We start from the raw sequence: 56,712 nt of genomic DNA on the forward strand, positions 1-56,712 counted from the left end.
CAGGCGGTGTTGCCGTTATCCGCGTCGGCGGCATGACCGAAGTTGAAGTGAAAGAGCGTAAGGACCGTGTGGACGATGCTCTGAACGCAACCCGCGCTGCTGTTCAGGAAGGCGTGGTCGTTGGCGGCGGTGTTGCTCTGGTTCAGGCCGGTAAAGCTCTGGAGACTCTGAAAGGCGCAAACGCCGATCAGGATGCAGGCATCAACATCGTGCGCAAGGCGATTGAAGCGCCGTTGCGCCAGATCGCTGAGAACGCGGGCGTCGACGGTGCGGTTGTTGCCGGCAAAGTACGCGAATCTTCGGATGCCGCATTCGGCTTCAACGCTCAGACCGAAGAATATGGCGACATGTTCTCGTTTGGTGTGATCGACCCGGCCAAAGTTGTTCGTACTGCTCTGGAAGATGCGGCATCGGTTGCTGGCCTGCTGGTCACGACGGAAGCGATGGTTGCCGACAAGCCCGCCAAAGAAGGCGCACCTGCAGGCGGCATGCCCGACATGGGCGGCATGGGCGGCATGATGTAAGCTAAGTCACAAGAAGGGGGCCTTGGCCCCCTTCGTTTTATCTAGCAATGGGCTTCATTGACCGAAATAGGCTTCCCCGCACCCGCAGCGAAGATCGAGAATATTCGCAACCAGTAAGCTTCCTGTACGTAGCTCGCCGCACCCTGAACGAATGGCCGGTCTTCCCGCTTACCTGCGGCGCAGAAATCTAAGCGCTTGCGGCAATTTTCATTTTGCGAGCGCACGCAGCGAGAAATTCCAAGGTACAGGTTGGGCTCTGCCGACACCTTCGCCGCGAGATCCGTGAAAGACGGATCTGGGACGGATGGCCATTCGCCGCGCGGTGCTCGAACTGGTAAGGTGCGGACAAACCGGACTTGTGCGATTGCGGCAATTGCTGACGCAGCATTGATTTGCTGTCGCAGCACATTCATCGCTGCGTTGCAGCTGTTGTCGCCAGACCGGTCATTCAAAGCTATGATGATGCGATACTATCAAACTGTAGTTTCGAGGCACATAGGATCAGCAACTTAGACGCCGAACAAAGCCAACGTTTGCGTTGTCGCAGGCAGTGCAGTAGGACAGGCCATGCGGGCCTTCAGCCAGTAAGCAAATTCTCGTTGTGGCTCATGCAGGTGGCGGGGAAGAGGGAGTAATTCGCGGTCGTGGAATTTTTCATTAAGTTGAGATATTGCAGAGATTGGATCTTTGGTTCTTGCTTCGTGTTTGAATTGATCGGGAACGAAGCACCAATAGTACTTCTATTTGTTGTTATGCTTTTTTGACGAGCGTAATCTTGTTTTTCTGACAGGAAACTAACGTTACTGCCGAACGCGATAGCCGGAAGCAATGATCTTGTTTATCAGAACAGCGGCGGCCTGGTGCATGTCCTTTTCATCGTTATTGCCGACCGCTGTTTCGTGGACAGCAGCTGCGTCATGCAGAACTCCCACAATTTCATGTTCGGGCAGAAGCTCACGATCTTTAATTGCAAGCAAAAGCGCTTCACAAATTGAGAGTGCGGCCATTCCTGAATGGTCTTGCCGGTCAGCCATGGTAGACGTCCTTTTCTAACAGGCGTCCAAGCATGGAAGCGCCACGATGAATTGCACCATACTGGCATAGATTGCTGTATACTTAACTGATCGAAAGCAGTCTTGGCGTCGGATAGTTTCGCGGGCTGCTCATCGATGAAGGAAGAACACTTGCGCACTATCAAAAATAGTCCACTCACCCGAAAGCTTTCAAACTTCGTCGCTCTGACTGAGGTTGAACTTGCGGTATTGGCACGCCTGCACAAGCGTCGCAGAACCTTTGAAGCCGGACGTGACCTTGTGCATCAAGGGCAATCAGAGCAGGCGGCCTACATTCTGGCCTCGGGCTGGGTTTGTTCCTACAAAACCCAGACTGACGGGTCGCGTCAGATCGTCGATTTCCAAATACCGGGTGACTTTCTGGGCTTGCGAAGCGTTTTGTTGCACACCTCGGATCACAGCATAGAACCAATCATGGAAATCCAAGCCATTGAAGTAGTAGTGGATGATCTCCTGGAAGCATTTGCGCAGACGCCCCGGCTGGCGACAGCAATTCTTTGGGCGGTATCTCGAGATGAAGCGATGGTGGTTGAGCACCTGGTCAACATAGGACGGCGAGATGCGGGTGAGCGCATGGCGCATTTTCTTTTGGAACTTGGTGTGAGGTTGACTCAGGTCGGGATGGCAAACAAGACGGGATACACTTGCCCCCTGACACAATACCACCTTGCCGATGCGCTGGGACTGAGTGCCGTGCATGTTAATCGTGTCCTACGGCAACTGCGGGAGAAGGGGTTGGTTACTTTTCAATCCGGGCAAGTGGCATTTGATGATTATGACGGACTGGTGACGTTGGCCGGTTTTGACCCCACTTATCTGGATCAGGCCGGGCCACTGTTGAAGCAATAGGTTCACCCCTTCAGCGATGCCGGGATTTTGATGATAGTTACCTGGTTAGAGACGCCATTCGCTTCGGCAGATTTTGGATTTCACCGAAAAAGAAGCGCAAGATAAATACAGTCCGATTGCGGTACTGGATTTCCTGCGCTTCTCAAATACTCGTTAAGAACACGCCAGCAAATATCCCGCCAACACACATCACGTTGCCGGAATCCAAACATCGTTGCACTGACGCAGGTTAGTCAATTTTTGGCAGTACCTGATCCTCGGGCACCAAATGCATTTGAGATTCCAATAAAATCTCAGGTCATTGGCCGCAGACTAACATCGATCAGCGCGCGTCTGCCATTTGCACATTATTCTAAATTACAACGCCAGTACTACCGCAGCGCTTACGAGCGTGTACCGCGGCAGACTGCGCGGGGAAGATCCAACAAACTATATGGAGGACCAAGGTGAGCACGAGATCGTCCAGTTCTTTGGTGACGTTTTCAAATCCGTTCTCTTTGTCCGGCTACCCGGATGAACTTCCTGCAGGCGAGTATGAAGTAGTTGTTGTTGAAGAACTACTACAGGGCCTGAGTTTCGAAGCATATCGCAGAACCGGAACCTACCTGACAGTTCAGGGCAAAGGCAGCAAGCCAGGCCGCACGGAAATGCGCCCAATTGACCCAGAAGATTTTGAACTGGCGCTCAAGCAAGACCAAACCTTGGCTACATCTAACAATGACAGCGATGCGGCGCTTTCCCCGCAGGAGGAATAGATTATGAACACGCCCGAATGGCTTAAACCCGGAATCTACGGCGCCCTGATCGGAGGGGTTTTCGTAGGCGTCGTTGGATTTTCTTGGGGTGGATGGATGACCGGCAGTAACGCGGACAAGATGGCCAACGCCATGTCCCGCGACAATGTAATCGCTGCGTTGGTTCCGATCTGCGTCGACATGGCGAGAACTGACACCCAACGCGCCGAAAAAATAACGACGATCAAAGAAGCTACTTCTTTCAAGCGAAAGGATGCCGTTATGGCAGCCGGCTGGGCAACGGTACCGGGATCCCAAACCCCCAACAAAGATCTAGCACAGGCCTGCATTGAGGGGCTGAACCTGGATGGATCGTAACTCAATCACTCAACATTCGGACAACGTCGTTTGCACCAGGACAAATCGAAAAAACCAGCACTGGTTTTACTCTCACTTCATGACGGCGCTGTTTGTTGGCGTTTTCAGCTGCTTGACGGGCTCCCTTATCTCATCAAGTCCCGCATCGGCAGAAACAAATTCGATCCCGGATAACGCGCATCCCAATAAGTATGGCGACGGTTGGGAATGCGATTTGTCCTATCGGTTGGAAGGCGAAGAATGCGTGGCCATTGTCGTGCCGGGGAATGCATACCCCACAAACAGAACCTACGGCTCAGGGTGGGCATGTATGCACGGCTTTGTTGAAGTTGGCGGCACCTCATGCACTGAAGTGATTGTGCCTGAAGGTGGATATCTCGATCCATCAGGTGAGAGGTGGCGGTGCCTGCGTGGATACACAAGAGTAGACGATAGCTGCCAGAAAATCGTGGTGCCGGATAATGCTTACCTGACGAATAGCACTTATGGATCTGCATGGCGTTGCAACCGTGGCTACGAAAAAGACGGAGAAGCATGCGTGGCAGTAGCGGTGCCGGAAAACGCTTTTCTGAACGCATCAACCAGCGGGCGTCCCTGGACGTGCGAGCGTGGGTATTTTGAGCGCGACGGACGGTGCGATGCCGTCTTTGTGCCTGAAAATGCTTTCTACGATGACGCGATCCATGGAGTTGGATGGAAATGCGAACGTGGCTACGAGGCGTCCGGTGATCGCTGCAATGCAATCGAGCTACCGGCAAATGCCCATATCGACCGATCCGGCAATGGGTGGCAATGCCACAAAAACTATCATCGATCAGAAGGGCTGTGTGTTCTGAACCAGTGAGAATTCAGACAGAAAGCCCACTTTCCCAAACTTCACAATTTTTGCCCGTCCTTACCAAGGACGCGCGTTTCACACCCTAAAAAGGAACAAATATGAAACCCGTACTCATTGCGTCGGATGCCAAGCAGTTCATTGCCAGCGATGCGCAAAAGCTGGCGCCTGAACAAGCAGTTTTTCCAGAGCTTCACCGCAAGACACTCGTGACAGATACACCGACTGCAATTGTGTATTGCGAAGGAAACTTCGCAAAGATCGATGGCAAGACGGCTAATGGTCTCGTTCGACATTCACAGGCCTATCGCGTTCTTTCGGTGATCGACAGCACGTATGGCGGTTGTGACAGTGGCAAAGTGCTTGATAATATCGCAAATCAGGTTCCCATCTTCGATGATCTTGATGCCGCCGTCGCTAATGAAGCTACGATCCCCGACACTTTTATTTACGGAATGGCGCCGGCCAGCGGCAGAATGTCCCCTGAGGATCGCGAAGTTGTTGTGGATGCGATAACGCTCGGAATGAACATCGTCAGTGGGCTGCATGAATTTCTTAGCGATGACAAGGAGCTCGCCGGATTTGCCAAAATTCACGATGTCACGATACGCGACATTCGCAAGCCGCGGCCTATTCGCGACCTGCGCCTGTTAGATGGCAGTGTTGGTGACGTCCAAGCGATCCGCATCGCGGTGTTCGGCACCGATTGTGCAATTGGAAAGCGTACAACCGCGACAATCCTGACAAATGCCCTTAACGCGCATGGGATCAAAACAGTTTTGGTCGGTACCGGCCAGACAGGATTGATGCAGGACGGCAAGTATGGTGTCGCGATGGATTCGGTGCCGCCGCAATTTTGCTGTGGCGAGCTTGAGCGCGCTGTTGTTGCAGCATCTGAAGATGAACACCCGGATGTCATAGTGATCGAGGGCCAGGGCGCGCTAAGCCATCCGGCCTTTTGCACATCAGCCTTCATTCTGCGAGGCAGTCAGCCACATGCAGTTATTCTTCAACACGCGCCTAAACGAAAACGTCGATGTGATTTCCCCAACATGACTATGCCCGACCCTTGCGATGAAATCACCCTGATCGAGGCTTTTGCGAACACAGAGGTAATTGGCATGACGATCAACCATGAAGGAATGAATGATGTTGAGATTTCAAAGGCCATCACAGATTATAACTGCAAATTGTACCTCCCGGTCACTGACGCTCTGAACCGTCCTTCATCAAACTTGGTGAACATGGTTCTTTCTGCCTTTCCGCGTTTGCAGCACGTACCTGTAACGACGATTGAATGAGCAAGCTGCGTATCGACATTGATCTGAGCAAAATTCTTTACAACACACGGTTCCTGGTCGATCGCCTTAGACCCCGTGGAATTACGGTTACAGGCGTGACAAAAGCCGTGTGCGGTCACCCTGAGATTGCGAATGCTATGCTTGAAGGCGGCGCGACAGGGCTGGCGGACGCGCGGATCAGCAATATCATGCGTATGCGCGATGCTGGAATCTCGTGCTCCATATCCTTGATCCGAACACCCATGCTGAGCCAGGTCGCGCAAGTTGTTGATTACTGCGATGTAAGCTTCAACACAGAGATGGACATTATCGCAAGCCTGGCCATGAGTGCGCTGGGAAAGAACATTACTCACAACATTATCCTGATGGTGGAAATGGGGGATATGCGGGAAGGAATCCCGCCTGAACACCTTGAAAGCACTGTGTTTCAAATTCTTAGAATGGAAGGGATTTCTCTGAAGGGGATTGGCGCAAATTTTGCCTGTCTGGGTCATGTGGCACCCTCTGCAGAAGCAATGGCATTGCTTTCGTCGCTTGCCATCGACACCGAGCGCGCGTTTGGACCCGCTCTTGAAACAGTGTCAGGCGGCGGCTCCGCCAGTTTGCCATGGGCGCTTGGCAAGGGTGCGACCGGAAAGATCAACAACCTGCGTCTGGGTGAGGCTATCCTGTTGGGTACCGATCCCGTATCGGGGCACGCGATCGGCGGGCTTTACACAGATGCTTTTACGCTTTGGGCGGAAGTGATCGAAACGAAAGCCAAATCAAATCCAAATCCCTTGCAAATGAATTATCCTATACCTTCAATGCAGTGTGTGACTTTAGACAGTCCTTCGAATACTCGGTCGATCCTTGCGATTGGACTCCAGGACACCGATGCGGCGGGTCTAATATTCCCTGCTGGCGTCACGTTCGTCGGAGCCACCAGTGATCATATCGTTGTTGAAAACACCAGTTGTCTGCTTCGCCCTGGTGGCGAGGTGAAGCTGAAATTGAACTATAGCGCGCTCTCGCGCGGCATGGCTGCACCCGATGTAGCAAAAGTCTTCCATGGTGATGGCGCATTGGTTGACTGCACCGCAGCGAACACTGATCGCCCATATTCGAAGCGAAAGTAGCGCGCCAGGGTTGCCGCCGCCTCGGTTCTGCTTCAGCCACCCGTCTTATTCTACGGCTTTACGTAGTAAATTGGGCCACCAATACCTATATTGGTGGTATCCGCATTCACTTTTCACACCCCATCTGGGCTCGTGGGTGGTGCGGACAATCAAAGGATCAAAATGATGTCTTTCAAGGACTTGACGACCAGAGCGGCTGCCGCACTGAAGGAAAACGATGCGGACGCGCCGAAAAAAGAAGTTACGTCTGAAGCGCCTGACACCGTCCCCGAAAAACCAAAGCCGAAACCTCAAAGTTCATAATACCCTGCCGGGAGAGGGTGGCTTGTTTTTGTCTGCATCTCCGAGCGCTATCAGCAAAGGAGAACTACCCAAATGAACCAGATAACCAGCAAGACAATCGCAGTCTTTTCCAGGCCGTTTACTTTCCCTGGCTTTGACGAATTACTCCCGGCGGGCGAATACGACATAGAAACTGAGCTTTCCGCACCACCAGATTATTTGGATCCAGAAGCCTGGAAAGCATCAGTGCTAATCTCTCTGCATCCACGGAAATCTCACCCCGGTCTGGCGCGAACCTTGACCGTTTCTCTTGCTGATTTGGACAGAGCACGCGCAATAGATAAATTGTCTGCGAAAGAGTTGTCACAATTCTTGCTCGACCAACTTTTGGCCGATCCGATGGTGCAACTGATCATGGAAGCGGATGGTGTGTCTGAGACTCAACTTCGGCACCTCTACTCGGAGTCGCTCATTTCTGAGGCAGACGACGGATCATCAGATCAACGAGCCATACCACGAGGATGCGCAAGCGGTTCTCGGTATGCTTTCGCTGTCCAAGCTGCTGAGAACGAAGGAATGCCAGTTCGTCCTATTAAAACCCCTCGGATTACAGGCCGTCCCATCGGACAGTCTGAACCAGGCAGCTCCTTCAATCTCAAGGCTTAGGGCTCGGAACTTTCTTTTCCAGTCGCTGTATTAACCAAAACAGAAATCGAGGCTAAGAACTGATGGAAGACTCCGACAACGAAGCAGATACGATCATGGCTCGCGCCCACAATGACGTGCCGCAAGAACGCCCGTGTCTTCGTTGCAGAACGCCATTCTGGAGCGAAGGGTTCGGAGAGCGGATTTGTCGACGCTGCAAGGGGTTGAGCGCGTGGCGAAATGGCGTATCAGTAAGCCCTGGGTTAGCTCGGCGTCGCTGATAACCTGACGCCGGTCTTACCAGCTTTTCTGATCATATCTCATTTTATCTTATTGGTGCTGACCCGGGCCTTTTAACGTGGAACCCGATCGGTAATCGGTGCTGAAGACGAAGCGTACGCGCGGTTTGGACTCGAACCGTTCTTATGCGTAGTGATATGGGCTCAAGCCGCCTAATGCACACACTTAAACCATGCCAGTATTCATAATCGGACAGCAGGCATTCACGCCGCTTGTACTATTCGGTGGTCAGCGCGGTGCTGTTGCTTGGGTGCGGAGGGTGGATCGGAGTGCAAAATATGCCAAGAGTCCAACTACCTGCAGTCACCCCAAAACCCAGAGCTTGGAACAAAGGGCGGATCATCGGTCAGAAACGACCGCTACTCCCAAAACAGGTCTGGGCGATCCGTGCCCGGCTCGAACTTTCTGGAAATATGCGTGATCTCACAATGTTCAACGTCGCGATTGATAGCAAGCTACGCGGCTGCGATCTGGTCAAACTCGCTGTGACCGATCTTGTCAAAGACGATCGCGTCCGTGAGCGTGTTTCGGTGATCCAGAGCAAAACCAAGCGATCTGTTCAATTCGAACTGACGGAAAACACGCGAGAAACTGTATTGGTATGGGTAAAATCACCGGAAATGTTTGCTAGCCGGTTCATGTTTCCAAGCCGATTCCATGATCGACCACACATCTCGACGCGCCAGTATGGCAGGCTGGTTCGAGACTGGGTGACCGCAATCGGATTGGAACCGAGCGGATATGGCACGCATTCGCTTCGCCGAACCAAAGTAGCTGAGATCTACCGCAAGACAGGAAATCTCCGCGCGGTCCAACTTCTGCTTGGGCACACAAAGGTCGATAGCACCGTGCGATACCTGGGCGTTGAATTGGAAGACGCGCTAAGCATTGCAGAGCGCATAGACATCTGAGACAGTTTGGCGAGCGGCGCTGTCGGTCGCCAATCCATAGTGGTTCTAGTTCTTTTACGCAGGAGTGGGACGTAGCGTGCCCTGAGCGGAAGTGTCAAAATCTTGTTGCGTACGCTCGCAGCACAGTTTTCTCGGCTCAGGCGCAATTTACAGGGTGCGGGACCGAGCGGCCATTTGATCACGCCGCGAGTACTTGTGCAGAAGCGGCGCGAAAATCGCTGCGTTGCAGCCAATGTTATCAGGCCAGTCATTCATAGTCACGGGGAAGCCTTGATCACATACTCCTCTTTCGCCGCACTCAGGCCAGACAATTTCTTTCGGTAGTTCACCAAGGATCTTGGTCACCGGCAGTTTCAAAAACTACCTGCCCTGGCGGTACTTGCATTGCGACAAGGGAAACTTCCTTGACTCTATTCTGGCTAAGGACCACAAAAGTGCATTGGTGAAAGTTACTCGTCGCCGCGATGCTGCCGGCTTCGATGATCCAATGGCCTTCAGAATAACTGTAGCATGTGCCCCAGCATAGGAACGGGTTTCGCTGGGGTCTTCGTGATGAGCTAGTTCCTCGCAAGCATTCGCAACTGTCACCTGACAAGCCCCAGTCATCGGGTGACCAATTAAAGAAGGCGCCGTATGAACAGCACATGGCTCATAAATTGCGTGCTTGATGCCCGATAGATCAGGTCTCAGGCTCCGCTTCATTCAGTCATTCATCGTGTTTTTGCGCCGCGTTCTTTGCCTGATCCCGACACTCTTAGTGTTGCTCTCAGGAACGCAGCTTCCTGCCCAAGTCGCAGGCAATGCCGACGGATCGGTTTGTGACGAAGGTTTCGAAAACAAGAACGGATCGTGTCAAAGAGCAAACGCACCTCAAAATGCGCATTTGACCGGCAGTTCCTATGGTCCAGTTTGGGAATGCAACCATGGATTCCAGCGTGTTGGAGATCTTTGTGAGGAAATAGCAGTTCCTAAAAACGCATATCTTGCATCGACTGGAGATCGATGGGAGTGCAATCGGCTCTTCCGACGAGTCGGAGAAAAATGCGAAGAATTGATTGCGCCTCAAAATGGGTACGTCGAAACCCGGTTTGGCGCACAGGAAGTACACTGTGACTGGGGATTTCGTAAGGAAGACCAGGATTGTGTTGCGATTAGTGTCCCGAGCAACGGCCGCCTGACTGACAAAAACAGCGCGGATGGTTGGGTGTGCATCAGAGGTTACAGGGCAGCGGATAGCGGCTGTGAGCCTGTGGCAGTTCCACAGCATGCATACCTCGCGCCTGAAACTTATTCCGGATGGAAATGCGAACGTGGTTTTCGCGCAAACCGGGACAAGTGCGTTGCGATTCTTGTCCCTTCAAACGCTCATTTGAATCGAAGAGGTGATGGTTGGGAATGTAACCGGCCGTTCACGAGACAGAACGACCAGTGCACCGAAAATGTGCCGCGACAATAAGTTGGTGGAAACCAAAGCCGCCTGACAAATCCGGAAGGACTAAGCCGTGAACCATAACTCGATTGACGAAAACCTGGGTAAAATTCTCAAAGCCGAAAAGGTGCGTCGCCGGTCTTATGGGATTAAGATATCTATTGCGTTAGCAGTGTGCGTTGCAGCGATAATTGTGGTGGTGTTTCTCTGATGCGTAAAAATGCCCCTCAAGTAACCCTTCCCGGTTCAAAGATGTCAGCTCATGGTCTGGAACAAAGAGCGTTTCAGGACCGCAGTGTTCGTAAGTTGCGGAACGCTGACGTATCAGGAGTGATTGAGGAAGAATTTGGAAAGTACATGATTAAGGCTGGCGTTCTGAGCGGCAATTGTGTTGCAAGGGCATTTCCTAAGCCACCGGCTAAAACGCAGGCAATGATTGCCGATGCAGTTGGCGAAACACCAGCATTGGCCATTGAAGCCTTAAAAGAAATTCTCGAAGAACGAGACAGGAAGCGTAGCGGTCAACGCCGTTTGGAGGGAAACTCTGGCACCCTCGTTCCCAGTGAAAGAGAATATACCGAGGCGTTGCGACAGATCAGGCTCACCCCTGCGCAGGTCACAATGCTCAAAGCACTTACTATCGCAGGCAAGGACGGTCTGACCATTGGTCACTTGTCTCAGGCGGCCGGTTACAAATCGCGCGAGGCGTCCATCAAGGTTTTCAAGAAAATCGGACTATTGATCGCAGAATACCTGGAACTAGATCTACCCGACGCCGGATCGGTACAGAATGATGGCGCCGCTCAGGTCCTGGCATTTTCTCACATCGAAAGTGAAGATGAGCCAGCAACCTGGATCATGCATCAGGAACTGCGCGACGCTGTTCGTTCGGTTCTATGACGTACGTTCCAGCCCCAGCTCTTGTAGCGAACTTCGAACCGCAACAAATGCACGAAAGGTTGCTCACGTAGCTTATGTTGGAGAAAAGACCATATCCGCTCGACCTGATATATGTACCTGTGAAACGGGCGAAAACGCTTGATCAACAAAAAGTTCTGACGCTGGCCGAAGATATCCTGAAGAATGGCCAGAAGACCCCGATCCAGATACGCGCTGACAACAAAAGGTTCGTGCTGATTGAAGGTCTTCACCGACTAGAGGCTATCCGCGCCCTCGGCGGTGATACTATTGAAGCCTATTTGGTCCGCGCCAGACTACACTAAGCTCTTTTTGGGATTGGCGTTCGACAAAGCCTGAGAAAACGTCAGCAGGCGCTGACATTCTTCATCCCAAAGATGCAATCGTGCGCAATGAAGGCTCTCATATAGAGTAATACGCTGGCAATTTTCCAACTCGGAATGGTCACGCAATACCTCGTTTAGCCGATAAAACGGTATGCGGCTGGCAAGGTGGTGAACATGGTGCACACCGATATTGGCAGAGAACCACCGCAGGATGCCTGGCAGGGCATAGTGAGAACTTCCATAGAATGCGGCGTTCTGAAGATTCCACACTTCTTCCCGCTCCCAAGTCGTGTGTTCAAACTGGTGTTGAATATAGAATAGCCAAATACCAATCGACGCGGCGACGATCATGGTTGGAAGGAATACAAAAACCAGTACATCCAGGCCTCCGGTCCAAAAAATCAGAGCCAGGACCACCGCAATCGCGGCGTTTGTTCCCATTGCACTTGCCCAATACAGCCAGCCTGACCGCATGAAACCAAAGGGCAAGCGATTTTGAAAAACGAACGTGTAGACCGGTACGATACAGAACAGGATGAAGGGGTTCCGGATTAACCTGTAAGCGGCACGCCCGAACCAATTCCGTTTCAGGTATTCCTCAATGGTCAATGTAGGAATGTCACCCATACCACGCCGATCAAGGTTACCGGTTGAGGCATGGTGAATCGCATGGCTTTGCCGCCAGACGTCATAGGGTGTCAGGGCGAGAACACCCAGAACCCGGCCAGTCCAATTGCAAACATTGCGGCTTCTAAAGAAAGATCCGTGACCACAATCATGCATGATGATGAAGATACGCACCAGAAATGCGGCGTTCAGGATGGCCAGTAGAACAGTGACCCAGATACTAAGGGATAGCGCAAACCACGCTGCGCCCCATAGCGCGAAAAAGGGGATGACAGTGATTGTCAGTTCAAAAACGCTACGCTTCGTATCGGGCACACGGTATTGCGCGAGCGCCCGGGTCAATTCCTGCTGTTGCAACTGACTTGTTCTCCAAGGGCTTTTAGCAGCCCGTTGTGCAAACGAGCACCCCATAAGGGTGCCCGTAAAAGGTCAGGCCAGTGCCAGATTGGCGGCGCTGTCGCGTCCGTCACGGCCAGCTTCGACGTCAAAAGTGACCTTCTGGCCGTCTTTCAATTCGCTGATGCCGGAACGTTCAAGTGCTGAGATATGCACGAACACATCGCGCTTACCATCTTCAGGCTCGATAAAGCCAAAACCTTTGGTCGAGTTGAACCATTTTACTGTGCCATTTGCCATGGTGGAAGTCTCCTAATACTTGCCGCCCGCATCATTGCGGCGACTCGGCGTGGTCGGTCTGAATCGAAAGACTGAACGCCGAGTTTGGGAGACAGCAGGTCGAAAAAGAAAAACGTAAGCCTTGTGTATATGGACTTTGAGTACACACGATACAAGCCTTGATACAATGGAAAGCAACAGAAGATCTGAGTCTGCCTAGCCCAATTTGGGACAAAGATAGGCAGAACGCATTGCTCTGCGTTTCGGAAATCAGAGGTCGGCTTCTGATAAAACCTGCCGAATGCGTATGCAGCAAATTGATTGCTCAGGCACGGCAGGTAGGGCTCACTGTCCGAAATCGCCGCGTGCTTCAAGAACACCGCGGCCAGGCACAAATGTTCATTGATTGAAACATTACTAAATCAACGAGTTGACCTCTCTAACGAACGGTAGATTCTGCGCGGCCCGAATCTTGGGTCATGCTGCGTTGGCATAGGGCGACTGCGAGCCTCAAAGTGCCATTAGTAGGTCCGTATCTGCGTAAGCATCGGGCAAGAAACGTTACCGATGTTACAGTTGGCCGTAAGTTCATTCAGGGCGGCCTCCAATCGCTTAAGTTCGATTATCTTCATACGCACATTGGAGATATGAAGCTCGGCCAGTTCCTTAACGGATTGGCAATCCTCGCTATCACCTTCGGACAGGTTGAGAAGCACCTTTGCATCGGCAAGCGCAAAACCCAAGTCTCGGCACTTCCTTAGAAAACAAAGCCGTCCCACATCGTGCGCAGAGTACATGCGTCGATTATTCGATGCCCTTTCTGGTTTCGGCACGATCCCTTCGCGTTCGTAGTAGCGGATAGTTTCAATTCCGACACCGCTTTGCCGGGATGCCTCCCCAATCGCAAACATGTGAGATTTCCTGTCTTGATCCTGTAGTGGCTACAGAAGTTATACGAGAGGTTGTTGTCTCTACAACTCCGCGCGACGTAGTCCATCAGGGAAACAGAATGCAGAAGTACCTTAGCCTCAGCTATTTGGGATCGCTATCAGCGCTTGGCGTCGCGACTTGCTGCGTTTTGCCCATGATGATGATGTTACTGGGGCTGGGCGGCAGTTGGTTGGCAATCTTTGGGAAGGTTGCGGCAGCGAGTTACTATGTGCTGACGATTTCAACGGCGCTCGTCGCGATATCGTGGCTGGTATCTTATCGGCGCGGTTCCTTACCGACGTTAAAATGGCGGCTTGCAGGAACAACTCTAATCACCGGCGTGGCTTGGGTCGTTGTGTTTAACGAGGCACGGATTAACGATTACCTGATCATGCAGATGTGAGACTATGACAAAACAAACTGTAGTCCTAGAAAGCACCCTGATTTGCCCGAAGTGCGGCCACAGCGAAACCGAGCAAATGCCAACGGATGCTTGCCAGTGGTTCTATGAATGCAAGTCGTGCAAAACAGTTTTGAAGCCGTTGGAAGGCGACTGTTGTGTTTACTGTTCATATGCCACGGTCCCGTGTCCACCAATTCAGCTAGGCGATAGCTGTTGCGGATGAAGTGAAGGACGGCTTTGTTGAGCAAACTGTGAACTGCCGCCGCGAGCATCGCTGCTATTTGCATGAATGACAGTTCTTTCCGCTGCTTGGCCGCACAAGATATTCGGCAGTTGCAATGTTGTTACTGCTACAAGCGCATGCAGCAATAAAATCCAGGGTACAGGTTGGGCTCTTTCTGGGCTTTCTCTGCACCTGAGACGAATGGCTGATATCACTCTGCTCCAACGCAATGGAAAACCTTTGAGTCGCAAAAGGCAAAACTAGTGCATCGAGGAAAATCCAGTTGATTCAAAATCAATGACTTGGCCGCGTGCCAATGGCAAAACTATGAGTCGCCCGACACCGTGTTGAACGTCACACGAACCTGACCCAACCGTCATAGTTGGACCAGAAGCAAGGTGAACGTTCGACATCGGAAGGCGCCCCCGATGTTGGACATCAGTTGAATTGTGACCTTTGAGTCATAAACTGGGTTCGAGGTTTTGAAGAATGGACCGGAAACCCTGAAATCCGAGTTGGAACGTGCAAGGCGTCGGTCTTCCACCAAGCGGTCATATTTCACAACAGATATGGGCGAATTCTATACCTGGCTGAAAGAAACTGAAGAGGACCCGGCAACAGCGGAGCTCAGGGCTTGCGTGCAGGATTTTGTACGGGAGAACTATCCGCTGCAGACCGGCGCGAAAGTTCTGGGTACGGAAATTTCAGCACCCAAACTCATCACGCTTGAACGCGTGCGGGAGCTACATGGGGTTCATACAGGATCAAATGGCGTGGGCATCCGTAGTGAAAAAGAACGAAGATCGCCACGACCTCATGACCGAGGGCAATAACTTGCTGCGGTTCATAGTGAGAAAAGACGCGGGACTCGGTTCGTGATCTAACGATGGCCGCAACGGGCCAAACTGCTTCGGTCGTCTCAACGGCCACCTGAGCCAAAGTGCGCGGCGGAGTTATGGAATGCTTCCGCCGCACATACTCACCAATAATAGTGGTGGGGCTTGCGCCCATCGGGCCAGACTAGGTCGTCAGGATCAGCGCCTTTCAGGATGCCGGACGCAAGAGCCTTGGATTTGCGTCTCGTTGGACGCGTGTGACAGGTGATGTCGTGATAGCGTGGCCAATTGCCAAGCCACCGGACCTCATCCGGGTCTTTTCCGAGACGACGGCTCAGACCTAGGCGTGAGTACCCGTTCCCAAGCACGGTACGGGGACGTTTGCGTTTGTAGTGGGCCATGTCATTGGCCTTTCATGCAGTTTCTGAACTACATGGCACCCTCCATCGGTTGGCTCGTTGGTTCGGGCTGGGCTCGGATAGACGGCCGAAAACGCAGCCCGTCTGAATATCGGACTGGGCGAACAAGATCAATGGGGCGGGAAAAAGCCGCTCAATGTGGTGTTAGGTGATTGGGCCGGTAGGCTGTGGACGGACGGACCACTCAACCAGAGATTGCTTCACATAACACCCGTCACGGGTGATTGCGGTTTGTTGCGCTTGGCACTTTCAAGCTTTGGTTGTTCTAAGCGACCAGTAGGCCGACACTGTGTTAGGTGTATCTTGAGATCCGCTTGGCCCAACAATGCACCAATTCGCTGCGTTTGCTCGAATGTCGACAATTTCGCCAGTGCTTGGACTAGAATCGAGCTCTCAGCGAGGCCTCCGAATTTTGCCGGTCATTCGCAAGCCATCGCGAATGTTCAATCCCATCATCGCGAGGTTGGCTGCGCCAGCGATCAACTCAATCACCTGAACTGTGTAAAAGGTGCTGTCGAACTCGCCAGCAGCGGCTTTGCCAGCCAGAAACCAAGCAGCCGGTACGAGGATCAGCAAGCCGTTCAGCGCAATGACAGGCATGCGGCTTTTCTTGGCCTTCGTAAGTGCATCCTTGCGTTTCCGGCCCATTGCCATGCCTGACCCGCCAGCGATGGCCATTGCCGGGATGAGGATGAACATGCCTTTCAAGATCAATGCCTTGACGGTTGCGACTGTTTCATGGCTCGCAAAGAGCTCGCTGGAGGCTGTTGATGTCCAGAAGAGGAGGATCATCACAAAGCCGATGCCGCCCGTGATGGCGTGAATCTTTGTTTTCATAGCGGTCCACTCAAATTGGCTTTTGGAAAAGATTTCGTCAGGCCGTGCAGCAATTTTGCACCGCAACCTTCTCGAACAGATGGGGGGCGGTCACAGCGCTTGAGGGATAGTGGCTGAGCTGCCGCTGAAACTCGGGGTTTGAAAACGCGGCGCGGAAGTCCGCAACAGAGTCCCAGACCGCGTAGTTCAGGTACATGCTGCCGTCACCAATAGCCTTATGCAGTTGAGTGCTGATGTAACCCGGCTGCTTTTTCATCCATTGGGCATCGCTCTTCCAAGCTTCAACCAAGGCGGTTTGGTCACCGGGATCGACTGTGAAGAGATTGACAAGAACGACGGGTCCAGCGTCGATGCCCAATTGCCGCTCAATAGGAAACTCGGGGTCGAGGGGTTTGAAGCTGACCATTTCGGTACTCCTTGAAAGTAGTTTCATTTTGGTGTCATGTTGTCATATTTAGGAAGCTTCAAGCATAATGACAACACGTTGTCAAATAAAATGAGGAATCGACATGCCGGATGCGCGAAGGACCGAAGAAGGAGAAGCCGTGACAGCATTGATACTGGATGTGTTTCGGCTGAACGGTCGATTGCAGCTTGCCGGTGATCGCCTCGTATCAGAACTCGGTCTAACAAGTGCCCGATGGCAGATTCTTGGTGCCATCGCCTATTCTGATCGACCGGAATCCGTTGCCTGGCATGCACGGACGATGGGCGTTCACCGGCAGGGCGTACAACGGATCATCAATGAATTGAGCAAAGAAGGCATGGTGGAGTTTCAGCCGAACCCACACCACAAGCGGGCGCACTTGGTTGTCATGACTCGAAAGGGGCAGGAGTTATACGAAGCCGCGATTGCGAAGCAAATCCCATGGGTGAATGAACTCTCGAAAGGTCTGTCGCCAGATGATATTGCGACAACGCAAGAAGTTGTGGGCCGTCTCAAAACACGCCTTGAAGAAACCTCAACGCGACAAGATCAGAGTTCGACCCAAAGCTGACATTCGTACAGAGTGCAGCATCGGACGTTCTGGGCTCTATGTTTGAATCCGCCGCGCTTGGAACAAACGGCAGCTCAGCCAAATTTTGCTAGAAAAAGGATTTAGCACTCAGGCGCGCTCGACCCCTAAAACGACTAGGCATAGATGGGTTTTTTGTTTTGCCTATGTCTCTGCAATAGCTTTCTGGCTTTTTTTCCAACAGCAAAGGTTCTGGCATCATTCATGGCGGAATTTCCAGATGAAGGAAACGCATTCGGGAAAATCACCTCCAACTCCCGGCACTGCTCTTCGCCCAGAATTTTCTCGGCCTGTTCCCGCCCTGGGTGCTGTTTCCAGGACCTCCAGACCTCATGTACCGTGGCAGTTCTTTAAAACTAGGCGACCAGCCAACTGGGCTGAGAGCCAATTGCAAAACCGCCAGTTTTGGTAAAAGTTGCGCTCTTACTCGACAAAAGTTGCGTTTCAAGCCGGACAAGTTCCGATTCATACCGGACGACACAGAGGAAAATCATGGCTGGGGTGGTAGGATTCTGATTTTCTCAAAAAACATTTAATTTCAATAAGTTGCAACTGGTTTGGCGAGAAAATGTTGCGGGATTTGTTGCGGGAATTTCTGCAACGCAGAAACCTGTCATTTCTTATCGCGTCTTTGAATCGCGTCCAATTGGGACTGGGGCAAAGTTGCATAGACTTCGTCGACATGCTTCGGTTCTGAGATCATCTTCTCTGCGACAAGGTTTAACAACCGGAACAGGGTTTCGGCGGTCGCTCGGTCGTCTCGAAGGTCAATTTGGCCCGGGTGGACGGCATTGTTTCCTATGACGCGCACAGCATCCAGCGCCTTTTGAACACGAGTGTCCAAACCATTCTGAACAAGGGACTTAATGTCTTCATTTATGTTCTTGCCCGACTGCCCAAGCTCCACACATAGCTTTTGTATTGCCAGACGGATTAGCGCCGCAGCACCTCGAGGTGACACATCAAGAATCGCACTTGCCTCGTCGTAGTCACGCCTAATTTCGGCTGGTAGATCAGAATTCGCTACTGGGGCACTCCCAACAACAGGATAAACTAAACGATTGTAAATCCAAACCGAAAGCTGATCGCAGTTATAGCAGCGGCTCAACCAGAGGTTCCCAATGTGAGAATTTACGTACTTTTCATCCTTTTCAAAAAAAGGAGCACCGGTTGCGCAACGCTCGACCAATCTTCGCATATCCTCGCGTACTTCGTCCTTAAACTGATCAAAGTCGAAGTTGTCGACTCGTTCGCGCGTCCAGATTTGAGGTGTCGCGTCTTTGTCCATTGGATGCGCGTAGGCTGACCGCCAAAACTGTTTGGCCAGCGCGCCACAATGTGGGCAGTTGAATGCGGTTTCTTCAGTCGACGGTGGAACGTATTTCATCTTGCCTCAAACAAAAAGGGACTCCCCAATTATTTCAAAGCCTTAGTGAAAGCGCCAGATGCAGGCAACTTCAAAAATGTTGCGGGATTTCTCCTCATCCCGCAACATTTACGGAACGAGATTATAAAACCTTGTTCAAAATCAATATGTTACGGGAAAATCATGGCTGGGGTGGTAGGATTCGAACCTACGATACACGGTACCAAAAACCGCTGCCTTACCACTTGGCTACACCCCAACGGTGAGCGGCTATCTACGACTGTTGGTTGCGGGGTTCAAGAGCTTTTTAGGACAAAAGTGTCATCAATCTGGAAATAATTTTGAATGACACTTGCGGTGGATGTGATCCGATAATTCAACACCATATCGGCGTCATCATTGCTTACCTGTTATGCCCGCGCGCGAAGAGTTTGAGGGGAAGATCAATGCCCGAGATAAGACGGCCGATGCAGTTGCAGGTGAAACTCAGCTACAGAAGGAAAATTGTAAGGTATTGTTTATTATTATAAAATAAGAAGCCTCGCCATTGAGGATATCAATCCCTGATACTATCTTCCAACCACACGCCACTGAGTTGGAAGGAGCACGCGATGAATCTGAACCCAAAAGTCGCCGAGGCGCTGAACAAGCAGATCAATAATGAGTTGAACGCTTCCTACAGCTATCTTGCAATGTCGGCTTATTTCGAGGCTCAGGATTTGCCAGGATTTGCCAGTTGGTTCCGGGGCCATTCGGCCGAAGAGGAAACACACGCGATGCGGATCTTCGATTTTGTCGCCAAGCGAGGCGCGCGAATTGAGTTGGAAGGGATTGCGAAACCGCACTCGGATTATGCGTCGCCGGTCGACGTGCTGGAGCAGGCCTTATCGCAGGAACAGACTGTGACGGGACAGATCAACGCTTTGTTCGAATTGGCTCAGGCTGAAAAGGAATATAGCACGCAAAACATGCTGAACTGGTTTTTGGCCGAACAGATCGAGGAAGAGGACTTGTTTACCTCCATTCTCGATAAGGTGAAGGCGGCAGGTACGGATCGCTGGAATCTGCTGCTTCTGGATCAGGAGCTGGCTCAGCGTGGCGGGGGTGAGGCTGCGGAATAGCTATTCGCGGATTTCGGCAGCATCAACGCCCCAAAGGTTGCTTTTGAGCGTCCACCCACGAAACCCCCCGGCAGAGATACGGCACCAGTCGGGGGTGCAGGTTCCCAGCCGCGCCACTACGCCTGTTTCGAAATGGGCGTTGACCTTTGAATTAGGGTCCGCTGTCGCGTAGACAGGCAGCAAGTCCGATTCAACCAGGACTGTTCGCACCCCTGACAGCAGGGCATAATGAACCCAGCCTCCAGCACCGTCGCGGTCCTGTACCTTCCGCCAGTTTCCATATTCTGCGGTGATCTGCAGCGGCATGCCGCGGCGTTTGAACACCCAGTCGATTCGGTGGGTCAGGGATGGGCCACGGCGGACATTACCCTCGGCAGCTTTCATCGAGACATAGCGTGGCAGCGGCAGATTCGTGACCGGGCCGCGTTTGTCCTGCGCGGACACAGCGTTGGTGACAAACGCAAAAACAAATGCGGTAATCACCGTCATAACACGGCGTTTCACTGAAAACCTCGCACTCACTGCCTGCCTGCTCTTATTGCCTGTTGACCGTGTTTCTAAAAAAGCTCGGGTCTATGCCCAAGGGGTTCTTGTGCCCCGTGTCATCCTGCGCCACGATGCCATGGCGCGCGGCGATTTGCAAAGCGGTAGGAGGGCTGAGGTGCCAAGAGAACGTCTGAGTGTTGTCGTTACGCGACGATTGCCCGAAGCAGTGGAAACCCGGTTGAGTGAACTGTTCGATGTACGGTTGCGCGACGATGACTCGCCGATGACACGCGATCAGCTGGTTGCGGCGGTGAAAGAGGCCGATGTGCTGGTACCGACCATCACCGACACAATCGACGGAGGCATTCTGGGCCAAGCGGGCGAAAATTTGCGCCTGATTGCGAATTATGGAGCCGGTGTCGACAATATCGATGTGGCAACCGCCCGGCAGCGCGGCATTCTGGTCTCGAATACGCCCGGAGTGCTGACTGATGATACAGCGGACATGACGATGACGCTGATCCTTTCTGTAACGCGCCGCATCCCGGAGGGGCTGAGCGTGATGCAAAAAGGCGATTGGGAGGGCTGGGCACCAACAGCTTTGCTTGGCGGCCGAGTCGGTGGCCGCCGCCTGGGGATTCTCGGCATGGGTCGGATCGGGCAGGCCGTTGCCCGGCGAGCTAGCGCATTCGGGATGCAGGTGCATTACCATAACCGCCGCCGCCTGCGCCCTGAGATCGAGCAGGAGCTTGAAGCAACCTATTGGGACAGTCTGGATCAGATGGTTGCCCGGATGGACGTCATCTCGATCAACTGCCCATCGACTCCTTCGACTTTCCACCTGATGAACGCGCGGCGGCTGAAGCTGATGAAACCTTCGGCGGTGATCGTGAACACCTCGCGTGGCGAGGTGATCGACGAAAACGCCCTGACCCGCATGATCCGTGCGGGTGAAATCGCTGGGGCCGGATTGGACGTGTATGAGCACGGCACCGATGTGAACCCGCGACTGCGGCAACTGCCCAACGTGGTGTTGCTGCCGCATATGGGCTCGGCAACCCTGGAAGGGCGAATTGAGATGGGCGAGAAGGTGATCATCAACATCAAGACCTTCGAGGATGGTCACCGCCCGCCAGATCAGGTCGTGCCCGCAATGCTGTAAGCTTCAGGCGCGAAAGGGGAACATGATGGTGCAGGCACCCACTTTGCCACGCAACGAGGCCGGGATTGAGACGGCGTTGGGGATATTGAAGCAACGCTTCGGGGATCGATTGCAAACCGGTGCGGCGATCCGCGAACAGCACGGCCACACAACCACATGGATCGAGAACCAGAGCCCCGATGCAGTAGTGTTTCCGCAATCCACCGAAGAAGTGGCCGAGGTTGTCCGAACCTGTGCCGCGCATAAGGTGCCGGTGATCCCGTTCGGCACGGGCACCTCTCTTGAAGGGCATGTGAACGCGCCTGCAGGTGGAGTGTCGGTTGATCTGAGCCAGATGAACAGAATTCTGTCGGTCAATGCGGGCGATCTGGATTGCACCGTGCAGCCCGGCGTGACCCGTGCCGACCTGAACACATATCTGCGTGATCAGGGGCTATTCTTTCCTATCGATCCGGGCGCGAATGCTTCGCTGGGCGGGATGGCGGCCACCCGAGCCTCGGGTACAAACGCGGTGCGTTATGGGACGATGAAGGATAACGTGCTGAGTCTTGAGGCGGTAATGCCCGACGGGCAGGTCATTCGCACAGGCCACAGGGCACGTAAGTCTTCGGCGGGATATGACCTGACGCGCCTGTTGATTGGGGCTGAAGGGACACTGGGGATCATCACCGAGATCACTCTGCGCCTGCAGGGCATTCCCGAGGCGATCAGCTCGGCCCGTTGTTCTTTCCCGACCGTGGATGCGGCTTGTCAGGCGGTGATGATGACCATCCAGTACGGCATACCTGTGGCTCGTATTGAACTACTGGACCAGATGTCTGTACGTGCGGCCAATGCCTATTCCGGGTTGGACCTACCTGAAACCCCGCTACTGTTGCTTGAGTTCCACGGGTCAGACAGTGGTGCCGCGGAACAGGCCGACAGCTTCGGTCAGATCGCCGAGGATTTCGGTGGCACGGATTTCGCCTCGACCTCGACGACGGAAGAACGCAACAAGCTTTGGCAGGCGCGGCACGATATGTACTGGGCCTGCCTGCAATTGCGCCCGGGGGCGAGCGGCATTTCAACTGATGTCTGCGTTCCGATTTCGCGACTGGCCGAATGCGTGACGGCGGCTCAGGACAAGGCGAAGGAACTTGGCTTGCAGGCTCCGATCGTTGGTCATGTCGGTGACGGGAACTTTCACACTTTGGTGCTGATTGACATGGACAGCGCGAAAGAAGTGTCCGCTGCCGAAGCTTTCGTCGGCTGGCTGAACGATCTGGCGATCTCGATGGACGGCACCTGCACCGGAGAGCACGGGATCGGGCAGGGCAAACGCCCCTATCTGGTCAAGGAACTTGGCGCAGCGACGGGCTACATGTCCGCGATCAAATCAGCACTGGATCCCGATAACATCATGAATCCCGGCAAGATTCTCTGACCCCACTTGCGAGGGTTGGTCATAACAACGCCTCAATTTTATGTGAGTGGTTCGGGCAAGAGCAGTATTTGATTCCGAGGTTATTCATGGGTGTATTGCGGTTCATCGGATTCCTGTTGATCGCCGTCATAGTTGTTGCAGGTCTGGACTATTTCCAACAGGACAAGAAAACCGAAGGCAGATTGTCGTTTGGCGGGTATGTGGACACCATCAATCAACGGTTCAACTTGTATCAGGCCGAACTCGCTGCTGAAGAAATTGAGCGTGAGCGGCAGAAACGTTGGAAAGAAGGACCCAGAGGCCATCTCCCCGCTTCGGCTGACAGTTGGGTCCGTCGCGCTATCGCCGATGCTGACTATGCTCGTGATGCTCGCGAGGGGGTTTTGCAGGATAACATAAGCGAGGCCGCCCGACCGCTGGCCAAGAAACTCGCGGTTCAAGAAGTCGAACAACTGGCCATCAAGCTTGATCGCACCAGTGCAGTTTACGAAGACGGCGTTCATACCGTTTGGCTTCAGATGCGGTTCAGAGCAAACGCAAAGTCCAACACCTTGGCTGGTAACATCGCAATGTCCATGGAAGGGTTGGGCACGGGTGCGCGGGATTACACGCCGTTCGGCATCATAGGCGGCGTGGCATATTTTCAGTTTGCGCAAAACAGATTCAGTGTGATCACCGTAGATGATCGGTCATTCTGGTCGATGGTCACCGCCGGGATCACGGATTTGGAAGCTGACCCCGGGTTTGATATCTATAAGGCGACCATTGGTCTGGGGGAAGAAATCCGTCTGCAAATCTATTCAGATGCGCCCGCGCCGAAGCTGCGCGGGTTTCTGGAGCAGTTGGATTATGACGAATTGAACGCTTTGCTCAGTCAACCGGTGCCCGGTGTCGGCAACGGGTCGAAATCCGATCCGGAACGCGAGGGCGATGTGGCGGCCGAGATGGCTGCATTGCGCAAGGAATTCGTCAAACTGCGCAATGAACTGGCGCGGTTGCGGCTTGAAAACATTGATGAGCTTTCGTTGATGGCCAACACACTGGCCAGCCAATATGGCTTGCCTAACGATGCTTTCGACCTCACGGCAAATAGAATCGAATCGTCAGAAGACCTGGTTCAGGTTGGATACCGCAAGGGGCTGGCGGATATCCTGGATGGCGAAATTCAGAAGGCTGAGACAGGCGGCGGGAATGTCTTTGGAAAGCTGTTTGCCAAATTCAGTGGAGATTCCGCTTCGGAGGAGGCTGAACCCGAGGCCACCGGTGGCGGGTTTCTGAGCGGTTTGATGTCGGCTTTTGGCAAATCCGATTCTGACAAGGAAACTGTGGTCCGTGTAAACAAAGGCGGATCAGGTACAAGCAGCGATTGCCTGACCAAGGGCGCATTCAAGCACTGCACTCTCGGCGGCGGATAGCGACCCTTCATAAGACACAAAAACGACCCGGCTCATCGCGTGGGTCGTTTTTCTTATATCACTGGTCGGATGAATGTCGCGCCGGGGCGCGCAAATGCGCCATATGGTGTCAACTGAATTCAAGGGGAGACACCCGGCTATGAAAACCCAAGTCAAAGCACTGGTCGTTGGCGGCGGCGCCGTCGGGACCTCGATCGCCTATCACCTGGCCAAAGCGGGCTGGGACGATGTGATGTTGATCGAACGGGACGAACTGACGTCCGGATCAACATGGCACGCGGCCGGTCTGCTGCCGCTGTTCAACATGTCCTATGCGACAACCCACATCCACAAATACTCGGTCGACTTTTACAAGACGCTTGAGGAAGAAACCGGCCTGAACGCCGGCTTTGCTGTCGTGGGCAACTTGCGCATGGCACAGACGCAAGAGCGTATGGATGAATACATGCTCTATGCGTCCACCGCCGAGACATGTGACGTTGCTTATGAATGGCTGACGCCCGATCAGATCAAGGAACGCTGGCCGCTGATCGAAACCAGCGATCTGAAGGGCGCGATCTATCACACCGAGGACGGCTACATTAACCCCGCCGACGTCACTCAGGCGATGGCCAAAGGTGCGCGTCAGCGCGGTGTCGACATTGTTCGCAAGATGCAGGCCGATGCGTTCCACTGGAACGGCACCCATTGGGAAGTTACCTGCACCAAGATGGTCGAGAAGGGTGGCAATCTCGTTCCTTCAGATGAGCAGGTTGTGATCACTGCCGAGCATGTCGTGACTGCATCAGGTAACCACGCACAGCGGACCGCCAAGATGCTGGGTATCAAGATGCCTGCGATCCCGGTTGAACACACCTTCATCGTCATGGACAAAGACCCCGAGCTGGTCAAATGGCGCGAAGCGGGCAACCCCGAACACCCCGTTGTGCGCGACGCCGACAACGAATCCTACGCGCGTGAGGAACGCGGTGGCTGGATTCTGGGTATCTACGAACATGGCGCTCCTGCGCAGTTCGAACATGGCGTGCCGGACAGCTTCCGCGCCGACCTGTTCCCGCTGGATCTGGACCGGATCGCGGATCAGTACATGGCGATGGCCGAACGCGTTCCCTCCTGCGCTGAATCCGGCCTGAAGGACGATTTCAACGGCCCAATCTGCTACACTCCTGACGGCAACCCGTTGGTTGGTCCGGCGCCGGGCCTGCGCAACATGTGGCTGGCCGAGGGTTTCTCGTTCGGCATCACCGCTGCTGGCGGCACCGGCTACTATCTGGCGCAGATGATGGTCGACGGCGAAGCCGAGATCGACATGGCCTCGCTAGACCCCAAACGCTACAGCAGCAACTGGATGACCACCGAATTCGCGGCGCGCAAGAACGAAGAGTGCTATGAGCACGTCTACATCCTGCACCACCCCGACGAAGAGCGTGAGGCCTGCCGTCCGCTGCGCACCGTTCCGGCCTATGACAGGCAGAAGGCGCGCGGAGCTCAGTTCGGCTGGGTGAACGGCTGGGAACGTCCGAACTATTTCGGCCCGCTGGACGCGTCGGACAATTTTGACAAGGAAAGCCGCTCGTTCCGTCGTGGTGGCTGGTGGCAGTATGCCGTCGAAGAAGCCAAGGCGATCCGAGAAGGCGTTGGCCTGATCGACGCGTCGGCCTTCACCAAGCATGTCGTCAAAGGCCCCGGTGCGACCCAGTTCCTGGATTGGTTTACGTGCAACAAGCTGCCCAAGGTCGGTCGTATCAACCTGACCTACGCGCTGACCTCGCACGGCACCACCCGCACCGAATACACCATCGTCCGCTATGGCGAGAACAACTACTACATCGTCTCCGCCGGTGCCTGGACCGAATATGACGCCGACTATCTGCGCAAGGCGGCCGAAGAGAAGATGGAGGAGTTCGGTTACATCGAAATCCAGGACGTGACCACGCAGTGGGGCGTCTTCGCCATCGCCGGACCCAAGTCGCGCGACGTTTTGAAAGAGGTCATCAAAGACGCTGACCCGGATACCGCGCTGTCCAACAAGCGCTTCCCGTGGTTGTCGGCCCGTCAGATCGAACTGGGCATGTGCCCGGTCAATGCGATCCGTGTGGCCTATACCGGTGAGCTGGGTTGGGAACTGCACCACCCGATCGAGATGCAGAACTACCTGTTCGACCTGCTGGAAAAAGCCGGTGAGAAGCACGGTATGAAGCTGGTCGGTGCACGCGCCCAAAACTGGCTGCGCCAGGAGAAATCCTATCGCGCCTTCGGCACTGAACTCGGTCGCGATGCGACCCCGCTTGAGGCTGACCTGCCGCGCTTTGTCGATCTGTCGAAAGATTTCTATGGCAAAGCCAAGCTGGAAGAGACCGGCGTGCGTGTGAAATGCTGCACTCTGCTGATTGATGGCCCGGACGATGCCGATCCGTGGGGTCGCGAGGTGCTCTATACGCCGGAGGGAGAGCGCGTCGGCCGTCTGACTTCGGGCGGTTACTCGGTCGCCTTCGAGAAATCCATCGGTATGGGTTATGTGAAGCCCGAACTGGCGGTCGAAGGCACCAAGCTGCAGGTCAAAATGCAGGACAAACTTTGGGATGCAGTTGTTACCTGCGACAGCCCCTACGATCCGAAGAATGAGGTCATCCGCAAGGATGGATAAATCAAAATGCCCCGGTTCTGACCGGGGCCTTTTTTGTCAGGATTGCTGGAAATCGACCAAGCTGACCTGCCCATCTTTGTTGCGATCCAGCGCTTTCAGCCAGATGTCAGTTCCGGTGATGAACTCGTCATGGCTGATCTGCCCGTCCTGGTTCGAGTCGTTGAATTCACGTTTCAGCGTATCGACTGCCTGCATCGCTTTGCTGCGCTCAGCTCCGGTTTCAGTCGCGGCGGCGCGGGTTGTGTCGAAAAGGTCATATTCTGCAGTGTCGAGAACACCATTCTCGTCAGCATCGAACATATAGAAAATGCCTTCGCGCTGCTCGGTCGCCTCTGGCAGGCTGATAATCCCGTCACTGTTCAGGTCCCAACTTTCGAAGAAATGTTCCAGCCCCTCATCCGCATGGCTGGCGGCGAATGCGGTACCTGCTGAAAAAGCCGCGATGAGAGCGGCAAAGATTGGTTTCATTTCATTTTACTCCATCGTTGTCTGGCATTGTCTGTGTGAAACGTGCAGCAGACCTCGATCCGTCAGGGACAAGGTGACGCAGTTAGCTGCCGGACAGCTCGTCGAAACAGTCCAAGGCCTTGGCGGCATACATCATCGACGGTCCGCCCCCCATCTGGATGGCCATAGCCAAAACATCCGACACTTCTTCTCGTGAGGCACCAGCCTTGATCAAAGCTTCGGTGTGCAGGGAAATGCAGGGTTCACAGCGTACGGCTATGGACATGCCCAAGGCGATGAATTCCTTGGTTTTATAATCCAGCGTACCGCCTTCCTTGACCGATTTCCCCAATGCGCCAAAAGCACGCGCGGTATCAGGAATGGTGCTGTTCAAGTTACGCAAGCCCTTGCGGGTTTCATCCAGCGCGTTTTGCCAGGTCATAGCAAAGCTCCTCTTCATACATATCAAAAATAGCATATGAAGCGGAGCAGCAAACTCGACTTTGATCTTGATCAGTTCGCCGGTTTTCTTGCGACGAAGGCAAGATTGTTCGCTGGCATCTCGGCGATTTCCAGCAATTCAAGCCCGTTGGCGCGCAGAAGTTCCTGCATTTGGGTATCGTCCTTATAGCCGATATCCGGGTCTTGCTGGATCAGAGCGTCATGGAATCGTTTGTCGCCATCACTTGTCAGCGCGCCTGCGCGCATAAAAGGCCCATAAAGAACCAGACGCCCCTTGGGTCGCAAGGTCAAAGCTGCTTCGGATACCAAAGCTGTCACCTCGGCCCAGCTGATCAGATGCAGAAGATTGATCAGAACGATAAGGTCTTTCTGGTCGAAACTCTGGCTCCAACCAAGGACAGTCGCGTCCAGATGAACCGGAGGCGCAACATTGGCCAATCCCGCAGAATAGGCGCTGATACTGGCCCGGCGTTCTGCTGAGATTTCACTGGGTTGCCAGTTCAGGCCGGGCAGGCGCTTGGCAAAGGCAAGAACATGCTGACCTGTTCCGCTTGCAAGCTCCAGCGCATCACCCGATTGAGGGGCAACGCGATCTAGCAAATCGCACAGGACGTCGGAATTCCGACTGGCTGCAGGTGCGACCAATCTGCCACCATCCCCTTCGTTGGCGACGCTGGCGTTCGAGGGCAACTTACGCTTGCTCATCGGCGGAGCCTTTCGGGTTTCAGCGCCGCAACTGCATCGGGATCAATCGCCGGTGCCGAACCTGACACCAGATCGCTAACCAGTTGTGAAGCCCCAGGCGCTGTTTGAAAGCCATAGCCGCCCTGAGCGGCAGACCAGATGAATGACCGATCCGCAGGGTCCGGCCCCAGAACCAGCGTGCCGTCCGGGGCAAAGCTGCGCAAACCGGCCCAGTTGCTTTCCAGACGTGTGACGGGCTCAGTCACCATTACTTCATAGCGGGCCAGACCTTCGGCCAATACCATATCGTCTGCATAGGCATCGTGGGGCGTGGTCGGGTCCGCCTCGGCAGGTGAGACCAGGAGCTTTCCTGCATCCGGTTTGGCATACCAGCTTTCCCCGACACCCAGCATCATGGGCCAGTTGCGAACATCGTGACCACCAGGCGCAGGAATACGTGCCATCGATCTGCGGCGTGGACTGATCCCAATTGGCTCAATTCCCGCCATCAGCGCGACCTCATCCACCCAGGCGCCAGCAGCGTTTACGATCTGACGTGCCTCGAACGTATCTTGCGCCTCGACGATCCAGTGTCCGGACTTGCGAATGCGCGTCACCCTCTGACGGGTGAGGACTTTGCCTCCGCCCGCTCGGATTCTGCGCGCGAAATCCTGCAAGACACGATCGGTGTCGACATCCCGAGCGCTGTTACTGAGCGCGGTAAACCCCACCGTCGAAAGATTCAGGATCGGAATGCGCTGCAGTGCATCCTCCAAATCTATCGGCTGAACGCCAAGGTCTGCCACGTCTTTCTCAAATTGATCCTGTTGATGCTTTGCCGCTACCAGCATCAATCCGCGCGGGGTGAGATAATCGTTGTCCTCAAAATAGGCGGCGCTGGCTTTGGACAGCGCCACAACCGAATCCGGCCCATACTCCTGTTCGAACAGGGCGGCAGATCGGCCTGACGTATGGTAGCCCAACGCGTCCTCAGCTTCGAGAACGATTACTTCACCATGTGCGGATAAGCGTGCAGCGGTGCTGAGACCGGCAATACCGCCTCCGATCACTAGAAAATCGATCATTCGCGCCTTTCTGATCCGGATATCCCGAACCGAACGGGTTGTATTTGAGTCTGAGCGGACCATTGCATGGGCGTCGTCGCCCGAAAAGACGCAAGTTCAAGGTATCGGACACTTGATCGCACGCTTCCAGACTGGTTTTAGTGCACATATCAGAAGATTTGGAGACAGACGTGGACATGGCAAACCTTCATCCAATGGCAACGGGCCATATCCCCGCTTATGTCACGCAGGCAGATGGCAGTGATTATCTTTTTACCTTCATGCTGATTTTCACCGTTGCCATGGTTGTTCTGATCGGCGTGGCGTATTTTACCCTGCATTCGATACCGGAAAAGATGGCGCATGAGACAAATCATCCGCAATTCCAACTGGTTGGGATTCTGGCGCTTCTGGCTCTGTTCACGCATAATGGCATCTTCTGGGTTGCTGCGGTACTGGTCGCTGGCTTCCAGTTTCCTGACTTTGCAGCGCCATTGCGCTCAATCGCTGACGCGATCCGGTCGTTGGCACCGGGGCAGACGCCGGCTCCGGAGCCCGAGCCAGAACCAAGCAAACCAGAAGTGCAGGGGCATTGAACCATGATTGAGACGATGCTGTGCGCACTGATTACCGTGCTTCCCGACTATCTGTTCCGTCGTTTTGTGCAAGGCAAGCGGATCGGGCATGAGATCACCCTGTTCACCATGTGGTACGAGCTGCGCTGGGGCCTCACGACCTGTGCCATTCTGGCGCTGACGGTGATTACGACGCTGTTTTACTTCCACCCATCCAGCAAAACTGCGGCGTCCTATTTCCGCACCGTGACGATCCTGCCGCAACTGGGGGGGCGCGTGTCCGAGGTTTATGTGCGCAACAATGAACAGGTCACCGCAGGTCAACCGATCTTCCGGATCGAGGATTTCGCCCAGACCGCTCAGGTTGAGGCCGCCAATGCGCAGATCGCACAGGTTCAAGCCTCGTTGAAAGTGGCCCAGACCGATCTGGCCGAGGCTGAGGCAGGGATCGCGGGCGCGCGTGCCGCCCTTGATCAGGCGCTGGAGGATCTGGAGCGTAACACAACCCTACGCGATGAAGGATCCAGCGCAGTGCGTCTGGCTGAAATCGACCGGCTCGAAAATCTGGTTGCCGAACGCGAGGCCCAGGTCAACGCAGCGGTCTCGCAGCGCGCAGCCGTCGTGCAACAGATCGAAGAGCTGATCCCTGCGCAACTGGCCAGCGCCAACGCGCAGCTGGATGCGGCGCTCACGGAACTCGAAAAAACCGTGGTCAGTGCGGGCGTGAGTGGTCGGGTTGAACAATTCGGTTTGCAGGTTGGCGATTATGTCAGCCCGCTTCTGCGCCCTGCGGGTATTCTTGTGCCATCCAACTCGGGTCACAACCGGTTTCAGGCCGCGTTTAACCAGTTGTCCGCGCAGGTCATCAAACCCGGCATGATCGGAGAGCTGGGCTGCATGACCAAACCTTTCACCGTGATCCCCGTGGTGGTGGTCGAGGTGCAGGATGTGATCCCCTCGGGCCAGATCCGCCCCACGGATGAGCTGCGGGACGTGCAGAACAACACCAACCCAGGCTCGATCCTTGTCTATCTTGAGCCGCTCTATGAGAGCATGGCCGACGATGTACCACCGGGCAGCAATTGTCTGGCGAATGTCTATACCGACAATCACGAACGGTTAGAGCATGAGGATCTGGGTTTCTGGAAAAAGTCATTCCTGCATGTGGTGGATACGATTGGCGTCGTTCATGCAGCGGGCCTGCGGTTGCGCTTGATACTGATGCCAGTGAACACGCTGGTTCTGAGCGGGCATTGAGCGGGAATAAACCGGTTCCAGCTTTTTGCTGAGACAAGGCATTCAGGTAAGCTACATGACCGGTCCCAACCGCTCTTCCGAATATGCGTGCGCCATTATCATGCAGGACGAAAAAGTGCTGCTCGGGCGGCGCGCGCATTTTCGGGCGTCCTATCCGAATTGCTGGGATTTCGTTGGTGAAAAATCGAAATCGGAGAAACGCCTGAGCAGGCTCTTATCCGTGAACTGAACGAGGAAATCGCCATTTCACCCATCGAACCCCGCTATTTCGATCAAATCGTCGATACCGGGGTCAATGCTGAAACGCCGCCGGTTTACCGGTTTTTTCTGGTCCAGAAATGGCAGGGCGGGGCTCCCGTTATCAACAACCATGAACACTCGCATCTTGAGTGGTTCAGCTTGCAGCAAGCCTGAGACTTGTCGAATCTGGCCTTGCCCGAATACCGCCCGCTGCTTCGCGCCGCTTTTGATCACGCAGGGTGATCCGGTAATCTGTATCAAAAAAAGGCCCGCCTGATGTGCGGGCCTTTGGTTAGTCAGCTTGTCTCGATCTTACTGCGGAATTTCATCTTACTGTGGAATTTCGCCTTCCAGCCCTTCGACGTAGAAGTTCATGCCCGCAAGTGTGCCGTCATCGGCCACTTCGCCCTCAGCCAGCCAGTCGCTGCCATCCTGCTTTTTCAGCGGTCCGGTGAAGGGGTGGTACTCACCCGCAGCCATGGAGGCTTTCATCGCCAGCGCTTCTTCCTTGACGTCGGCGGGAACCGCATCTGAAATCTCGCCGATCTCAACCATGCCTTCGCGGATGCCGTCCCATGTGTTCACGGTCTCCCACGAGCCATCCATCACCGCTTGGGTGCGCGCGATGTAGTAAGGCGCCCAGTTGTCGATGATCGAGCTGACGCGCGGGAACGGAGCGTATTCGCTCATGTCCGAGGCCTGACCGAAGGTAACGACGTTGCCCGCCTCTTGCGCAGCCGCCTGTGGCGCGGTCGAGTCGGTGTGTTGCAGGATCACGTCCGCGCCCTGTTCGATCAGAACGGTGGCGGCATCAGCCTCTTTCGCTGGGTCGAACCAGGTGTAGGCCCAGACGATCTTGAACTCGACATCCGGGTTCACCTTCTTGGCGTGGATATAGGCCGAGTTGATGCCGCGGATCACTTCGGGGATCGGGTAGGAACCGATGTAACCGATGATGTTCGACTTGGTCATCTTGCCTGCGATATGGCCCTGAACGGCGCGACCTTCGTAGAAACGGGCCGAGTAGACCGAGACGTTGTCGGCGGTCTTGTAACCGGTCGCGTGCTCGAACTTCACGTTCGGGAATTTCTTGGCCACGTTGATCGTCGGGTCCATGTAACCAAACGATGTGGTGAAGATCAGATCAGCGCCTTCCAGTGCCATCTGGGTCATCACGCGTTCGGCGTCCGGACCTTCGGGAACGGATTCGACGAAGACGGTTTCAACCTTGTCGCCAAACTCTTCCTCTACGGCCAAGCGGCCCTTGTTATGTTCATAGGTCCAACCGCCGTCGCCCACCGGGCCGACATAGACGAAACCGACCTTGGTCTTGTCTTGAGCCATGGCCCCCGAGGCCAGACCCAGCGCCATGGCGGCGCTTGCCAGAAGTGTAGTGAATTTCATGTGTTACTCCCCAAGTTGGTTTAGTTAGCCCCTAGTGTGAGGCATGGAAGGTCCGGCCCAATGCGGCAGGTGCGCTGCTCTTGTCGGCCGAAAGGATCACAAGCACAAGGATCGTGATGATATAGGGCGACATTGCCAGATACTCGACAGGAATGGCAACGCCCGCTGCCTGTAAATTAAGCTGCAACACGGTGATGCCGCCGAACAAATAGGCGCCCAGCAAGGCCCGCCATGGTTTCCAGCTGGCGAAGACCACCAGCGCAAGAGCGATCCAACCAACGCCGGCGGTCATACCTTCGGTCCATTGAGGGACGCGGATCAGGCTGATGTAAGCCCCACCAAGGCCCGCGCAAGCGCCACCGAACAGGATCGCCATGATGCGGATTTTGATGACTTTGTATCCAAGCGCGTGTGCCGCATCGTGGTTTTCACCCACCGCGCGCAGGATCAGACCGACACGGGTGTATTTCAGCGTGGCCCAAACGGCCGCCGTCAACGCGATGCCGACATAGAGGATTGGGTCATGCTGGAACAGGATCGGGCCGATCACCGGGATATCGCTGATCAATGGGATGTGGATATCGGCCATGTCCGGGGGTTTGACGCCCACATAGCTCTGGCCCATCAGGGCGCTGAAGCCGAGGCCGAAGAGGGTCAAGGCAAGGCCACTTGCCACTTGGTTGGCCAATGCCACCTGCGTCAGCAATACGAACAGTAGCGACAGAACCGCACCGCCTATGGCAGCCGCGATAAAGCCCAACCAGGGTGAGCCGGTTTCGACCGAGATCGCAAAGCCGCTGATTGCGCCGACGATCATCATGCCTTCGACGCCGAGGTTCAGGACGCCTGCCTTTTCGACGACCAGCTCTCCGATCGCGGCCAGCAGCAGGGGGGTTGCGGCCACCATCAGCGAGGCGACCAGAAGGACGGGGTTAATTTCACCAAGGTCCATATTACGCTACCTCGCTACGGGCCGCACGGATGCGGTAGTTTGTCAGAAGATCGAAAGCCAGCAGGAAGAACAGAAGCATGCCCTGAAACACCTGAATGGCAGCGGCAGGCAGACCCAGCTGCGACTGCGCGATTTCACCGCCGATATAGGTCAGCGCCATCAGCCCACCAGCCAGCAGGATGCCCACCGGGTGCAGGCGGCCCAGGAAGGCCACGATAATCGCGGTAAAGCCATAGCCGACGTTAAAGTCGATGCTGACCACGCCAGAGGGGCCCGAGACTTCAAACATCCCCGCCAGACCAGCGAGAGCGCCGGACAGACCCAAACAGAACAGGATCAGGCGAGCAGGGTTCACACCGGCAAACTTCGCGGCCCGAGGCGCTTCGCCTGTCAGGCGGATGTGGAAGCCCAGCATGTGTCGGTTCAGCAGCACATAGGCGAAGATCACAGCGATCAAAGCCGTGACGACACCCCAATGCATCCCTGATCCTGCAATCAGCTCGGCATTATGAGCGCTGTCATAGGACTGCAGATTACGCGAGCCCGGAAAACCGAACCCTTCGGGATTTTTCAACAGACCCAGCGAAACCGAGGCCAGCATCTGCTCGGCCACATAGACCAGCATCAGCGACACAAGGATTTCGTTGGTACCAAAGCGCACCTTCAGGAAGGCCGGGATCATCGCCCACAGCCAGCCGCCAAACGCGCCCGCAATCACCATGATCGGAAAGATGTAGAACGCATCCAGAGGGTAGAAGGCCAGACCAGCACCGGCGCCAAAGATGGCACCCATGATGTACTGCCCCTCGGCCCCGATATTCCAAATACCGGCGCGGAAGCCCAGTGACAGACCGATGGCGATCAGCACCAGCGGCGCGCCTTTAACCAGCAATTGCGGGCGGTAATAGAACGCGAACTCACCAAACAGCGGTTCCCAGAAAATGGTGCCGATGGCCTCGACCGGGTTCTTGCCCAGAATGGCGAACAGGATGCCGCCAAAAACCATCGTTGCCAGCACCGCGACCAATGGGGTGGAATAAGACCACGCCTTGGACGGCTGAGGCCGTTTCTCCAACACAATCATCTGCTCATACCCCCGTGTTTCTCTTTTCTTTTAACTGTTTAGACATGGGCCACCTCCATGCCATGCGCACCGCCCATCATCAGCCCGATCTCGTCAACGGTCAGGCCCGTGGTTTCGCGCGGGGCGCTTAGTCGTCCTTCGTTCAGTGCGGCAAAGCTGTCGGAGATTTCCATCAGTTCATCGAGGTCTTGCGAGATGCAGATGACCGCAGTTCCCTTGGCCGCCAGATCCAGAATGGCCTGCCGGATCGAGGCCGCCGCCGCCGCATCCACGCCCCATGTCGGCTGGTTCACCACCAGAACATCCGGGTTCTGCAACACTTCGCGACCGATCACGAACTTCTGCAGGTTCCCTCCCGACAGCGAGCGCGCCGCGTTCTCAGGGCCCGGCGTCCGGACGTCAAAAGCGCTGATGATCTTCTCAGCAAAGCTCTTTGTTTCGGTCCATTTAAGGAAGCCGTTACTCTCAAGCCCTTCGCGGACCGAACCGGTCAGCAGGGCGTTTTCGATCAGGCTCATATCCGGCGCCGCCGCGTGACCCAGCCGTTCTTCGGGCGCGGTCAGCACGCCTAGTTTCCGCCTGGCAGTCGGGCCGAGTTTACCAATACGCTGGCCGTTGAATTTGATCGCGTCGGCGGCCGTCTGAATTTCACCTGACAGCACACCCAGCAGTTCGTCCTGGCCGTTCCCAGCGACGCCACCAATGCCCAGAACCTCGCCCTTGCGGACGGTCATGTGGATATTCTTCAGCGCCGTACCGAACTCTGATGGCGACGGCACCGACAACCCACTGACATCCAGCGCAACATCCCCGAACTCACGCCCCGATCGCTCCGGTGTCTGCAGGGTCGAGCCCACCATCATCTCGGCCATGTCACGCGCCGAGGTCTCAGCCGGGACACACTCGCCCACGTTCTTGCCCAGACGCAGGATCGTGGCGTGATCACACAGAGTGCGGATCTCTTCCAACTTGTGCGAGATATAGAGGATCGAGGTGCCCTCGGACCGCAATTTGTTCAGCGTCTCAAAAAGGATATCAACCTCTTGCGGAGTTAGAACCGAGGTTGGCTCGTCCATGATCAGCAGCTTCGGATCTTGGAGCAGGCAGCGGATGATCTCGACCCGCTGACGCTCGCCGGCGGACAGGTCTCCAACGGTTCGGTAGGGGTCGAGAGGCAAGCCGTAGGTCTCGGATACTTCTCGGATTCGCGAGGCCAGATCACCCATCGGGGGCGGGTTCTCCATCCCCAGCGCGATGTTCTCGGCCACGTTCAGTGCGTCAAACAGCGAGAAGTGCTGGAACACCATCGCGATCCCATCGCCGCGCGCCGCGCGCGGTTCTGGCGGCGCAAAAGGTTGGCCGCGCAGCAGCATCGTACCGCTGTCGGGTTTCACCAATCCGTAGATCATCTTCACAAGCGTGGATTTGCCCGCGCCGTTTTCTCCCAGCAAGGCGTGAACCTCGCCTTCGCCGATGTCAAACGACACCTGATCATTGGCCACGACGCCGGGATAGGCCTTGGTCAGCCCTTGCAAGCTCAAAAGTGGAGTGGTCACGCGCTCAGGTCCTTCTTCAACTCGGTTTGTCGGGCCGGACGCAACAGTTGCGCGGCAACGCCGACGGCGATCATTTGCGGGTGTTTGCCCAAGCCGGGATCGCCGATTGGACAAGTGATCCGGCTGATCCGCTCGGGCGAATGCCCAAGGGCTGCCAACCGCGACCGGAATCGCGCCCATTTCGTAGCCGAGCCGATCAGCCCCGCAAAGCGGAAATCGTGCAAAAGCAGCCGGTTGCACAATTCCAGATCCAGATTGTGTGAATAAGTAAGCACAAGGTGCTCGGCATTGGGTGGTGCATGGCGAACCAGCTCGGTCGGTTTGGCGGCTGGAACTGTAGTGACACCAGCTGGGACCGAGGCCGGGAAGCGCTCGGGTCCGGTGTCGACCCAGGTGATCGCAATGCCGGGCAAGGGGGACAGAACATCCACCAGTGCCCGTCCGACATGGCCTGCGCCCCATATCCATAGGTTCCAGGTCGGCTTGTGCAACGGCTCAACCATCCAGCCGTCGATCAGTTGCGGTTCGGGGGCAATCCCCTGACCGCGCGCAGTTGCCAGCAACCTTTTCACGGACAGAGGCATTTCGCCTTCCGAGGCAGACCGCACTATGATCGTGTCGTCGAGCGCTTCAACCGCCTTTAGATCAAAGACTTCGCTAAAAAGTGAAACTGCACCGCCGCAGCATTGACCCATATCGGGGCCGAGCGCGTGGTGGGTCAGGCGGGATTGGGCTGTTTGTTTCCGCGCGATCTCTGCCGCCTGAAATTCCAGTGCCCCACCACCAATTGTGCCGCTTTGCCCGTGTTCCCAAACCAGCATTGCAGCGCCGACTTCGCGCGGGGATGACCCCTTGATCGCAGCAATGACCACCCGGGTGACTTTCCCGTGGGTTTTGACCGCCTCCCTCAAAGCCTCTCGATCAAATCCCATCAGATGCCTCCCTTCATCCTTTGGACGCCGTGCCAGACTTCCTCGGCCGTGGCAGGAGCATTCAGCGCCGAGTAGCTCTCGCCGCAGGCTGTAACCGCATTCGACAAGGCCAGCCACGCCGATATGCCCAGCATGAACGGCGGCTCTCCGACGGCTTTGGAACGATAGATCGTGTCCTCGCGGTTCTCGCCGTCCCAAAGTGCGACGTTGAAGATGTCAGGTCGGTCCGAGCAGGCCGGGATTTTGTAGGTCGAGGGCGCGTGCGTGCGCAGATTGCCCTTGCCGTCCCAGACCAGTTCCTCGGTCGTCAGCCAGCCGGCACCTTGCACATAACCGCCCTCAACCTGTCCGATATCCAGCGCTGGGTTCAGCGAGGCACCGGCATCATGCAGAATATCGGTGCGCAGGATGCGGTTCTCGCCGGTCAGTGTGTCGACGGCGACCTCGGTGATTGAGGCTCCGTAGGCAAAGTAAAAGAACGGACGACCGCGCCCGGCGATCCGGTCCCATTCGATTTTGGGTGTTTTGTAGAACCCGGTTGCCGACAGGCTGATACGACCCTGATAGGCCAACGCAGCAGCTTCGGCGAAGGTATAGCGTTCTTCGCCGACCGAAACGTGGCCGTCCGAGAAGGTAACAGTTGACGGATCGGCTTGGTGCCGCTCGGCCAGATAGTCAGCCATCCGGCCGCGGATCGTGTCGCAGGCGGCTTTCACTGCCATACCGTTCAGGTCACTGCCCGAAGACGCTGCTGTGGCCGAGGTGTTCGGCACCTTGGCGGTATCTGTGGCAGTAATCTTGACCATCTCCAGCGGAATGCCAAAGCGGGATGCTGCGACTTGAGCGACCTTCTGGAACAGACCCTGCCCCATCTCGGTGCCGCCATGGTTCAGGTGGACCGAGCCGTCCTGATAGACATGCACCAGTGCGCCCGCCTGATTCAGATGAGTCAGCGTGAAGGAAATCCCGAATTTGACCGGAGAGAAGGCGATGCCCTTCTTGATCACGCTGTTCTCGGCATTCCATTTTTCTATCGCTGCCTTGCGCGCGGCATAGTCGCTGGATTTCAGCAGAGCTTCGGTCATGCCGTGCAGTTCGAAATCGCTGACCTCCATCCCGTAGGGCGTGGTGTTGCCGCCTGCGGGCAGGGGGCGCACAGGGGTGTCCCCCATCTCAACTGCGCCCCGGCTTGTCAGGTCTTCATGCGGGTCGGGGTGACCCAGTGGTTTCTCTGCCGGCGCAGCCTCAGCAACCTTGTGCGCTGGTTCATAATAGTTGCGACGGCGTAGTTCGACTGGGTCCAGCCCCAACTCATACGCCGCATGATCCATAACGCGTTCGATGCCGACCATGCCCTGAGGGCCTCCGAACCCGCGATAGGCGGTGGCGGATTGGGTGTTCGTCTTCAGCCGGTGGCTCTCGATCCGGGCATTTGGCAGCAGATAGGCATTGTCTGAATGCAGCATCGCTCGGTCCGCGACGGGCAGAGATAGGTCCTGTGCCCAGCCGCAGATTGCGTGGTGTAGGAACGAGACGCCCTGAATGTGCCCGTTCGCATCGAACCCGGCCTTGTAGGAAATGCGGAATGCGTGGCGCTTGCCGGTGATGATCATGTCGTCATCGCGGTCATAGCGCATCTTGCAGGCTTTGCCGGTTGCACGCGCTGCAACAGCACAAGCCACTGCCAGAGCATTGCCTTGGCTTTCCTTGCCGCCAAAGCCTCCGCCCATCCGGCGGGTTTCAACCCGGACCGCGTGCATGGGAACACCCAAAGCGTCGGCTACTTTGTGCTGAATCTCGGTCGGGTGTTGGGTCGAACTGTGCACCAACATGTCCGCGCCTTCATTCGGCACGGCCAATGCAGCTTGACCTTCGAGGTAGAAGTGCTCTTGTCCGCCAAGTTCGAAAGACCCTTCGATCACGAGGGTCGCGCCAGAGATAGCCGCATCTGCATCACCCTTGGCGTAAATGCGCGGGCCACCTTCGAACCGGCTGTCAGCGGCTAGAGCCTCTTCGACTGTCAGGATCGGGGTTTCTTCCGCGTAGTCGATCTTCCCAAGCCGTGCGGCTTTGCGAGCGGCCAGATGGCTGGTTGCGACAACCAGAAATACAGGCTGGCCGATATAGTGAATGGTGCCGTCTGACAGCAGAGGCTCATCATGGATCGACGGAGAGACATCGTTTGCGAAGGGCAAATCCTCAGCAGTCATCACCATGACAACGCCTTCGGCAGCTTTCACAGCTGACAGGTCGATCGATGTGATCTTGCCCTTGGCGATCGGGCTCAGCCCAAAGGCCAGATGCAGAGAACTCTTTGGCGTCGGTATATCGTCCACATAACGGGCCGAGCCGGACACATGCAAAGGGGCCGCATCGTGGGGGAGGGGTTTGGTCACGCTCATGCCGACACCTCCAATACGTTGGTCACCTCGCCCTGATCTTCGAAGTAATACCTCTCGAGCATCGCTTTGGCGGTTTCCAGACGATAGGTGGCCGAGGCGCGCATGTCCGTGAGTGGTGAGTAATCGTCGGCAAAGGCAGGAAGCGCGGCGCCAATCGTCTCGCGCGACCAGGGTTTGCCGATCAGTGCGGCCTCGACATGGGATGCCCGTTTCGGAGTACCAGCCATGCCACCAAACGCGATGCGCGCTTCGGTGACTGCTCCGTCCGTAACGGTGATATTGAAACACCCGCACACAGCTGAAATGTCCTGATCGAACCGTTTGCTGAGTTTGTAGGCTTTCAGGCGATCTGTCTGACGCGGGAAGCTGACGGCTTCGACAAACTCACCGGGTGCGCGATCTTGCTTGCCGTAGTCGATAAAGAACTCTTCCAAAGGAAGGGACCGGCGGGCTTCGCCTTTGCGAAGGTGTAAAGTTGCGCCCAAAGCAATAAGCGCAGGCGGGTTGTCCCCGATGGGCGAGCCATTGGCGATGTTGCCACCGACGGTCGCGGCGTGGCGCACCTGAACGCTGGCGTAGCGGCGGATCATTTCGGCATAAGAGGGGTGCAGGTCAGCAAGCGCCTCTCCTATACGGTTCATATCGACCATGGCGCCGAAACGGATTTCTTTGTCGGTGATGGTGATCTCTTTCAGATCTTCGCAGCGATTGAGGAAGATCACTGGGTCCAGATCACGCAACTGCTTGGTGACCCACAGACCCACATCGGTCGCTCCGGCCACCAGAGTGGCATCGGGGTTTTCGGCATAGACAGCCGCAAGCTCGTCGGACGATCCCGGCAGCATCGGCGACGCGGCAGGGCTTGCGACGGGTTTGTCTTTGACCCAAACCGGTACAGGTTGCTCCTCGGCGGCTTTCGCTGCTCGGATAATGGGCGCATAGCCGGTGCAGCGACACAGGTTTCCGGCAAGCTGAGTGTCATGATCCGTCGCGCCAGTCGCGTGACCGGCAACCATCGACATGACAAAACCGGGGGTGCAGAAGCCGCATTGCGAGCCATGCAGGTCTACCATCGCCTGTTGCACCGGGTGCGTCTCGCCATTCGGGCCGCTTGCGCCTTCGACGGTGCGCACGGCTTTGCCATGTAGCTGAGGCAGGAACAGGATGCAGGAGTTCAACGCCTTGTGGCCACCGTCATCCGTCACCATGACGGTGCAAGCACCGCAATCGCCCTCGTTGCAGCCTTCCTTGGTGCCGGTCAGGCTGCGATCCTCGCGCAGCCAGTCCAGTAGGGTAGCCGTCGGATCAACGTCGGTCAACTCCACTGTCTCTCCGTTCAGAAGAAACGTGATATTCATTCGAGAAACCCGTCGCGTTACCCGGTTGCGCCCGTTTGGCCCTCCTTCGATGCGACGTAGAAAGAGTGGCGGGCGTTAGCTTGCCATCAGATGTTAGAAACAGCGCACCTTATCTGGCAAGAAAAACTGCCTATATGATACACCATTGGACCCGCGCGGCTTATAAATATCGCGTTTGTTTAAAAGTCAGTCGCTTGTAAATAAAGCGCTTTTTGAACTCGGCCCCAGATCAATCCCGAAGCACCTTCTAGAAAAGCCAAATAATCAACGTCGATTTTTTAAGCATTCAAAAGCGTCGGTTCCCGCTTTTGCAGCGCCGCTGGCTGGGATAGCGTAGGGGTCATGAGCAGTACCCCTCGATTCATTCACCTCCGCGTTCACACCGAATATTCACTGCTGGAAGGCGCCGTGCGACTGAAGAAGTTGCCGGGCTTGTGCGAGCAGATGGACATGCCCGCCGTTGCGGTGACAGACACCAATTCGATGTTCTCAGCCCTCGAGTTCTCGGTAACCGCAAGCGGGGCTGGCATCCAGCCCATCATGGGGTGCCAGATTGATCTCACATACGTTCGGGTGCAGCCGGGTGAAAAGACCAAACCTCCTGCGCCATTGGTTCTGCTGGCACAGTCAGAGGTGGGATATGAGAACCTGATGAAGCTGAGCTCCTGTCTCTATGTAGACAAGGGTGGTCAGTTGCCGCAGGTCACTTTGGATGAGCTGGCGGAGCGATCAGACGGTCTGATCTGTCTGACCGGTGGCCCCGACGGGCCGGTGGGGATGCTGTTGCAGCAAGGGCAACGCCCGGCAGCAGAGGCATTGGTGGATCGGCTGGCAGAGATGTTCCCGGACCGCCTGTATATCGAACTACAGCGGCACCCCGGGGAGGACGGTCAGCCCGAGGCCGAGCGTCTGTCCGAGCGTGGCCATGTCGAGATGGCCTATACCAAGAACCTTCCGCTGGTCGCCACCAACGATGTCTATTTCCCGACCTCGAATATGTATGAGGCGCATGACGCGCTGATCTGTATCGCCGAGGGGGCCTATGTCGACCAGCAGGAAGGCCGCCGCCGCCTGACCGCGCAGCATTATTTTAAGTCGCAGCAAGAGATGGTGACACTGTTCGCCGACCTGCCCGAAGCGATTGAGAACACGGTCGAGATCGCCAGACGCTGCGCCTTCATGGCCTATCGCCGCGATCCGATCCTACCGAAATTCGCGGATGATGAGGTGGCAGAACTGCGCCGCATCGCCAATGAGGGTTTGCAGAAACGTCTGGCCGTTGTTCCGCATGCGGTAACGCCCGAAGAATATCAGGAACGGCTGGATTTCGAACTCGGCATCATCGAAGGTATGGGCTTTCCCGGGTATTTCCTGATCGTTGCGGACTTTATCCAATGGGCAAAGGATCATGACATTCCAGTGGGGCCGGGGCGGGGCTCAGGTGCCGGATCTCTGGTGGCTTACGCGTTGACAATCACCGACCTTGACCCGTTGCGTTACAGCCTGCTGTTCGAGCGGTTCCTGAATCCCGAACGGGTCTCGATGCCCGACTTCGATATCGATTTCTGCATGGATCGCCGCGAAGAGGTGATCCGTTATGTTCAGCAGAAATACGGGCGCGACAAGGTGGGGCAGATCATCACCTTTGGTGCGTTGCTGTCGAAGGCTGCAGTCCGCGATATCGGGCGAGTCTTGCAGATGCCATACGGGCAGGTGGATCGCCTGTCCAAGATGATCCCGGTAGAGGGCGTCAAACCGGTTTCCATCGAAAAGGCGCTAAAAGACGAGCCGCGTCTGCGGGAAGAGGCGCGAAACGAAGAGGTGGTGGAGCGTCTGCTTACCTATGGCCAACAAGTCGAAGGCCTATTGCGGAACGCTTCGACCCACGCGGCGGGGGTTGTGATCGGAGATCGCCCTCTGGATGCGCTGGTGCCGCTCTATCAGGACCCTCGGTCCGACATGCCCGCGACACAGTTCAACATGAAATGGGTGGAGCAGGCCGGGCTGGTCAAGTTCGACTTTCTTGGCCTGAAAACGCTGACTGTGATCCAGAACGCAATGGATCTGATCTTCAAATCCGGGCGTGACCTTCACATAGCGCCCGATGGCACGGAACTCTACGAACCCGCTGACGGAGCTGTGAACCAGATCAACGCCATCCCGCTGGATGATGAAGCGACGTACAGGCTCTATTCAGCGGCCAAAACGGTTGCGGTGTTCCAGGTGGAAAGCTCGGGCATGATGGATGCGCTCAAGCGTATGAAGCCCGACTGCATCGAAGATATCATCGCGCTGGTCGCGCTCTACCGTCCCGGCCCTATGGAGAACATCCCCAAGTTCTGCGAGGTTAAGAACAAGCTGAGCCAGCGGGACACATTACATCCCTCCATCGACCATATTCTGGACGAAACCCAAGGCATTATCGTTTATCAGGAACAGGTGATGCAGATCGCCCAGGAAATGGCGGGCTACAGCCTCGGCGGCGCGGACCTGTTGCGCCGCGCGATGGGTAAGAAAATCCAGGAGGCGATGGATGCTGAACGGCCCAAATTCCTCAAGGGCGCTGCTGAGAACAATGTGGACGAGGCCAAGGCGACCGAGGTCTGGAACCTGCTGGACAAGTTCGCCAACTACGGTTTCAACAAATCTCACGCCGCTGCTTACGCGGTGGTCAGTTATCAGACCGGTTGGCTGAAGGCGAACCATCCGGTCGAGTTCATGGCGGGTGTCATGAACTGCGATATTCATCTGACCGACAAGTTGGCGGTGTACTTTGAGGAGGTCCGCAAAGGATTGGACCTGCCTTATGTGCCGCCCTGCGTAAACCGTTCGCTTGCAACGTTCGACGTGGTGGATGGAGAACTTGTCTACGCGCTGGGCGCGCTCAAGAACGTAGGTGTTGAAGCGATGAATCTCGTGGTTGCGGGGCGAGACGATAAGCCCTTTGTCAACCTGTTCGACTTTGCCCGCCGGGTTGACCTGAAGAAGGTTGGCAAACGTCCGCTTGAGATGATGGCGCGTGCCGGAGCGTTCGATCAACTGGACGGCAATCGACGTCGCGTGTTCGAAAGCCTCGATGCGCTTGTGAGCTATTCGAGTGCGATCCACGAGCAGAGAAACTCCAACCAGGTCTCGCTGTTTGGCGAAGCAGGGGACGACCTGCCCGAGCCGCGCCTTTCGCCCAGCCCCGACTGGCTGCCAGCTGAACGTCTGAGCGAAGAGTTCAAAGCGATCGGGTTCTACCTGTCCGGCCACCCGCTCGACGACTACATGCCAGCGCTCAAGCGCAAACAGGTACTGACGCTGGATGAGGTGATCGAAAAGGCCCGCTCAGGCCCATTGATTGCCAAAATGGCAGGCGTCGTCGCCGGACGGCAAGAGAGGAAATCGGCCCGCGGCAACCGCTTTGCTTTTGCGCAGCTCTCCGATCCGACAGGAGCTTACGAGGTCACGCTGTTCTCGGAGACGCTTGAGAAATCGCGCGAGTTTCTGGAGACCGGCGCGCAGGTGGTTCTGACCGCCGAAGCAACCATGGAGGCCGATCAGCTCAAGCTTCTGGGCCGATCTGTCGGCCCGGTCGATGCGGTCGTGGCCGAGGCCGGAGCAACAGGTTTGCGTATCTATCTGGATCAGCCAGAGGTCTTGCCGACCGTGGCAAAGGTGCTGGAAGATGCGAGCACTGCGGCCAAGGGTGCCAGTAAGGGGCCGATCCAGCTGTGTCTGCTGGACCCCGCCCTGCCGGGGGATGTCGAAATGGACCTGGGCCAGGATTTCCCCATCAACCCGCAGATCAAAGGGGCGATCAAATCGCTGGACGGTGTCATGTCGGTCGAAGAGATTTAGAAGCCGGTTTTATTGCCACAGCGTTTTCGCGCAGATAGGCTGCCTTTGCACACTCTTTACGCGTGAAACAGGAGGGCATTGGTTTGGCATTTTCAGGTATTGGCTCCAGAGCGATGGTTTTGGCGGGTGCAATCTCGCTTACCGTGGCGACCGCGGCATTTGCGGATGATAAAAAGAAGAAAAAGACTATCGAAGGCGCGCTGATTGGTGCCGGTGTTGGTGCGCTGATCGGTGACGGCAAGGGCGCGGCGATCGGTGGTGTAGCCGGGGCGATTATCGGACATAACTGGAAATGACTGCCATGCGTATGACCTCATTCAGAAGTGTTTTTGCAGGGATTTGCGTGTTACTGCCGGGTTGGTCGATAGCTGACGAGGCTGCAGATCAGATGGTGCAGGATGCGTTGCCTGTGATGCACTACACATGCGCCTCGATTGCTGAAGAAGCGGATGGTGACGAAGCCTTTGTTGTGGCCGTTGTTGAAAAGATGACGGCCCTGTCGCTCTACAATCGCCAGATCAATATCGAAGATCATGCGACGACCGACGAAGAAAAAGCCCAACTGCGCGAAACCTTCATCGCTGCATTGTCCGAGGGTTGCGCAGCGGACAAAGATGCCCTGTTGGGAGGAGTGGTCGATAACGCGGTGAAATCTACGCTGGGGTTATGACCGCTTAGTAATGCGGTGGGCGTTCGTCGCCGAACACGACCCCGCCTGATCCTTCCTGTGCCCGTTCGGCCTCGCGCTGTAGCAGCATCTCGATCCGGCGGGTGAGGCGGTCGATTTCGCTCTGTTGTTTGGTCACAACCGCGTTCAACTCGTCCACGGTGCGAGTCAGATGGGCGATCTGTTCTTCCAGATGCTGCATAGAGTTCTCCTTACACGCGTCTCATAGCGACCCTGTGACGCCGTGGCCAGTGAAACCCCGCCTTGCCCCGATGCAGGCCATGGGATAGACCGCGCGCGGAACACTAAGCCCCAAGGACGCCCCATATGGCCAAGCCCAAGAAACAGCCCCGCCCCAAGGCCGTCACGCCAAAAGGGTTCCGCGACTATTTCGGCCAGGAAGTCTCGCAGCGCACCGAGATGCTGCGGACGATTGCGGGCGTCTATCATCGCTATGGGTTCGACGCTTTGGAGAGCAGCGCGGTCGAGACGGTTGAGGCGCTGGGCAAGTTCCTGCCCGACGTGGACCGCCCGAACGAAGGTGTGTTTGCGTGGCAGGAGTTTGACGAAGGCGGCAACGGCGACTGGATGGCCCTGCGCTATGATCTGACCGCGCCTCTGGCCCGCGTCTATGCGCAGCACCGAAACGATCTGCCGACGCCCTATCGTCGCTATGCGATGGGTCCGGTTTGGCGCAACGAAAAGCCGGGGCCGGGGCGGTATCGCCAGTTTTATCAGTGCGATGCGGATACGGTCGGCACGGCCTCGATGGCTGCGGATGCCGAGATCTGTGCCATGCTTTCGGACACCTTGGAGACTGTGGGCATTCCACGCGGCGACTATCTGGTGCGCGTGAACAACCGCAAGGTTCTGAATGGCGTGCTTGAGGCGATGGGACTGGGTGAAGACGCCGCCGCCCGTGACAATGTCCTGCGCACCATCGACAAGTTCGACAAGGTGGGCGAGGCCGGTGTCCGCGAGCTGCTGACCAAGGGCCGACTGGATGCGTCTGGCGCGTTTATCGACGGCGTGGGCCTTAGCGACGATCAGGCCGAGCCTGTGATCGCCTTCCTGACCTCCAAAGCTGCAGATACTGCCGGGACGCTGGCCAATCTGCGCGTTGCCGTAGGCGACAGCAAGATCGGCGCGGATGGTATTGCCGAGCTGGAACAAATTGGTGCTCTGCTGGATGCGGGCGGATATGGCGCGGATCGGATCGAGATTGATCCTTCGGTCGTACGTGGCCTCGGCTACTATACCGGGCCGGTTTATGAGGCCGAACTGACCTTTGAGATATTCGATGAGAAAGGCCGCAAGCGGCAGTTTGGATCGGTGTCAGGCGGCGGGCGTTATGACGATCTGGTCAAACGCTTCACCGGGCAGGAAGTGCCTGCAACTGGTATCTCGATTGGCGTGGACCGCCTGCTGGCCGCTCTGCGCGAGAAGGGCCGGATCACCGCGCAGGCGACAGGCCCCGTGGTTGTCACAGTGATGGACCGCGACCGCATGGCCGACTATCAGGCGATGGTGGCCGAGTTGCGCAATGCCGGTATTCGGGCCGAGGTCTATCTGGGCAACCCCAAGAACTTCGGCAATCAGCTGAAATATGCGGATAAACGGAACTCTCCGGTTGCGGTGATCGAAGGCGGCGATGAGAAGGCGAATGGTATTGTGCAGATCAAGGACCTGATCCTTGGGGCCAAGATCGCCGAGAGCGCCACGCTGGAGGAATGGAAAGAACGCCCCAGCCAGTTCGAAGTGCCACGTGGCGATCTGGTCGCCAAAGTGCGTGAAATTCTGGACAGTCAGGACTAACCCATGGCGAACCGTTCCCAGATACAGGCCCGCGCCTCCATGATGCGTGTCCGGTTCGAGGCGGCGGGCGCGCAGGTGGTGGACACGCCCCTGCTGCAACCGGCCGGGACGCTGTTGGATCTTTACGGGGAAGATATCCGCGCGCGTGCCTACGTGACCTCGGACGCGCTGCGGGGTGAGCAGATGCTGCGCCCGGATTTCACTCTGCCGGTGGTCCAGATGCACATGTCCGAAGGAGCTGAGCCCGCGCGTTATACTTATTCCGGCGAAGTGTTTCGCCGTCAGGAGCACGACCCGGACCGGGCCAACGAGTATATTCAGGTCGGTTACGAAGTCTTTGACCGCGAAGATCCCGCCGGGGCCGATGCCGAAGTGTTCTCGTTGTTTGCCCTGCAGCTGCGTGGGTTGCCGCTGCGGGCAGCGACCGGCGATATCGGCATTCTGACCGCTGCCGTTGCCGGGCTGAAAACAACCGACCGTCGCAAAGCCGCGCTTATGCGGCACCTCTGGCGGCCACGCCGGTTCCGCGTTTTGTTGGACAGATACGCCGGACGCAAATCAGGGCCCGAGGGCCGGGATGCGCTGCTGGACGCTGCCGACCCATTGGTGATGGATACGCCCATGATCGGCAAGCGCCGCGCTCCGGAGATACTTGAACGGATCGAAGCTTTGCGCGAAGACCGAGCCGCGCCGCCGATCTCGGACAATGAACTGGCCGGGCTGGAAACGCTGCTGAACGTGCGCGAGACCATGCCATTCGCGCTGGAACAGTTGCGCGACGTAGCGGTCGACCTGCCTCAGATTACACCCGCTCTGGATCGGCTCGAGGCCCGGATCGCTGCCCTGCAGGCGCGGGGTGTGAATGTTGATCGGCTAGATTTTGAGGCATCCTACGGCCGGACATCGATGGAGTATTACGACGGTTTTGTCTTTGGCTTCTACGCCGAAGGCCGCCCTGATCTGCCGCCGGTCGCAACTGGCGGGCGCTATGACGCGCTGACCCGGCAGTTGGGTGACGGCTCGGAGATCCCTGCCATCGGCGGTGTGATCCGCCCCGATCTGATGCTGGAAGTCGAGGAGGGCGCGCAATGAGCCTGAAACTGGGCGTGCCTTCGAAGGGCCGGTTGATGGATAAAACCTTCGCATGGTTCGAAAAGCGCGGCATCACCCTGTCGCGCAGCGGATCGGATCGCGAATATGCGGGTAAGGTCGAGGGGATCGACGGTGTCTCGCTGATCCTGCTCTCCGCCGGAGAAATCCCCCGTGAACTGGCCGCCGGGCGCATTCATCTGGGCGTCACCGGCGTCGATCTGGTGCAAGAGAAGCTGCCGCGCTGGGAACAGCAGGTCGAAGAGGTCGCGCCGCTGGGCTTTGGCAAGGCGGATCTGATCATTGCGGCGCCTGCCTGCTGGGTCGACGTTGATACTCTGGATGATCTGGACGCGGCAGCGGCGGGTTTCCGTAAAGCCCATGGTCACCGGCTGCGCATCGCCACGAAGTATCATCGCTTGGTTCGGGAATTCCTGACCGACGCAGGCGTCGCAGATTACACGCTGGTCGATAGCCAGGGCGCGACAGAGGGCACTGTGGTCAACGAAACCGCCGAGGCGATTGCGGACATCACCTCGACCGGCGAGACGCTGCGCGCGAACCACCTGAAAATCCTGTCGGACGGGTTGATCCTGCAGTCACAGGCGACCTTGTGGCGCAGCCGGGTTGCGAAATGCGACGCGGACGAAAAAGCAATACTGAACGACCTGCTGGATCGTCTGCGCTAAAGTACGCCGATATCCGCCAGTGCGCGGTTCATTTCGTCGGGCAGGGCGTCGTCCTGCTCGCGAGTTTCCGGCAGGTCGGCAGGCGTATCCTCCGGTTTCAGATAGCGCCAGCCTTGGAAAGGACGTTTCAGGGCATTTTGCGTGCGGTGCACCTCGGGGTCCAGTACAATGGCGCAACGACGGATGCCGTCCTCGCCGCGCACCTCATCCAGCCGCAGGATGCGCTGGCGGCACTGCACGACGCCCTTGATCACCCAATAGATTGAACCGCCATTTAGAATCTCAGCCTCGCGCTTGGGCCACATGCGGGTGACGTGGCGCGGGCAGCCGTCTTCATAGAGAGGCTTTCGGCTGTCTTGCCACGCCATCAGCGTGTCGACACTTTCCGAGCCGACCGAAAGTTTGACGAGGTTGATGTACTTATCCACAGTTTATCCACGCAAGTACCCAGATGAATCTGACTGGTATGGTAGGGCGAACGTCCTGACTCATCAAGTTATGGTAGCGCTAGGTAATGAAATTGGTCTATCTTGTATGCCTCACAGGAACTAGGAATCACCAATGAGCCGCTTTGCCGCCCCCATCGCCGAGCAGATCTGGGACATGAAATACCGCTTCAAACAGGCGGATGGCACGCCCATCGATCAGACGGTCGAGGACAGCTGGCGGCGCATCGCCCGCGATCTGGCGAAGGTCGAGAAAGACCCGGTGCATTGGGAAGAAAAGTTCATTGAGGCGCTGGAGGATTTCAAATACCTCCCCGCTGGCCGCATCACCGCAGGCGCAGGCACCGCGCGGCAGGTGACCCTGTTCAACTGCTTCGTCATGGGCACGATCCCCGACAGCATGGGCGGTATCTTCGATATGCTGAAGGAAGCCGCGCTGACCATGCAGCAGGGCGGGGGGATCGGTTACGATTTCTCAACCATACGTCCGCGTGGCGCGGACGTGAAAGGGGTTGCAGCGGATGCCTCGGGACCTCTGAGTTTCATGGATGTGTGGGATGCGATGTGCCGGACGATCATGTCAGCAGGCTCGCGCCGGGGCGCGATGATGGCAACCATGCGCTGCGATCACCCGGATATCGAACAGTTCATCACTGCCAAGTCCGACCCTGCCCGTCTGCGCATGTTCAACATGTCGGTTCTGGTGACCGATCCCTTCATGGAGGCAGTCAAGGTTGATGGCCCGTGGGAGCTGGTGTTCGACGGCAAGATCTATCACACTGTTCAGGCCCGTGATCTGTGGAACAAGATCATGCAGGCGACCTATGATTACGCCGAACCCGGTGTGATCTTCATCGACCGGATAAATCAGGCCAACAACCTCAGCTACGTCGAGACCATTGCTGCGACCAATCCGTGCGGCGAGCAACCCTTGCCGCCTTATGGTGCCTGTCTGCTTGGCTCGATCAACCTGGCACGACTGGTTGCGGAACCTTTCGAGGAGGCCGCCCATCTGGATGAGGATGCGCTGAAGGAGCTGGTCGCCACCGCTGTCCGCATGATGGACAATGTGGTTGACGCGTCGAAATTCCCGCTGGCCGAACAAGAGGCCGAAGCGCAGGACAAGCGTCGCATCGGGTTGGGCGTGACGGGTCTGGCCGATGCGCTGTTGATGATGGGCCTGCGTTATGGCTCGGACAAGGCGGCGCGTCAGACCGAGCGCTGGTTGCACGCGATCGCCCGCGCCGCGTATCTGGCGTCGGTCGATTTGGCGAAGGAAAAAGGCGCGTTCCCGTTGTTTGACGCCGAGAAATACCTTGCCAGTGGTACTATGCAGCAGATGGATGAGGATGTGCGTGATGCCATCCGCGAGCATGGCATCCGCAATGCCCTGCTGACTTCTATTGCGCCAACGGGGACGATTTCACTTTATGCAGGCAATGTATCCTCGGGTATCGAGCCTGTCTTTGCCTATGCCTATACGCGAAAGGTGCTGCAAAAGGATGGTTCGCGCACCGAGGAAGAGGTTGTGGACTACGCCGTGCAGATGTGGCGTGATAAGTTTGGCGACACCGAGCTGCCAGAATATTTCGTGAATGCGCAGACGCTGCCCCCGTCTGACCACGTCAAGATGCAGGCGGCAGCGCAGAAATGGATCGACAGCTCGATTTCGAAGACCATCAACTGCCCCGAAGATATCAGCTTTGATGCCTTCAAGGATGTCTACATGCAGGCCTGGGATCAGGGCTGCAAGGGGTGCACCACCTATCGTCCGAATGATGTTACGGGCTCAGTTCTGACCGTATCCGAAAGCGCTGACAAGGCCCCGGGCGAAAGCGCCGATGCGCCGCATCAGGTCGACGGTGGCGAGGTAGTCTACATGTCCGAACCGTTAGACCGCCCGCAATCGCTGGAGGGCTCAACTTACAAGTTGAAATGGCCTGACAGCGAGCACGCAATCTATCTGACGATCAACGACATCGTTCATGGCGGTCGCCGCCGACCGTTTGAAGTGTTCATTAACTCCAAAAACATGGAGCACTATGCCTGGACGTTGGCCCTGACCCGGATGATCTCGGCGGTGTTCCGGCGCGGAGGCGATGTGTCCTTCGTCGTTGAAGAGTTGAAGGCGGTGTTTGATCCACGCGGCGGGGCTTGGGTCAAAGGTAAGTATATCCCCTCGATTCTGGCTGCGATTGGTGGAGTGATTGAACAGCACATGGTCAATATTGGATTCCTTGAAGGCGAAGGGATGGGCCTGAAATCCGATCCTCAGGCGCAAGTGGTCAACATGGATGCCCCACGCGGCAAAGCTTGCCCGTCCTGCGGCCAGTTTGACATGGTGATGATCGAAGGATGCATGACGTGCCGCAGCTGCGGTCATTCGAAATGTGGTTAGCAGATCTAGATTGAAGTTTGTGTGGCGTTTCACGTGACATGACCTAAACGTTTCAATAGGTCATTTTAGGCTGGTGATATGAGAAAACGGCCTCGGATTTCTTCCGGGGCCGTTCGCAAGTCTGACAGGGACAAACGATTGAGATTTCGCTGGGCTGAAGACATTATCAGGCGTTGATACGGGTGGAAAGTGGACGTCGCTGCAGTTGCAAACCTATCCGGTAGCGCATGCGAAAGCCGACCTTCGCGGGCGACGTCTACGGCTGGATTCTAAGATACAAAGAATCCTTGTGATTTCGTAAGCGGAGATGGCTTGGACATGCGTGACGAAACTAAACAGGCGCTCCCATGTTCAGGCAGTCAGTTTGAAGAGGCTGTTAAGAACCAACATTTGATTAAGCAATACGGCCATTCGTTGTTTCAGAACCTTATGGAAGCTGTGAGTTCTCCGACAACGCTGGATCCACCACCAAAGGTTGATTGAAACTCGCCGCTGAAGCCTATCGATCGGTTTCCATCTGCAGATGTATGTTCAAGCGTAAAGCCAAGAAACCCTGCAGCTGCATCTTCTGTGGAAGCTACGAAAGAAAAGGGTGTCGCTGCCACGATTGCGTCCACATCGTCGGATCCTGCATCGAAAGATGCATCTACTCCAACGGCCCAGTTCACGTAGGTGCTCGATCCATTTGCGGCCTCGTAGAGGCGGGGCAAGTTCATTTGCACCCTCGTGTTGAAGATCGAAACGTTCCGATCCTCGACCGTCAGCGGATACGCGGTTCCTGTTTCGGTATACTCATCAAGTTTCAGGAAGACATAGCTTGCGCGTGCACTGAAGAAGGCAGGAATTGGCATGGCGTTGATGGGTGCCGAGATCGAGAGCGATGGCGAAACGAACGTGCCGTCAAAATCGCCTTTCGATTCGCCGCCATCAACGTTTCGGGTCGCTTCATTGTCGGTTACGCCAGCAAGAAGCGCCGCGTTGATGCTGTATCGTCCGTAGTCCCTTTCGAGGTAAACGCCCCCAAAATATGACCTGATATCGGTATCGCCTGCGTCTTGATCGAGCGAGATATGGCTGTTGTCATATCCGACAAGAACACCAAAATCGCTATTATCGATGAGTTCATTCGTTTCGGCTCCAACTACGAAACCGTACATACGATGGCTGAACCCTAGATTTGAACCGTCTTCTTCAACATCGCGATCTCCGCCAAAGGCCGTAGCCCAGACATATGGACCGTTATCCTGTTCGACATACCCGAAAGGACCCAGGTTTCTGCTGACCTGACCGTCCGATGACCCGGACGCATAGGGGCTGGCGGTTTCAATCGTGTTGAATACTGCGTCTGTCAGATCGCTGATGAAGGTACCTTGGGCCGCAAATCCTGTCGTATCTACCGATACCGCCGTGAGGCCGTTGTTGGCCAAAACGCCGGCCCCTCCAAAATTGACGACTTCAGGGGCGGACGCGAGGTCATTGTCGTCACCCGATGCATCAGCAAAATTGACAACCGCATTCATCCCGTGCGCAAAGTTCAACGTGTCGATGTCATTCGGGTTCGTGCCCCCCATGCCATCGTTGCCATTGCCGAAATCGACCGAACCGTTCAGAATCGAGCCGGGCTCGAGATTCAACGTGTCGTTCCCGTCGCCGCCATATACGATGGAAAAGCCTTCGCGACTGGTGATACGGGCCGAGTTTGTGATGGTTGCGGCGGCATTGTTATCACGATCTTCGATCTCGATACCGTATTCGAACGCATCAATACTTCCGGTGTTCACAATGGTGATCGAACCGGCTCCGTCCACGTCCACTTCTATCCCGTTATTGTCCAGCGAACGCAACGCTCCGCTGTTGGTTACACGAGCATCGCCGTCACCGTTTAGTTCGATATCGATCGCGTCGGAATCGGCGGTAAGCCGGGCAGAGTTCACAATGCTGACGTCGCCGCTTCCCTCGACATCCACTTCGATCGCATCGTCTTCGCGAGAGGTTATCCGCCCCGAGTTTCTAATGAAGACATCGCCATCTCCGAAGATTTCGGCGTCAATTCCCTCGTCGTTTCTTGCGGTTATGGATGCAGCGTTTGTTAGGCTTATGTTGCCATTCTCTGTCACATGGGTGAAGATTCCGTCAACTTCGGCATTAATGGTACCGGTTGCCGTAATGGTTATATCACCGTTTCCGTCTATTTCAGCGTTGATGCCATCAATGCTTTCAGCCGCTATGTCACCCGACGCTTCAACCGAGATGTTTCCGTCACCAGCAACAAAGCTGCGGATCCCGTGCTCGCTTGCTTCGATATCACCGTTCATCGTGATCGAGATGTCGCCATCACCGTCAACTTCGGCTTCGATGCCGTCATCCGAACCGGCGCGGATATCACCTGTGACCTGAATGGTGATATCACCGGAATCCTCGGCATCAGCGTCAATTCCGATTGCACCGCCAGTGATATTGCCCACCACAGTGACGTCAATCACGCCTCCGGGGCTGCCGGTTTCCACATCAATCGCATCGCTGTCGCGCGATTGGACGTCGCCCGTCACATTGACGGTCACATTCCCGTCCTCCGCGTCAGCAAAGATCGCATGTTCTTCGTCAGCAGAAATGTTGCCATTGGAATTGATGGTTACGTTGCCTGTTCCATTGGCCGCGCCGTAGATCCCGTATTCTCTGCCAGTAATATCCCCGATGCTGTCGATGACGACATCACCCGCGCCATTCACTATTGCGTTGATACCATCGCCCGCTGCTTCACCGCTGACATCGCCCCGGTTTGTAATGTTAATGTCGCCATCATTGGTCACAAGCGCGCGGATGCTGTCCCTTGCGGACGAAATATTGCCCGACGAAGTGACGCTGATATCTCCGTCTCCGCCCCTTTGGCGGGCAAATATGCCATCAGCGTTGTTGCCTTCTGTCGTGATATTTCCGGTCGAGCGGATCGTGATATCGCCGTCACCGTCGTCTTGCCGGGCAAAGATCCCACGAGCGTTGTTTCCGGTAGTCGAGAGGTTGCCCTCGGATTCAACCGTGATATCCCCATCGCCGCCATTTTGACGCGCCAAGATGGCGTTCGCGTTGTTTCCTTCTGTAGTAATATTTCCGGTCGATTGGATCGCGATATCGCCATCGTCATCGCTTTGCTGTCCAAGTACACCGCCAGAGTTGTTTCCGGCCGTCGAGATATTGCCATCCGAGACCACCGAGACATCCCCTTCGCCGCCACTCTGAAGCGCGGTGATGCCTGTTGATCGATTTCCAGCTGTGCTGATGTCGCCCGCTGAGCTGACCGATACCACGCCGTCTCCACCGTCCTGATTGGCGTAAATTCCGTCTGAACGGCTGCCCGATGTGCTTATACGACCCGCTGAAACCACTGACACATCGCCATCACCACCTTGTTGAGTAGCGCCGATACCGGCGCTTCTGCTGCGTCCGGATGTCGTTATATTGCCCGTCGAGTTAACCGAAATTGCACCGTCACCCTCAAGGTCGGATCGAATTCCAAAGGATCGACGTCCGTCGGTTGCAATGTCGCCCGTCGATGTGATCGAAACATCCCCGTCGCCGTCTGCATCCACAACAAGCCCATCGGCGCCGTTCCCCGTCGTGACAATGCCTCCGGTTCCATTCGTCTGGACGTTAAGGGTTGCGTTACCTGTTGGTGTGCTGAAAGCCACGCCGTCTGTACCACCGCCTGGTGCAATTCCCGGAGCTGTCACGTTATTGATATTGAGCGTTTCGAGCGTTGGCCCGTTTGCCTGAACACCCGTTGAAACATCTCCCGTACAGGTGGCGAGGACACCCGCAACAGTACAAGGACCATTTGGCGGAGGAACAACCGTTTGCGCAACCAAAGGAGTTGCCACTCCAATCGATGCGCCAAGACCTATCGCACCGGCTGTAACTGGAGCGGCGAAAGCGCGATATGCAGCGGATTTTCCTTGATGGTATTTGTTCGTTTGTACTTTAGAAAGTGCTGCTGCACGACGGCGCGCTTTGCGGTTCAAACCGCTTACTCGAAACATCTTGTTCACCCCTTAAGAGTGGTCTGGAAACCACCGCAACTTTTTTTGCGCGGAAACCTCCGCGTATTTGTTAGCAGCAAAAAAATGATGGCTTTTTGATGTTCCGATTAATGATATATTAACGAATTTCTGAGCGGTCTGTTGAATGATGCAAATTGATCACAT

At 56.0% G+C, this 56,712-nt stretch carries 55 protein-coding genes and 1 tRNA gene; 31 read left to right on the top strand and 25 right to left on the bottom strand.

All coding sequences use genetic code 11. The features are described 5' to 3' along the window. Positions 1-524: TCP-1/cpn60 chaperonin family protein (locus ACR0AZ_RS19915; RefSeq protein WP_480668117.1), on the top strand; the 524-nt coding region annotated here is incomplete at its 5' end. Positions 525-565: 41 nt separating this feature from the next. Here the strand turns inward: ACR0AZ_RS19915 and ACR0AZ_RS19920 are convergent. Together ACR0AZ_RS19920 and ACR0AZ_RS19925 are read right to left on the bottom strand one after the other, a co-directional pair. Continuing rightward, positions 566-937: a hypothetical protein gene (locus ACR0AZ_RS19920; RefSeq protein WP_480468806.1), complete on the bottom strand. Its 372-nt coding sequence runs from the start codon at positions 935-937 to the stop codon at positions 566-568. A 387-nt stretch (positions 938-1,324) separates the two neighbouring features. Continuing rightward, positions 1,325-1,558 carry a hypothetical protein gene (locus ACR0AZ_RS19925; RefSeq protein ID WP_010442296.1) on the bottom strand — a complete coding sequence of 78 codons (234 nt, stop codon included), beginning with the start codon at positions 1,556-1,558 and terminating at the stop codon, positions 1,325-1,327. Positions 1,559-1,693: 135 nt separating this feature from the next. Between ACR0AZ_RS19925 and ACR0AZ_RS19930 the strand changes: the two genes are divergently transcribed. The 10 genes from ACR0AZ_RS19930 to ACR0AZ_RS19975 all read left to right on the top strand — a co-directional run bounded on the left by ACR0AZ_RS19930 (position 1,694) and on the right by ACR0AZ_RS19975 (position 11,602). Continuing rightward, on the top strand, positions 1,694-2,446 hold the full coding sequence (locus ACR0AZ_RS19930; protein WP_170499212.1) for a Crp/Fnr family transcriptional regulator: 753 nt from the start codon (positions 1,694-1,696) through the stop codon (positions 2,444-2,446). Between the two features lie 497 nt (positions 2,447-2,943). Further along, the gene (locus ACR0AZ_RS19935; RefSeq protein WP_480485044.1) at positions 2,944-3,201 is read left to right on the top strand and encodes a hypothetical protein; all 258 of its coding nucleotides are present in this window, start codon (positions 2,944-2,946) and stop codon (positions 3,199-3,201) included. Positions 3,202-3,204: 3 nt separating this feature from the next. Next, positions 3,205-3,558: a hypothetical protein gene (locus ACR0AZ_RS19940; protein WP_010442293.1), complete on the top strand. Its 354-nt coding sequence runs from the start codon at positions 3,205-3,207 to the stop codon at positions 3,556-3,558. Positions 3,559-3,637: 79 nt separating this feature from the next. Continuing rightward, a complete protein-coding gene (locus ACR0AZ_RS19945; RefSeq protein WP_120981208.1) occupies positions 3,638-4,402 on the top strand; it encodes a hypothetical protein in 765 nt (254 codons plus the stop codon). A gap of 92 nt (positions 4,403-4,494) precedes the next feature. Continuing rightward, positions 4,495-5,694 carry an N-acetyltransferase DgcN family protein gene (locus ACR0AZ_RS19950; protein WP_480668118.1) on the top strand — a complete coding sequence of 400 codons (1,200 nt, stop codon included), beginning with the start codon at positions 4,495-4,497 and terminating at the stop codon, positions 5,692-5,694. Beyond that, positions 5,691-6,812: an alanine/ornithine racemase family PLP-dependent enzyme gene (locus ACR0AZ_RS19955; protein ID WP_480471867.1), complete on the top strand. Its 1,122-nt coding sequence runs from the start codon at positions 5,691-5,693 to the stop codon at positions 6,810-6,812. Before ACR0AZ_RS19950 ends, ACR0AZ_RS19955 begins: the two co-directional genes overlap by 4 nt. A 375-nt stretch (positions 6,813-7,187) precedes the next feature. After that, the gene (locus ACR0AZ_RS19960) at positions 7,188-7,760 is read left to right on the top strand and encodes a hypothetical protein (RefSeq protein ID WP_170720314.1); all 573 of its coding nucleotides are present in this window, start codon (positions 7,188-7,190) and stop codon (positions 7,758-7,760) included. A 557-nt stretch (positions 7,761-8,317) separates the two neighbouring features. Continuing rightward, complete coding sequence (locus tag ACR0AZ_RS19965; protein ID WP_480668138.1) at positions 8,318-8,950, top strand: tyrosine-type recombinase/integrase; 633 nt, start codon at positions 8,318-8,320, stop codon at positions 8,948-8,950. Between the two features lie 1,639 nt (positions 8,951-10,589). After that, positions 10,590-11,279 (top strand): hypothetical protein, encoded by a 690-nt coding sequence (locus tag ACR0AZ_RS19970; protein ID WP_480468812.1) that lies wholly within the window; start codon positions 10,590-10,592, stop codon positions 11,277-11,279. 74 nt (positions 11,280-11,353) lie between these two features. Further along, positions 11,354-11,602: a ParB N-terminal domain-containing protein gene (locus tag ACR0AZ_RS19975; RefSeq protein ID WP_170353732.1), complete on the top strand. Its 249-nt coding sequence runs from the start codon at positions 11,354-11,356 to the stop codon at positions 11,600-11,602. Here ACR0AZ_RS19975 and ACR0AZ_RS19980 read toward each other — a convergent pair. From ACR0AZ_RS19980 to ACR0AZ_RS19990, 3 genes are all read right to left on the bottom strand, one after another. Continuing rightward, the gene (locus ACR0AZ_RS19980; protein WP_480668119.1) at positions 11,594-12,661 is read right to left on the bottom strand and encodes a fatty acid desaturase; all 1,068 of its coding nucleotides are present in this window, start codon (positions 12,659-12,661) and stop codon (positions 11,594-11,596) included. The two genes, ACR0AZ_RS19975 and ACR0AZ_RS19980, sit on opposite strands and share 9 nt — an antisense overlap. Positions 12,662-12,679: 18 nt before the next feature. After that, positions 12,680-12,886 (bottom strand): cold-shock protein, encoded by a 207-nt coding sequence (locus tag ACR0AZ_RS19985; RefSeq protein ID WP_170430361.1) that lies wholly within the window; start codon positions 12,884-12,886, stop codon positions 12,680-12,682. 500 nt (positions 12,887-13,386) lie between these two features. Beyond that, complete coding sequence (locus ACR0AZ_RS19990) at positions 13,387-13,776, bottom strand: MerR family transcriptional regulator (protein ID WP_170499190.1); 390 nt, start codon at positions 13,774-13,776, stop codon at positions 13,387-13,389. A gap of 98 nt (positions 13,777-13,874) precedes the next feature. Between ACR0AZ_RS19990 and ACR0AZ_RS19995 the strand changes: the two genes are divergently transcribed. From ACR0AZ_RS19995 to ACR0AZ_RS20005, 3 genes are all read left to right on the top strand, one after another. Further along, on the top strand, positions 13,875-14,198 hold the full coding sequence (locus tag ACR0AZ_RS19995; protein WP_170499188.1) for a hypothetical protein: 324 nt from the start codon (positions 13,875-13,877) through the stop codon (positions 14,196-14,198). Between the two features lie 4 nt (positions 14,199-14,202). Next, the gene (locus ACR0AZ_RS20000; protein WP_237217120.1) at positions 14,203-14,421 is read left to right on the top strand and encodes a GDCCVxC domain-containing (seleno)protein; all 219 of its coding nucleotides are present in this window, start codon (positions 14,203-14,205) and stop codon (positions 14,419-14,421) included. A gap of 569 nt (positions 14,422-14,990) precedes the next feature. Further along, entirely contained in the window at positions 14,991-15,254 is a 264-nt protein-coding gene (locus tag ACR0AZ_RS20005) for a hypothetical protein (RefSeq protein WP_480468815.1), read from the top strand. A 146-nt stretch (positions 15,255-15,400) separates the two neighbouring features. Here the strand turns inward: ACR0AZ_RS20005 and ACR0AZ_RS20010 are convergent, their stop codons facing one another. From ACR0AZ_RS20010 to ACR0AZ_RS20020, 3 genes are all read right to left on the bottom strand, one after another. After that, positions 15,401-15,658 carry a hypothetical protein gene (locus ACR0AZ_RS20010; protein WP_480468816.1) on the bottom strand — a complete coding sequence of 86 codons (258 nt, stop codon included), beginning with the start codon at positions 15,656-15,658 and terminating at the stop codon, positions 15,401-15,403. A gap of 411 nt (positions 15,659-16,069) precedes the next feature. Next, positions 16,070-16,513 carry a hypothetical protein gene (locus ACR0AZ_RS20015; protein ID WP_480468817.1) on the bottom strand — a complete coding sequence of 148 codons (444 nt, stop codon included), beginning with the start codon at positions 16,511-16,513 and terminating at the stop codon, positions 16,070-16,072. A 37-nt stretch (positions 16,514-16,550) separates the two neighbouring features. Further along, positions 16,551-16,946 (bottom strand): antibiotic biosynthesis monooxygenase family protein, encoded by a 396-nt coding sequence (locus tag ACR0AZ_RS20020; RefSeq protein ID WP_480668120.1) that lies wholly within the window; start codon positions 16,944-16,946, stop codon positions 16,551-16,553. A gap of 112 nt (positions 16,947-17,058) precedes the next feature. On the opposite strand from ACR0AZ_RS20020, the gene ACR0AZ_RS20025 reads away from it, so the two are divergent. Then, a complete protein-coding gene (locus tag ACR0AZ_RS20025; RefSeq protein WP_480468819.1) occupies positions 17,059-17,511 on the top strand; it encodes a MarR family winged helix-turn-helix transcriptional regulator in 453 nt (150 codons plus the stop codon). A 631-nt stretch (positions 17,512-18,142) separates the two neighbouring features. On the opposite strand, the gene ACR0AZ_RS20030 is transcribed toward ACR0AZ_RS20025, so the two are convergent. Together ACR0AZ_RS20030 and ACR0AZ_RS20035 are read right to left on the bottom strand one after the other, a co-directional pair. Further along, complete coding sequence (locus ACR0AZ_RS20030; RefSeq protein ID WP_480468820.1) at positions 18,143-18,916, bottom strand: DUF4145 domain-containing protein; 774 nt, start codon at positions 18,914-18,916, stop codon at positions 18,143-18,145. A gap of 163 nt (positions 18,917-19,079) precedes the next feature. Further along, positions 19,080-19,154: transfer RNA gene (locus ACR0AZ_RS20035), tRNA-Gln, on the bottom strand. Positions 19,155-19,506: 352 nt separating this feature from the next. Here ACR0AZ_RS20035 and ACR0AZ_RS20040 point away from each other — a divergent pair. Continuing rightward, positions 19,507-20,016: a ferritin gene (locus ACR0AZ_RS20040; protein WP_480468821.1), complete on the top strand. Its 510-nt coding sequence runs from the start codon at positions 19,507-19,509 to the stop codon at positions 20,014-20,016. Here the strand turns inward: ACR0AZ_RS20040 and ACR0AZ_RS20045 are convergent, their stop codons facing one another. Continuing rightward, positions 20,017-20,505 (bottom strand): SH3 domain-containing protein, encoded by a 489-nt coding sequence (locus ACR0AZ_RS20045; RefSeq protein WP_480668121.1) that lies wholly within the window; start codon positions 20,503-20,505, stop codon positions 20,017-20,019. A gap of 172 nt (positions 20,506-20,677) precedes the next feature. Here ACR0AZ_RS20045 and ACR0AZ_RS20050 point away from each other — a divergent pair, with 172 nt between their 5' ends. From ACR0AZ_RS20050 to ACR0AZ_RS20065, 4 genes are all read left to right on the top strand, one after another. After that, positions 20,678-21,664, top strand: coding sequence for a 2-hydroxyacid dehydrogenase (locus ACR0AZ_RS20050; protein WP_480485047.1), 987 nt, complete (start codon positions 20,678-20,680; stop codon positions 21,662-21,664). A 25-nt stretch (positions 21,665-21,689) separates the two neighbouring features. Continuing rightward, on the top strand, positions 21,690-23,087 hold the full coding sequence (locus ACR0AZ_RS20055; RefSeq protein WP_480668122.1) for an FAD-binding oxidoreductase: 1,398 nt from the start codon (positions 21,690-21,692) through the stop codon (positions 23,085-23,087). An 86-nt stretch (positions 23,088-23,173) separates the two neighbouring features. After that, on the top strand, positions 23,174-24,502 hold the full coding sequence (locus tag ACR0AZ_RS20060) for a cupredoxin domain-containing protein (RefSeq protein ID WP_480668123.1): 1,329 nt from the start codon (positions 23,174-23,176) through the stop codon (positions 24,500-24,502). 139 nt (positions 24,503-24,641) lie between these two features. After that, positions 24,642-27,149, top strand: coding sequence for a GcvT family protein (locus ACR0AZ_RS20065; protein WP_480668124.1), 2,508 nt, complete (start codon positions 24,642-24,644; stop codon positions 27,147-27,149). A gap of 36 nt (positions 27,150-27,185) precedes the next feature. On the opposite strand, the gene ACR0AZ_RS20070 is transcribed toward ACR0AZ_RS20065, so the two are convergent. From ACR0AZ_RS20070 to ACR0AZ_RS20085, 4 genes are all read right to left on the bottom strand, one after another. Further along, complete coding sequence (locus ACR0AZ_RS20070; protein WP_480668125.1) at positions 27,186-27,617, bottom strand: EF-hand domain-containing protein; 432 nt, start codon at positions 27,615-27,617, stop codon at positions 27,186-27,188. An 82-nt stretch (positions 27,618-27,699) separates the two neighbouring features. After that, a complete protein-coding gene (locus tag ACR0AZ_RS20075; protein WP_480656893.1) occupies positions 27,700-28,038 on the bottom strand; it encodes a carboxymuconolactone decarboxylase family protein in 339 nt (112 codons plus the stop codon). Between the two features lie 71 nt (positions 28,039-28,109). Then, positions 28,110-28,763: a DUF938 domain-containing protein gene (locus ACR0AZ_RS20080; RefSeq protein WP_480668126.1), complete on the bottom strand. Its 654-nt coding sequence runs from the start codon at positions 28,761-28,763 to the stop codon at positions 28,110-28,112. Further along, positions 28,760-29,827 (bottom strand): NAD(P)/FAD-dependent oxidoreductase, encoded by a 1,068-nt coding sequence (locus ACR0AZ_RS20085; RefSeq protein WP_480668127.1) that lies wholly within the window; start codon positions 29,825-29,827, stop codon positions 28,760-28,762. Before ACR0AZ_RS20085 ends, ACR0AZ_RS20080 begins: the two co-directional genes overlap by 4 nt. 176 nt (positions 29,828-30,003) lie before the next feature. On the opposite strand from ACR0AZ_RS20085, the gene ACR0AZ_RS20090 reads away from it, so the two are divergent. Genes ACR0AZ_RS20090 through ACR0AZ_RS20105 form a run of 4 tightly spaced genes read left to right on the top strand, consistent with a single transcriptional unit; the run spans position 30,004 to position 32,052 of the window. Continuing rightward, positions 30,004-30,402, top strand: coding sequence for a hypothetical protein (locus ACR0AZ_RS20090; RefSeq protein ID WP_480668128.1), 399 nt, complete (start codon positions 30,004-30,006; stop codon positions 30,400-30,402). 3 nt (positions 30,403-30,405) lie between these two features. Continuing rightward, entirely contained in the window at positions 30,406-31,638 is a 1,233-nt protein-coding gene (locus tag ACR0AZ_RS20095) for an HlyD family secretion protein (protein ID WP_480468830.1), read from the top strand. 55 nt (positions 31,639-31,693) lie between these two features. Beyond that, positions 31,694-31,867, top strand: a complete 174-nt coding sequence (locus ACR0AZ_RS20100; RefSeq protein WP_480468831.1) for a hypothetical protein — start codon at positions 31,694-31,696, stop codon at positions 31,865-31,867. Between the two features lie 8 nt (positions 31,868-31,875). Further along, complete coding sequence (locus ACR0AZ_RS20105; protein ID WP_480471872.1) at positions 31,876-32,052, top strand: hypothetical protein; 177 nt, start codon at positions 31,876-31,878, stop codon at positions 32,050-32,052. A 156-nt stretch (positions 32,053-32,208) separates the two neighbouring features. Here ACR0AZ_RS20105 and ACR0AZ_RS20110 read toward each other — a convergent pair whose 3' ends face one another. Genes ACR0AZ_RS20110 through xdhA form a run of 7 tightly spaced genes read right to left on the bottom strand, consistent with a single transcriptional unit; the run spans position 32,209 to position 41,566 of the window. Then, positions 32,209-33,282, bottom strand: coding sequence for a BMP family ABC transporter substrate-binding protein (locus ACR0AZ_RS20110; protein WP_480468832.1), 1,074 nt, complete (start codon positions 33,280-33,282; stop codon positions 32,209-32,211). A 31-nt stretch (positions 33,283-33,313) separates the two neighbouring features. Next, a complete protein-coding gene (locus ACR0AZ_RS20115) occupies positions 33,314-34,234 on the bottom strand; it encodes an ABC transporter permease (RefSeq protein ID WP_480468833.1) in 921 nt (306 codons plus the stop codon). Between the two features lies 1 nt (position 34,235). Beyond that, on the bottom strand, positions 34,236-35,318 hold the full coding sequence (locus tag ACR0AZ_RS20120) for an ABC transporter permease (RefSeq protein ID WP_480468834.1): 1,083 nt from the start codon (positions 35,316-35,318) through the stop codon (positions 34,236-34,238). Between the two features lie 38 nt (positions 35,319-35,356). Beyond that, a complete protein-coding gene (locus tag ACR0AZ_RS20125) occupies positions 35,357-36,874 on the bottom strand; it encodes an ABC transporter ATP-binding protein (RefSeq protein WP_480668129.1) in 1,518 nt (505 codons plus the stop codon). After that, positions 36,871-37,806: a xanthine dehydrogenase accessory protein XdhC gene (gene xdhC, locus ACR0AZ_RS20130; RefSeq protein WP_480668130.1), complete on the bottom strand. Its 936-nt coding sequence runs from the start codon at positions 37,804-37,806 to the stop codon at positions 36,871-36,873. The genes ACR0AZ_RS20125 and xdhC overlap by 4 nt, the downstream gene beginning before the upstream one ends. Beyond that, positions 37,806-40,208, bottom strand: coding sequence for a xanthine dehydrogenase molybdopterin binding subunit (gene xdhB, locus ACR0AZ_RS20135; protein WP_480668131.1), 2,403 nt, complete (start codon positions 40,206-40,208; stop codon positions 37,806-37,808). Before xdhB ends, xdhC begins: the two co-directional genes overlap by 1 nt. Next, positions 40,205-41,566, bottom strand: a complete 1,362-nt coding sequence (gene xdhA, locus ACR0AZ_RS20140) for a xanthine dehydrogenase small subunit (RefSeq protein ID WP_480468838.1) — start codon at positions 41,564-41,566, stop codon at positions 40,205-40,207. The genes xdhB and xdhA overlap by 4 nt, the downstream gene beginning before the upstream one ends. A gap of 342 nt (positions 41,567-41,908) precedes the next feature. Here xdhA and dnaE point away from each other — a divergent pair, with 342 nt between their 5' ends. The 3 genes from dnaE to ACR0AZ_RS20155 all read left to right on the top strand — a co-directional run bounded on the left by dnaE (position 41,909) and on the right by ACR0AZ_RS20155 (position 46,079). Continuing rightward, positions 41,909-45,409, top strand: a complete 3,501-nt coding sequence (dnaE, locus tag ACR0AZ_RS20145; RefSeq protein ID WP_480468839.1) for a DNA polymerase III subunit alpha — start codon at positions 41,909-41,911, stop codon at positions 45,407-45,409. A 62-nt stretch (positions 45,410-45,471) separates the two neighbouring features. Then, the gene (locus tag ACR0AZ_RS20150; protein WP_480468840.1) at positions 45,472-45,705 is read left to right on the top strand and encodes a YMGG-like glycine zipper-containing protein; all 234 of its coding nucleotides are present in this window, start codon (positions 45,472-45,474) and stop codon (positions 45,703-45,705) included. Between the two features lie 11 nt (positions 45,706-45,716). Beyond that, on the top strand, positions 45,717-46,079 hold the full coding sequence (locus ACR0AZ_RS20155) for a hypothetical protein (protein ID WP_480468841.1): 363 nt from the start codon (positions 45,717-45,719) through the stop codon (positions 46,077-46,079). A 4-nt stretch (positions 46,080-46,083) separates the two neighbouring features. Here the strand turns inward: ACR0AZ_RS20155 and ACR0AZ_RS20160 are convergent, their stop codons facing one another. Continuing rightward, entirely contained in the window at positions 46,084-46,278 is a 195-nt protein-coding gene (locus ACR0AZ_RS20160; protein ID WP_480468842.1) for a SlyX family protein, read from the bottom strand. 125 nt (positions 46,279-46,403) lie between these two features. Here ACR0AZ_RS20160 and hisS point away from each other — a divergent pair, with 125 nt between their 5' ends. From hisS to hisG, 3 genes are read left to right on the top strand one after another with little or no spacing between them, the layout of a single operon-like run. Then, complete coding sequence (gene hisS / locus ACR0AZ_RS20165; RefSeq protein ID WP_480468843.1) at positions 46,404-47,891, top strand: histidine--tRNA ligase; 1,488 nt, start codon at positions 46,404-46,406, stop codon at positions 47,889-47,891. 3 nt (positions 47,892-47,894) lie between these two features. Continuing rightward, entirely contained in the window at positions 47,895-48,983 is a 1,089-nt protein-coding gene (locus tag ACR0AZ_RS20170) for an ATP phosphoribosyltransferase regulatory subunit (protein WP_480468844.1), read from the top strand. Next, positions 48,980-49,669 (top strand): ATP phosphoribosyltransferase, encoded by a 690-nt coding sequence (gene hisG, locus ACR0AZ_RS20175; protein WP_480468845.1) that lies wholly within the window; start codon positions 48,980-48,982, stop codon positions 49,667-49,669. Before ACR0AZ_RS20170 ends, hisG begins: the two co-directional genes overlap by 4 nt. Here hisG and ACR0AZ_RS20180 read toward each other — a convergent pair. Further along, on the bottom strand, positions 49,666-50,097 hold the full coding sequence (locus ACR0AZ_RS20180; RefSeq protein WP_480668132.1) for a DUF1489 family protein: 432 nt from the start codon (positions 50,095-50,097) through the stop codon (positions 49,666-49,668). The genes hisG and ACR0AZ_RS20180 overlap by 4 nt on opposite strands. Positions 50,098-50,230: 133 nt before the next feature. Between ACR0AZ_RS20180 and ACR0AZ_RS20185 the strand changes: the two genes are divergently transcribed. Next, positions 50,231-52,513 carry an adenosylcobalamin-dependent ribonucleoside-diphosphate reductase gene (locus tag ACR0AZ_RS20185; RefSeq protein WP_480668133.1) on the top strand — a complete coding sequence of 761 codons (2,283 nt, stop codon included), beginning with the start codon at positions 50,231-50,233 and terminating at the stop codon, positions 52,511-52,513. A gap of 419 nt (positions 52,514-52,932) precedes the next feature. Here the strand turns inward: ACR0AZ_RS20185 and ACR0AZ_RS20190 are convergent, their stop codons facing one another. Further along, positions 52,933-56,388, bottom strand: coding sequence for an autotransporter domain-containing protein (locus ACR0AZ_RS20190; RefSeq protein ID WP_480668134.1), 3,456 nt, complete (start codon positions 56,386-56,388; stop codon positions 52,933-52,935). Between the last annotated feature and the right edge of the window lie 324 nt (positions 56,389-56,712).

The organism is Ruegeria sp. BE3 (assembly GCF_056538865.1).

Bases quoted from the DNA above. Each gene is read 5' to 3' on its own strand.
- ACR0AZ_RS20155 (WP_480468841.1), top strand. From the start codon at position 45,717: ATGACCTCATTCAGAAGTGTTTTTGCAGGGATTTGCGTGTTACTGCCG.
- ACR0AZ_RS19975 (WP_170353732.1), top strand. From the start codon at position 11,354: ATGTTGGAGAAAAGACCATATCCGCTCGACCTGATATATGTACCTGTG.
- ACR0AZ_RS19925 (WP_010442296.1), bottom strand. From the start codon at position 1,558: ATGGCTGACCGGCAAGACCATTCAGGAATGGCCGCACTCTCAATTTGT.
- ACR0AZ_RS20170 (WP_480468844.1), top strand. From the start codon at position 47,895: ATGGCGAACCGTTCCCAGATACAGGCCCGCGCCTCCATGATGCGTGTC.
- ACR0AZ_RS20160 (WP_480468842.1), bottom strand. From the start codon at position 46,278: ATGCAGCATCTGGAAGAACAGATCGCCCATCTGACTCGCACCGTGGAC.
- ACR0AZ_RS20080 (WP_480668126.1), bottom strand. From the start codon at position 28,763: ATGAGCAAGCGTAAGTTGCCCTCGAACGCCAGCGTCGCCAACGAAGGG.
- ACR0AZ_RS20185 (WP_480668133.1), top strand. From the start codon at position 50,231: ATGAGCCGCTTTGCCGCCCCCATCGCCGAGCAGATCTGGGACATGAAA.
- hisG (WP_480468845.1), top strand. From the start codon at position 48,980: ATGAGCCTGAAACTGGGCGTGCCTTCGAAGGGCCGGTTGATGGATAAA.
- ACR0AZ_RS19945 (WP_120981208.1), top strand. From the start codon at position 3,638: ATGACGGCGCTGTTTGTTGGCGTTTTCAGCTGCTTGACGGGCTCCCTT.
- ACR0AZ_RS20100 (WP_480468831.1), top strand. From the start codon at position 31,694: ATGACCGGTCCCAACCGCTCTTCCGAATATGCGTGCGCCATTATCATG.
- ACR0AZ_RS19960 (WP_170720314.1), top strand. From the start codon at position 7,188: ATGAACCAGATAACCAGCAAGACAATCGCAGTCTTTTCCAGGCCGTTT.
- ACR0AZ_RS20075 (WP_480656893.1), bottom strand. From the start codon at position 28,038: ATGACCTGGCAAAACGCGCTGGATGAAACCCGCAAGGGCTTGCGTAAC.
- ACR0AZ_RS20015 (WP_480468817.1), bottom strand. From the start codon at position 16,513: ATGAAAACAAAGATTCACGCCATCACGGGCGGCATCGGCTTTGTGATG.
- ACR0AZ_RS20005 (WP_480468815.1), top strand. From the start codon at position 14,991: ATGGGCGAATTCTATACCTGGCTGAAAGAAACTGAAGAGGACCCGGCA.
- ACR0AZ_RS20000 (WP_237217120.1), top strand. From the start codon at position 14,203: ATGACAAAACAAACTGTAGTCCTAGAAAGCACCCTGATTTGCCCGAAG.
- ACR0AZ_RS20045 (WP_480668121.1), bottom strand. From the start codon at position 20,505: ATGACGGTGATTACCGCATTTGTTTTTGCGTTTGTCACCAACGCTGTG.
- xdhB (WP_480668131.1), bottom strand. From the start codon at position 40,208: ATGAGCGTGACCAAACCCCTCCCCCACGATGCGGCCCCTTTGCATGTG.
- ACR0AZ_RS19980 (WP_480668119.1), bottom strand. From the start codon at position 12,661: ATGGGGTGCTCGTTTGCACAACGGGCTGCTAAAAGCCCTTGGAGAACA.
- ACR0AZ_RS19920 (WP_480468806.1), bottom strand. From the start codon at position 937: ATGAATGTGCTGCGACAGCAAATCAATGCTGCGTCAGCAATTGCCGCA.
- ACR0AZ_RS20065 (WP_480668124.1), top strand. From the start codon at position 24,642: ATGAAAACCCAAGTCAAAGCACTGGTCGTTGGCGGCGGCGCCGTCGGG.
- ACR0AZ_RS20020 (WP_480668120.1), bottom strand. From the start codon at position 16,946: ATGAAACTACTTTCAAGGAGTACCGAAATGGTCAGCTTCAAACCCCTC.
- ACR0AZ_RS20110 (WP_480468832.1), bottom strand. From the start codon at position 33,282: ATGAAATTCACTACACTTCTGGCAAGCGCCGCCATGGCGCTGGGTCTG.
- xdhC (WP_480668130.1), bottom strand. From the start codon at position 37,806: ATGGGATTTGATCGAGAGGCTTTGAGGGAGGCGGTCAAAACCCACGGG.
- ACR0AZ_RS20040 (WP_480468821.1), top strand. From the start codon at position 19,507: ATGAATCTGAACCCAAAAGTCGCCGAGGCGCTGAACAAGCAGATCAAT.
- ACR0AZ_RS20030 (WP_480468820.1), bottom strand. From the start codon at position 18,916: ATGAAATACGTTCCACCGTCGACTGAAGAAACCGCATTCAACTGCCCA.
- ACR0AZ_RS19950 (WP_480668118.1), top strand. From the start codon at position 4,495: ATGAAACCCGTACTCATTGCGTCGGATGCCAAGCAGTTCATTGCCAGC.
- ACR0AZ_RS20060 (WP_480668123.1), top strand. From the start codon at position 23,174: ATGGGTGTATTGCGGTTCATCGGATTCCTGTTGATCGCCGTCATAGTT.
- ACR0AZ_RS19985 (WP_170430361.1), bottom strand. From the start codon at position 12,886: ATGGCAAATGGCACAGTAAAATGGTTCAACTCGACCAAAGGTTTTGGC.
- ACR0AZ_RS19995 (WP_170499188.1), top strand. From the start codon at position 13,875: ATGCAGAAGTACCTTAGCCTCAGCTATTTGGGATCGCTATCAGCGCTT.
- ACR0AZ_RS19970 (WP_480468812.1), top strand. From the start codon at position 10,590: ATGCGTAAAAATGCCCCTCAAGTAACCCTTCCCGGTTCAAAGATGTCA.
- ACR0AZ_RS19930 (WP_170499212.1), top strand. From the start codon at position 1,694: ATGAAGGAAGAACACTTGCGCACTATCAAAAATAGTCCACTCACCCGA.
- ACR0AZ_RS20085 (WP_480668127.1), bottom strand. From the start codon at position 29,827: ATGATCGATTTTCTAGTGATCGGAGGCGGTATTGCCGGTCTCAGCACC.
- dnaE (WP_480468839.1), top strand. From the start codon at position 41,909: ATGAGCAGTACCCCTCGATTCATTCACCTCCGCGTTCACACCGAATAT.
- ACR0AZ_RS20090 (WP_480668128.1), top strand. From the start codon at position 30,004: ATGGCAAACCTTCATCCAATGGCAACGGGCCATATCCCCGCTTATGTC.
- ACR0AZ_RS20095 (WP_480468830.1), top strand. From the start codon at position 30,406: ATGATTGAGACGATGCTGTGCGCACTGATTACCGTGCTTCCCGACTAT.
- ACR0AZ_RS20070 (WP_480668125.1), bottom strand. From the start codon at position 27,617: ATGAAACCAATCTTTGCCGCTCTCATCGCGGCTTTTTCAGCAGGTACC.
- ACR0AZ_RS19965 (WP_480668138.1), top strand. From the start codon at position 8,318: ATGCCAAGAGTCCAACTACCTGCAGTCACCCCAAAACCCAGAGCTTGG.
- ACR0AZ_RS20055 (WP_480668122.1), top strand. From the start codon at position 21,690: ATGGTGCAGGCACCCACTTTGCCACGCAACGAGGCCGGGATTGAGACG.
- hisS (WP_480468843.1), top strand. From the start codon at position 46,404: ATGGCCAAGCCCAAGAAACAGCCCCGCCCCAAGGCCGTCACGCCAAAA.
- ACR0AZ_RS19940 (WP_010442293.1), top strand. From the start codon at position 3,205: ATGAACACGCCCGAATGGCTTAAACCCGGAATCTACGGCGCCCTGATC.
- ACR0AZ_RS19990 (WP_170499190.1), bottom strand. From the start codon at position 13,776: ATGTTTGCGATTGGGGAGGCATCCCGGCAAAGCGGTGTCGGAATTGAA.
- ACR0AZ_RS20120 (WP_480468834.1), bottom strand. From the start codon at position 35,318: ATGATTGTGTTGGAGAAACGGCCTCAGCCGTCCAAGGCGTGGTCTTAT.
- ACR0AZ_RS20115 (WP_480468833.1), bottom strand. From the start codon at position 34,234: ATGGACCTTGGTGAAATTAACCCCGTCCTTCTGGTCGCCTCGCTGATG.
- ACR0AZ_RS20010 (WP_480468816.1), bottom strand. From the start codon at position 15,658: ATGGCCCACTACAAACGCAAACGTCCCCGTACCGTGCTTGGGAACGGG.
- ACR0AZ_RS19955 (WP_480471867.1), top strand. From the start codon at position 5,691: ATGAGCAAGCTGCGTATCGACATTGATCTGAGCAAAATTCTTTACAAC.
- xdhA (WP_480468838.1), bottom strand. From the start codon at position 41,566: ATGAATATCACGTTTCTTCTGAACGGAGAGACAGTGGAGTTGACCGAC.